The sequence below is a fragment of the Pedobacter ginsenosidimutans genome, from assembly GCF_001442625.1.
In the GTDB taxonomy this organism is placed as follows: Bacteria; Bacteroidota; Bacteroidia; order Sphingobacteriales; family Sphingobacteriaceae; genus Pedobacter; species Pedobacter ginsenosidimutans.
On record NZ_LMZQ01000003.1, the window covers coordinates 115,343 to 173,013 of the forward strand.

The 57,671-nt window shown below is 38.9% G+C and carries 46 protein-coding genes (2 of these 46 running past the window's edge); 20 read left to right on the forward strand and 26 right to left on the reverse strand.

Annotated features, from left to right (window positions below):
* The 6 genes from ASU31_RS04515 to cysS all read right to left on the reverse strand — a co-directional run.
* Positions 1–720: the 5' portion of a glycerophosphodiester phosphodiesterase family protein gene (locus ASU31_RS04515; protein ID WP_057931200.1), read on the reverse strand. Its footprint begins 165 nt before the window's first position; 720 of the gene's 885 nt are visible here — the first part of the coding sequence; it begins with the start codon at positions 718–720; the stop codon falls past the left edge of the window.
* Positions 721–948: 228 nt separating this feature from the next.
* The gene (locus ASU31_RS04525) at positions 949–1,806 is read right to left on the reverse strand and encodes a nuclear transport factor 2 family protein (RefSeq protein ID WP_057931202.1); all 858 of its coding nucleotides are present in this window, start codon (positions 1,804–1,806) and stop codon (positions 949–951) included.
* Positions 1,807–1,894: 88 nt separating this feature from the next.
* Positions 1,895–2,875 carry a M28 family peptidase gene (locus tag ASU31_RS04530; RefSeq protein ID WP_057931203.1) on the reverse strand — a complete coding sequence of 327 codons (981 nt, stop codon included), beginning with the start codon at positions 2,873–2,875 and terminating at the stop codon, positions 1,895–1,897.
* A gap of 139 nt (positions 2,876–3,014) precedes the next feature.
* Complete coding sequence (locus ASU31_RS04535) at positions 3,015–3,404, reverse strand: endonuclease domain-containing protein (RefSeq protein WP_057931204.1); 390 nt, start codon at positions 3,402–3,404, stop codon at positions 3,015–3,017.
* Positions 3,405–3,620: 216 nt separating this feature from the next.
* Positions 3,621–4,301 (reverse strand): aspartate/glutamate racemase family protein, encoded by a 681-nt coding sequence (locus ASU31_RS04540; RefSeq protein WP_057931205.1) that lies wholly within the window; start codon positions 4,299–4,301, stop codon positions 3,621–3,623.
* A gap of 44 nt (positions 4,302–4,345) precedes the next feature.
* Positions 4,346–5,806, reverse strand: a complete 1,461-nt coding sequence (gene cysS / locus ASU31_RS04545) for a cysteine--tRNA ligase (RefSeq protein ID WP_057931206.1) — start codon at positions 5,804–5,806, stop codon at positions 4,346–4,348.
* 364 nt (positions 5,807–6,170) lie between these two features.
* Here cysS and ASU31_RS04550 point away from each other — a divergent pair, with 364 nt between their 5' ends.
* The 4 genes from ASU31_RS04550 to ASU31_RS04565 all read left to right on the forward strand — a co-directional run bounded on the left by ASU31_RS04550 (position 6,171) and on the right by ASU31_RS04565 (position 9,240).
* Positions 6,171–6,602 (forward strand): GNAT family N-acetyltransferase, encoded by a 432-nt coding sequence (locus ASU31_RS04550; protein WP_057931207.1) that lies wholly within the window; start codon positions 6,171–6,173, stop codon positions 6,600–6,602.
* 219 nt (positions 6,603–6,821) lie between these two features.
* The gene (gene lipA / locus ASU31_RS04555; protein ID WP_057931208.1) at positions 6,822–7,715 is read left to right on the forward strand and encodes a lipoyl synthase; all 894 of its coding nucleotides are present in this window, start codon (positions 6,822–6,824) and stop codon (positions 7,713–7,715) included.
* A gap of 113 nt (positions 7,716–7,828) precedes the next feature.
* The gene (locus ASU31_RS04560; protein WP_057931209.1) at positions 7,829–8,380 is read left to right on the forward strand and encodes an RNA polymerase sigma factor; all 552 of its coding nucleotides are present in this window, start codon (positions 7,829–7,831) and stop codon (positions 8,378–8,380) included.
* A gap of 2 nt (positions 8,381–8,382) precedes the next feature.
* Positions 8,383–9,240: an anti-sigma factor gene (locus ASU31_RS04565; RefSeq protein ID WP_057931210.1), complete on the forward strand. Its 858-nt coding sequence runs from the start codon at positions 8,383–8,385 to the stop codon at positions 9,238–9,240.
* Between the two features lie 881 nt (positions 9,241–10,121).
* Here ASU31_RS04565 and ASU31_RS04570 read toward each other — a convergent pair.
* Positions 10,122–10,823, reverse strand: coding sequence for an AIM24 family protein (locus ASU31_RS04570; RefSeq protein ID WP_057931211.1), 702 nt, complete (start codon positions 10,821–10,823; stop codon positions 10,122–10,124).
* Between the two features lie 133 nt (positions 10,824–10,956).
* Positions 10,957–12,453 carry an NAD(P)H-hydrate dehydratase gene (locus ASU31_RS04575; RefSeq protein ID WP_245224468.1) on the reverse strand — a complete coding sequence of 499 codons (1,497 nt, stop codon included), beginning with the start codon at positions 12,451–12,453 and terminating at the stop codon, positions 10,957–10,959.
* Between the two features lie 168 nt (positions 12,454–12,621).
* Here ASU31_RS04575 and yiaA point away from each other — a divergent pair, with 168 nt between their 5' ends.
* The 9 genes from yiaA (at position 12,622) to ASU31_RS04620 (ending at position 22,635) form a co-directional block, all read left to right on the forward strand.
* The gene (yiaA, locus tag ASU31_RS04580; protein ID WP_029278495.1) at positions 12,622–13,029 is read left to right on the forward strand and encodes an inner membrane protein YiaA; all 408 of its coding nucleotides are present in this window, start codon (positions 12,622–12,624) and stop codon (positions 13,027–13,029) included.
* A gap of 194 nt (positions 13,030–13,223) precedes the next feature.
* Complete coding sequence (gene eat, locus ASU31_RS04585; protein WP_083505270.1) at positions 13,224–14,537, forward strand: ethanolamine permease; 1,314 nt, start codon at positions 13,224–13,226, stop codon at positions 14,535–14,537.
* Complete coding sequence (locus tag ASU31_RS04590) at positions 14,537–15,898, forward strand: glutamine synthetase family protein (RefSeq protein ID WP_057931212.1); 1,362 nt, start codon at positions 14,537–14,539, stop codon at positions 15,896–15,898. Before eat ends, ASU31_RS04590 begins: the two co-directional genes overlap by 1 nt.
* Positions 15,899–16,020: 122 nt before the next feature.
* Complete coding sequence (locus tag ASU31_RS04595; protein WP_057931213.1) at positions 16,021–17,169, forward strand: iron-containing alcohol dehydrogenase; 1,149 nt, start codon at positions 16,021–16,023, stop codon at positions 17,167–17,169.
* A gap of 115 nt (positions 17,170–17,284) precedes the next feature.
* On the forward strand, positions 17,285–17,992 hold the full coding sequence (locus ASU31_RS04600; RefSeq protein WP_057931214.1) for a gamma-glutamyl-gamma-aminobutyrate hydrolase family protein: 708 nt from the start codon (positions 17,285–17,287) through the stop codon (positions 17,990–17,992).
* 82 nt (positions 17,993–18,074) lie between these two features.
* Positions 18,075–19,439 (forward strand): aldehyde dehydrogenase family protein, encoded by a 1,365-nt coding sequence (locus tag ASU31_RS04605; protein WP_057931215.1) that lies wholly within the window; start codon positions 18,075–18,077, stop codon positions 19,437–19,439.
* A gap of 3 nt (positions 19,440–19,442) precedes the next feature.
* Positions 19,443–19,832 carry a SpoIIAA family protein gene (locus tag ASU31_RS04610; protein WP_057931216.1) on the forward strand — a complete coding sequence of 130 codons (390 nt, stop codon included), beginning with the start codon at positions 19,443–19,445 and terminating at the stop codon, positions 19,830–19,832.
* 371 nt (positions 19,833–20,203) lie between these two features.
* Complete coding sequence (locus ASU31_RS04615) at positions 20,204–22,153, forward strand: beta-N-acetylhexosaminidase (protein WP_057931217.1); 1,950 nt, start codon at positions 20,204–20,206, stop codon at positions 22,151–22,153.
* 11 nt (positions 22,154–22,164) lie between these two features.
* Entirely contained in the window at positions 22,165–22,635 is a 471-nt protein-coding gene (locus ASU31_RS04620) for a CYTH domain-containing protein (protein ID WP_057931218.1), read from the forward strand.
* Between the two features lie 103 nt (positions 22,636–22,738).
* Here the strand turns inward: ASU31_RS04620 and ASU31_RS04625 are convergent, their stop codons facing one another.
* The 4 genes from ASU31_RS04625 to ASU31_RS04645 all read right to left on the reverse strand — a co-directional run bounded on the left by ASU31_RS04625 (position 22,739) and on the right by ASU31_RS04645 (position 27,121).
* Positions 22,739–23,374, reverse strand: a complete 636-nt coding sequence (locus tag ASU31_RS04625) for a response regulator (protein WP_167346155.1) — start codon at positions 23,372–23,374, stop codon at positions 22,739–22,741.
* Positions 23,375–23,897: 523 nt separating this feature from the next.
* Positions 23,898–24,866, reverse strand: coding sequence for an FKBP-type peptidyl-prolyl cis-trans isomerase (locus ASU31_RS04635; protein WP_057931221.1), 969 nt, complete (start codon positions 24,864–24,866; stop codon positions 23,898–23,900).
* A 201-nt stretch (positions 24,867–25,067) separates the two neighbouring features.
* Positions 25,068–26,063 (reverse strand): FKBP-type peptidyl-prolyl cis-trans isomerase, encoded by a 996-nt coding sequence (locus tag ASU31_RS04640; protein ID WP_057931222.1) that lies wholly within the window; start codon positions 26,061–26,063, stop codon positions 25,068–25,070.
* Between the two features lie 47 nt (positions 26,064–26,110).
* On the reverse strand, positions 26,111–27,121 hold the full coding sequence (locus ASU31_RS04645; RefSeq protein WP_057931223.1) for a DHH family phosphoesterase: 1,011 nt from the start codon (positions 27,119–27,121) through the stop codon (positions 26,111–26,113).
* 242 nt (positions 27,122–27,363) lie between these two features.
* Here ASU31_RS04645 and ASU31_RS04650 point away from each other — a divergent pair, with 242 nt between their 5' ends.
* The 3 genes from ASU31_RS04650 to ASU31_RS04660 all read left to right on the forward strand — a co-directional run bounded on the left by ASU31_RS04650 (position 27,364) and on the right by ASU31_RS04660 (position 29,178).
* Positions 27,364–27,783 (forward strand): nucleoside-diphosphate kinase, encoded by a 420-nt coding sequence (locus ASU31_RS04650; RefSeq protein ID WP_025144153.1) that lies wholly within the window; start codon positions 27,364–27,366, stop codon positions 27,781–27,783.
* A 135-nt stretch (positions 27,784–27,918) separates the two neighbouring features.
* Entirely contained in the window at positions 27,919–28,692 is a 774-nt protein-coding gene (bamJ, locus tag ASU31_RS04655; RefSeq protein WP_057931224.1) for a BamJ family beta-barrel-assembly machinery protein, read from the forward strand.
* A gap of 312 nt (positions 28,693–29,004) precedes the next feature.
* Complete coding sequence (locus ASU31_RS04660) at positions 29,005–29,178, forward strand: hypothetical protein (protein ID WP_245224470.1); 174 nt, start codon at positions 29,005–29,007, stop codon at positions 29,176–29,178.
* A gap of 319 nt (positions 29,179–29,497) precedes the next feature.
* On the opposite strand, the gene ASU31_RS04665 is transcribed toward ASU31_RS04660, so the two are convergent.
* Positions 29,498–29,788 (reverse strand): DciA family protein, encoded by a 291-nt coding sequence (locus ASU31_RS04665; RefSeq protein ID WP_029278338.1) that lies wholly within the window; start codon positions 29,786–29,788, stop codon positions 29,498–29,500.
* Positions 29,781–30,884, reverse strand: a complete 1,104-nt coding sequence (recF, locus tag ASU31_RS04670) for a DNA replication/repair protein RecF (protein ID WP_057931226.1) — start codon at positions 30,882–30,884, stop codon at positions 29,781–29,783. The genes ASU31_RS04665 and recF overlap by 8 nt, the downstream gene beginning before the upstream one ends.
* 105 nt (positions 30,885–30,989) lie before the next feature.
* Between recF and ASU31_RS04675 the strand changes: the two genes are divergently transcribed.
* Both ASU31_RS04675 and ASU31_RS04680 read left to right on the forward strand, forming a co-directional pair.
* Entirely contained in the window at positions 30,990–31,397 is a 408-nt protein-coding gene (locus ASU31_RS04675; protein ID WP_057931227.1) for a hypothetical protein, read from the forward strand.
* A gap of 123 nt (positions 31,398–31,520) precedes the next feature.
* Entirely contained in the window at positions 31,521–32,186 is a 666-nt protein-coding gene (locus ASU31_RS04680; protein WP_057931228.1) for a tetratricopeptide repeat protein, read from the forward strand.
* 764 nt (positions 32,187–32,950) lie between these two features.
* Here the strand turns inward: ASU31_RS04680 and pth are convergent.
* The 3 genes from pth to ASU31_RS04700 form a co-directional block, all read right to left on the reverse strand.
* Positions 32,951–33,511 (reverse strand): aminoacyl-tRNA hydrolase, encoded by a 561-nt coding sequence (pth, locus tag ASU31_RS04690; RefSeq protein WP_057931230.1) that lies wholly within the window; start codon positions 33,509–33,511, stop codon positions 32,951–32,953.
* 257 nt (positions 33,512–33,768) lie between these two features.
* The gene (locus tag ASU31_RS04695) at positions 33,769–34,353 is read right to left on the reverse strand and encodes a 50S ribosomal protein L25/general stress protein Ctc (RefSeq protein WP_057931231.1); all 585 of its coding nucleotides are present in this window, start codon (positions 34,351–34,353) and stop codon (positions 33,769–33,771) included.
* A 155-nt stretch (positions 34,354–34,508) separates the two neighbouring features.
* A complete protein-coding gene (locus ASU31_RS04700) occupies positions 34,509–35,450 on the reverse strand; it encodes a ribose-phosphate pyrophosphokinase (protein ID WP_029278327.1) in 942 nt (313 codons plus the stop codon).
* Positions 35,451–35,820: 370 nt separating this feature from the next.
* Between ASU31_RS04700 and ASU31_RS04710 the strand changes: the two genes are divergently transcribed.
* Both ASU31_RS04710 and ASU31_RS04715 read left to right on the forward strand, forming a co-directional pair.
* Complete coding sequence (locus tag ASU31_RS04710) at positions 35,821–38,847, forward strand: glycosyltransferase family 117 protein (RefSeq protein WP_057931232.1); 3,027 nt, start codon at positions 35,821–35,823, stop codon at positions 38,845–38,847.
* Positions 38,848–39,063: 216 nt separating this feature from the next.
* On the forward strand, positions 39,064–42,108 hold the full coding sequence (locus ASU31_RS04715; RefSeq protein ID WP_057931233.1) for a glycosyltransferase family 117 protein: 3,045 nt from the start codon (positions 39,064–39,066) through the stop codon (positions 42,106–42,108).
* Between the two features lie 286 nt (positions 42,109–42,394).
* Here the strand turns inward: ASU31_RS04715 and ASU31_RS04725 are convergent, their stop codons facing one another.
* The 9 genes from ASU31_RS04725 to ASU31_RS04775 all read right to left on the reverse strand — a co-directional run.
* A complete protein-coding gene (locus ASU31_RS04725; RefSeq protein ID WP_083505291.1) occupies positions 42,395–43,357 on the reverse strand; it encodes an acetyl-CoA carboxylase carboxyltransferase subunit alpha in 963 nt (320 codons plus the stop codon).
* A gap of 644 nt (positions 43,358–44,001) precedes the next feature.
* The gene (locus ASU31_RS04730) at positions 44,002–45,561 is read right to left on the reverse strand and encodes a S10 family peptidase (RefSeq protein ID WP_057931235.1); all 1,560 of its coding nucleotides are present in this window, start codon (positions 45,559–45,561) and stop codon (positions 44,002–44,004) included.
* A gap of 156 nt (positions 45,562–45,717) precedes the next feature.
* Positions 45,718–46,119, reverse strand: a complete 402-nt coding sequence (locus tag ASU31_RS04735; RefSeq protein WP_157257924.1) for a hypothetical protein — start codon at positions 46,117–46,119, stop codon at positions 45,718–45,720.
* A gap of 435 nt (positions 46,120–46,554) precedes the next feature.
* Positions 46,555–48,894, reverse strand: coding sequence for a family 20 glycosylhydrolase (locus ASU31_RS04745; protein WP_083505271.1), 2,340 nt, complete (start codon positions 48,892–48,894; stop codon positions 46,555–46,557).
* A gap of 226 nt (positions 48,895–49,120) precedes the next feature.
* Positions 49,121–50,716 carry a SusD/RagB family nutrient-binding outer membrane lipoprotein gene (locus ASU31_RS04750; protein ID WP_057931238.1) on the reverse strand — a complete coding sequence of 532 codons (1,596 nt, stop codon included), beginning with the start codon at positions 50,714–50,716 and terminating at the stop codon, positions 49,121–49,123.
* 18 nt (positions 50,717–50,734) lie between these two features.
* Complete coding sequence (locus ASU31_RS04755) at positions 50,735–54,013, reverse strand: SusC/RagA family TonB-linked outer membrane protein (protein WP_245224472.1); 3,279 nt, start codon at positions 54,011–54,013, stop codon at positions 50,735–50,737.
* Between the two features lie 186 nt (positions 54,014–54,199).
* A complete protein-coding gene (locus ASU31_RS04760) occupies positions 54,200–55,267 on the reverse strand; it encodes a FecR family protein (RefSeq protein WP_057931239.1) in 1,068 nt (355 codons plus the stop codon).
* A gap of 640 nt (positions 55,268–55,907) precedes the next feature.
* A complete protein-coding gene (locus ASU31_RS04770; protein WP_057931241.1) occupies positions 55,908–56,462 on the reverse strand; it encodes an RNA polymerase sigma factor in 555 nt (184 codons plus the stop codon).
* A gap of 145 nt (positions 56,463–56,607) precedes the next feature.
* On the reverse strand, positions 56,608–57,671 hold the 3' portion of the coding sequence (locus ASU31_RS04775) for an alpha-amylase family glycosyl hydrolase (protein ID WP_057931242.1). It continues 820 nt past the right edge of the window; the window shows 1,064 of its 1,884 coding nt (coding positions 821–1,884); its start codon lies off the right edge, out of view; the stop codon is at positions 56,608–56,610.

Sequence of the window (57,671 nt, forward strand, 5' to 3'; positions counted from 1 at the left end):
AGGGCTATAAATAGTCGGTTTAAAACCTAATTTCTCAATATAATCTTCAAAAGGCTCTTTTTCATCAATCAATAATGAGGTTTGTATTTTGGGATATTTCTCGTGGAGGTATTGCAGCGTACGCATATCAAAAGATTCAATAATCACTCTTTTGGCAAGTTTTTTCGAATTAATTACATCCATAATCAACTCTACAAATTCTGCAGGCTCCGGATGAAATTCATTATCACCTTTTTTAATCGTTTTCGTTTCGATGCTATATACAGGTTTTGCGAGTTTGTGTTCTTTAACATAAGCCTCAACCGCATCTATTGTTTCAGAAAGCAGCGGTTTGTAAGCTTTAAACTTCATCTGTCCAGGAAAGCGGTTATGGACTTTGCTGCCTACATCAAACTTTTTAATCTCCTCATAGTCCATCTTGTAAATGTTATAATTCTTTTGGTCTTTTAGTGTAATCGGCTTACCGTTGGGCTGTAAAGAAATCTCGTTGTTAAAGTAAGGCTCTTGCGAAAGCACCACTTGTTTATCTTTCGAAATCACAGCATCCATCTCTAAGGTGGTAACGCCTAAATCGATAGCTTTTAACATGCCTTCAATGGTATTTTCGGGCATAATCCCGCGTGCACCAGCTTTACCCTGCACATCGAATTTCTTTTTTTGGGCAGAAACATGAAAAAACAATAAAATTAGAGTTGAGAGCAGAAGGAATTTTTTATGCATGAATTTTAAACGTAAAATGAATAATTTTATTGGTGGTAATAATTTTGGAGCGCAAAAACCGTGCTTCTATTTAATGTTTGTGCCTGCTTTCCGTTATATCTTTTCGCTAAGCTTCAAGATGCCACTCCATCCGATAGCTATCGGATCAGGGCTAGATCAGACCATAACTGCAAGCATAAAAAAAGGGCTTCTTTTTATGGAGAGCCCTCTTTAATTCACATTTGTTATTTATCTTTCTGCTGGTACAAAAGCCTGTACAATTAAGTTCCAGCTTGCATCAGCTCCCTTTTCATAAACGAAAACATAGTTAAAACTTTCACGCAAATCAGCTTTGTAATCGATAGTGGCAACACCATAGGTATAAGCCAAATCACTACCGATTGCTTTATCTACGCCTGTTGTTTTTAAGTTAATTTTGCTGATCATTCCATTATAAAAAGCAATAATTTTTCCTTTTCCATCAATGGCTTCGTTACCTGGGAAAAGCAAACGGGCATCGTTGGTTAAAAAACCTCCAAATGCTGCAATTCCATGAGTTTTTAACAAAGTATTTAATGTTTTCTCGGTGGTTAAGATAATTTCTTTCCCAGCCTTAATTTCTTTTTCATTTAAGAACTTTGGTGCAACATGATCTTTAGGTTCAATAAACTGTGGCGTAACTTTAGCCAAAGGTTTATTGCTTTCCGTTCCTAAATCAATAGCTAATTTCCATCTGCCATTTTCTGGTTTCCAGATTGATAAGTATTGACCGTATTTTTTATCTGAAGTACCAACTTCATATGGCCCTGTAGTAAAACCTAAATCGCCACTACGTGATACTTTTGCCAGGTTTGGAGTCCATGTTACATCATTTTCAGCATTTGCCTTAGCCGCGTAAAAAGTTTTGGCATTAACCGGGTTTGGTCTGAACACTAAAGTACTAGTTGATGAATAGTCTATAAAAGCTTCTTTATCTCCATTTTTGGCAATTGACTTAGCAAAATCCTTCTCAGCATTTACTAAAGATTTGGTTGTTCCGTCACTTTTTTGGGCAAAAGCACCTAGGGCTAAAAGCGAAGCTATTGCAGTTGAAAATAATTGTTTCATTATTAATAATATAATATTGTTTGGCGAATATAAAATTTTCTTTGGTGTATGGTCTTAAAAGTAATTAACAATTACACATTAAGGCCACCTATTTTTCTCTATAAATGGTTTCTAAAACAGTTTGCCCGGTGGCCTTCAACGTATTTTTATCAATATTGGCCAAGTTATCCAATTGCGTGTGCCAATTGATATAAAAACCACTGTTATCATTGTAATGGATGATATCGATAGAAGGAACACCTGCTTTGTTCATCCAAAAATGATCATCAACTAATTTTCCGCTCGGAATTTTCGTAAAGTAAGAAGCATAACCAATCTCATTTCCAATATCCCAAACCTGATTTACTACGTTTGGAGCAGCCTGACGTGAGATTTCATCCTGTGTAAACTGTGCGCTACCACCACCAACCATATCAAGGTTAATGCCGTATAAAGCTTTATATCCTGTTGCCGTTGCTTTTTTAGCCCAGTATTGAGAGCCTAAACACCACGTAGTTTCATCGGGTGTTTCATCATTAGCCTTGCCATAATCTTCTAAATCCCACAACACAAAATCCACTCCAACATCTGGCTGTTTCTGCTGAATCTGACGTGCCATTTCCAAAATCACCGCCACTCCGCTCGCCCCATCATTTGCAGCATCAAAAGCTTTCGCATGATTTGCAGGGTCGGTATCCTGGTCAGAAAACGGGCGGGCATCCCAGTGTGCCGTAATTAAAACTCTCTTTTTTTTATCTGGATTAAAAGCAGCAACAATATTTTTCAGCTGAAAACTTTTCCCATCATAAGTTTGCGTTTTCTCGCCCTGGATACTTACAACAGCACCGAACGACTTTAATTTTGCCACCAAATAATCTGCACATTTTTGGTGCGCCTCAGTTCCAGGAATCCGTGGCCCAAAATCTACCTGAGCCTTGGTGTAGGCATAAGCACTATCGGCATTAAAATCTGGAGAAACTAAACGCAGAGGCTTTTCTCCATTTTCATCGGCATTTTGGTTTGTTTTATTCTGACATGCCTGAAATGCGATTAATGCGAATAAAGGCAATATTAAAAGTTTTTTATTCATTGTTTAATTTAACGGAAAATTATTTAAAGTAGTGTGATTATCTCTCATCCCTCTTGCCCCCTGACAAATTAATTGCTAGAGAATAGTCCATTCCCCCTTTGAAGGGGCAGGGGGATGACCCTGCAAAAAATCTTTCAATTCAAAGGATCCGGGGATGATCTTGCTCCCATTCTGCAATAAAATGCTGCATTGTTCTATCCACATTCTCGATATCGTTCATTACCTCATCATCACTAAACCTCAGGACATGAAAACCCAATGCATTCAGAATAAGTTCACGAGCTTTATCTTTTTCAAATTGACCTTCCCATTCATGTGAAAGTCCATCAACCTCGATAACCAATTTTAAATCTTTTGAGAAAAAATCTGCAATATAATTTGCGATCGGTCGCTGTCTTAAGAAAGAATATCCCAGCATTTTTTTATTCCTCAACAATTCACACCACATTCTTATCTCTGCTTTTGTACTATCATTTCGATGGCCTCTAGCATAAGTTTTTAATTTAGAATTGTAGCTGTTGTTATCCATTGCGTTTTAAATCTTTTCTTAGAAGTAAAAAGTCGAAAAATGAATATAGCAAACAATTTGCTGTTTTATTCATCTTTAAAATTAAATGTGATCTTCTTCATCCCCCTGCCCCCTTCAAAGGGGGACAGATTCCCCGATAATTCAAATGCATAGGATTTATTTCCTAATAGCTAACTCTTCTTATGAATGACAGGGGATAGTATAATAAAGTGTTGTCTACGAAAGAATAAAATCCACAATTGCCTTGCAATGAATTTTAGTGGTGTCAAATACCGGAACATCAAAGTCAGTCTGACTAATCAACATTGGGATTTCTGTACAACCCAGAATTATCCCTTCTGCACCATCGGCGATTAGATCATTAATCATTTTGATATATTGCGCCCTGGTTTCTGCCAAAATTAATCCTCTACCCAGTTCTTCTTTAAGTGTAAACTGGATGTAATCGCGAGTTTCTTTTTTTGATGGCACCAATACGTTTAATCCATGGTCTTCGAGCTTTTTGATATAAAATTCCTTTTCCATGGTAAACACAGTTCCCAATAAAGCTACCTTTTTAATTCCTGCAGCATTTATGGCTTTAGCGGTTTCTGTACCGATATGGATAATCGGTAATGCAATCTTTTCCTGAAGCTGATCGGCAAAAAGATGGGCGGTATTGGCACATAATACAATGGCTTCTACACCACTGCGCTTTAAACTCTCGCAAGCAGCGAGTAAAAGGTCAAACGATCCTTCCCAGGTTTTATCCTGTACATCACCAAAATTAAGGGAGTAAATTAAACACTCAGCAAAATTTAATCCGCCCAACCGCTCATTTACGCCCTCATTTATAAAACGATAATAATCTATTGTCGATATCCAGCTAATGCCACCTACTAAACCAATTTTTCTCATTCTTAAAATCGACTTATGACTTTAGACTACAGACTCAAGACTAATTAAGATTTACTCCAGGTGGTTCCCTCTTTGCCGTCTTTAAGCTGGATTCCCAACTCTTGCAAGCCAATACGGATACGATCGGAAGTGGCATAATCTTTATTCGCTTTCGCCTCAGTCCTTAAGTTAATCACCATATCCAAAACGCCATTTAAGTCGTTACCTCCGGCATCTTCATCTTTCAGTCCTAATATATCAAATACGAAATCGTTAACCAGTTGCTTTAACTTTTCTAATGCTTCTGCAGAGATTTTACCTTTACCATCGTAAACGGTATTGATAATCCTTACCGCTTCAAACAGTTCGGCAATCAGAATCGGACTGTTAAAATCATCATTCATCGCGTGGATGCATTTCTCTTTCAATGCATCGATATCGAAATCATTCTGTTCAGAAACCGTTAACTTATCTAACAAACCAATGGCAGCCATTAAGCGGCGGAATCCTTTTTCCGAGGCATCTAAAGCTTCATTCGAGAAATCCAATGTACTGCGGTAGTGTGCCTGCAACATGAAAAACTTAACCGTCATCGGGCTGAAGCCTTTTTTCAATAAAGCATGATCGCCTGTAAATAACTCTAAAGGAAGAAATCCATTACCGGCCGATTTAGACATCCGCGTACCGTTTACCGTAAGCATATTGGTGTGCATCCAATAACGGGCAGGCTGTTTATGACTGCAAGCTTCAGATTGTGCAATTTCGTTGGTATGGTGCGTTGCCGCCAAATCCATTCCACCACCGTGAATATCAAATTCGGCACCCAAATATTTCGCGCTCATTGCCGAACATTCGATATGCCAGCCCGGAAACCCCATGCCCCAAGGCGATTGCCATTGCATCAGGGTTTCTGGTTTTGCTTTTATCCAAAGCGCAAAATCTAACCTTCCACGTTTCTCATCCTGTCCACCCAGCTCGCGGGTATTGTTCAGCATATCTTCCAGATTGCGGTTGGTTAAAATCGTATAATTATATTCCTTGCTATATTTTTCTACATCAAAGTACACATTGCCATCAACCTCATAACCGTAGCCATTGGCAATAATTACCTTGATCATTTCGATCTGCTCGATAATGTGGCCTGTGGCTGTAGGTTCAATACTTGGTGGCAGCGTGTTGAACATGCGCAATACATCATGGAAACCTAAAGTGTACTTCTGCACAATTTCCATTGGCTCAAGCTGCTCTAATTTTGCACGTTTTGCAAACTTATCATCCCCCTCGTCCCTATCACCTTCTAAGTGGCCAGCGTCTGTAATGTTACGCACATAACGCACCTTATAACCAGCATATTTAAGATACCTGAAAATTAAATCGAAAGAAATAAACGTGCGGCAATTGCCCAAGTGCACATCACTATAAACAGTAGGACCGCAAACATACATCCCAACATTAGGTGCATTTAAGGGTTGAAAAAGTTCTTTTTTGCGCGAAAGCGTATTATAAAGCTGTAAGCCAGTATTCATATTGCAAATGTAATATTAAGTTAGAAAGTTAAAATGATTTAATGATGGAATGTTGTCCGTTGCCCCGCTTATGATTTTTCTTTAACATTTGAAAAGGTAATTGCTGCTCATCGGTTAGGGCAGCCCCTCTTTCCGCTGTAGCTTCGCCAAAGGGGCTCAGGCTGCCGCTTCAATAGGGTTTAGCCTGGTTATTTCTGTGCTTTTGGCGTGAAACCTGCGCTAAACTTGCGAAGTCTGCCCAGCCTATGGCCTTGTGAGACTTCGCAAGTTGCCCTGGCACGCGGTGTGCTGTCAGTTGTTACCATCTGACTTTTAAAACAAAATTTTATTAGTTAGCTTAGATTTACCTATCAAACATCAATAAATGGTTCAGATCAGAGAAATTTCGGAAAAAGATGCCGAAAGCGTAGCCACACTTTCTACACAACTTGGTTACGAAAGTAACATCAAGGAAACATCAGCCAGGATTAAACGCATAAATAAAAGTAATGAAAACTGCGCATTTGTTGCTTTAATTGATGACAAAGTATTAGGCTGGATTCATGGTTTTTACACCTTAAGGATAGAATCCGATCCATTTGTCGAAATTGGAGGCTTAATTGTGGATGAAAATTACCGAAACCTAAAAATCGGGAAGCAGTTAATTGAGCAAGTAAACCTTTGGGCGAAAAAGCATCAGGTAAAAAAACTAAAAGTAAGATGTAACATCAAACGCGCCGAAAGTCACCGGTTTTATGAGCAGATTGGCTTTAAGGAGAATAAACGACAGATTGCATTCGAAATGAATGCGGTTTAATTTTTTCAATAATGTCAGATAGAAATATCTTATACCACAGGCAGGTCCTTGCTAAACTTGCGAAGTCTAGCTCCGCCCCTGCCCGACCAGACTTCGCAAGTTAGCCAACCAATGAATAACCAGTTAACCAATTCGAACGATTAACCAACTCCCCAATTATTACAACCTTCAAACATTTCAGCATTGTAACATTTCAATCCTATTCATTAACTTTGTACCATGATTGATTTACCGGTAGTACCTGCTGTAACTGAAGTAAAACGTAAACCAGATTGGTTACGTGTAAAATTACCCGTTGGTAAAGAATATGCACAAGTTCGCAGTTTAGTAGACACGCACAAGCTCCATACCATCTGCGAAAGTGGAAATTGTCCTAATATGGGCGAATGTTGGGGTGCAGGCACGGCAACCTTCATGATTTTGGGCAATATCTGTACCCGTAGCTGTTCTTTCTGTGCCGTGGCCACTGGCCGACCTTTGGCTGTTGACGTTGATGAGCCTAACCGCATTGCCGATTCGGTAAGATTAATGGGCGTTAAACATTGTGTGATTACTTCGGTAGATCGCGATGATTTAAAAGATGGCGGCTCAATCATCTGGGCAGAAACCCTACAGGCTATTCGCAGAGAAAGTCCAATTACCACTTTAGAAACCCTAATCCCCGATTTCAAAGGTCAGTGGGATAATTTATACCGCGTATTAGAAGAAAGACCAGAAGTGGTTTCGCACAATATGGAAACAGTTAAACGCTTAACCAAACAAGTGCGTATCCAGGCTAAATACGACAGGAGTTTAGAAGCTTTAAAAAGAATTTCTGAGTTTGGTTTAAGAACTAAAACAGGCATTATGCTTGGATTGGGCGAAACAGAAGAAGATATTTTCGAAGCTATGGACGACTTAGTTGCCAATGGCGTGCATATCTTAACTTTAGGCCAATACTTACAACCTACACGTAACCACCACCCTGTGATAGATTGGATCCATCCGGATACTTTCGCGATGTATAAAGAAGCTGGTTTAGCAAAAGGCTTAAAGTATGTAGAAAGCGGTCCGTTAGTGCGTTCATCTTATCATGCAGAAAAACACCTTTTTCCAATTGAAGGAATTGCATAATTCACTTATATAATTAGGGATTTAAAATATTTACAACCGTACTCCTTGGCGGAGTGCATTTACAAAACATTTTTTTGCTTTTACTGTTCTGTATTGTATCTTAGTAACCAATAGTGACTGCATTAAAAAAATTAACCCTAACTGAGCCAGAACTTGTTCAAGCACTGCAATCGAAAGATCCGGCGGTTCTAAAAACATTGTACAGCATGTATTCGTCAGCGCTTTATGGCGTTATTTCGCGCATTATCACCCACACAGAGCTTGCCGAAGATGTACTACAAGAAACTTTTGTAAAAATCTGGCAGTCTGCTGCACACTATGACAATACCAAAGGACGTTTGTTTACGTGGATGATGAACATTGCCCGCAATTTATCAATCGACAAACTACGTTCTAAAGACTTTAAGAATTCACTCAAAAACCAAGATATAGAAAATAACGTAAGTTTCGTTGATGAACAAAACAAGGTAACGTTTAATCCTGATATTCTTGGAGTTAAGCAACTTGTAGATAACCTTAAACCGGATTTACAAGCAGTTCTTGATTTAGTTTATTACAAGGGTTTCACCCATGTGGAAGCCGCAGAAAAGTTAGATCTGCCATTAGGTACGGTGAAAACCCGGATCCGGTTGGCTATTATTGAATTGAGAAGGAATTTTAATTGAGCGTGGAAAATTTAAAAGCATATATCGAATCTGGAGTACTTGAGCTGTACGTTTTAGGTGATTTATCACCTGAAGAAGCGTTGCAGGTTGAGGAAATGGCATCTCAACATCCTGAGGTAAGAGATGAATTAGCTGCCATTGAGCAAGCCATGGAGCAATATGCTATGCAAAATGCTGTAGAACCATCTGCAGATGTAGAAACAAAATTATTCGAAAAGTTGGGCTTAAGTGAAGTTGAAGAGCATGTGAATACTCAACCCGAACCAATTTATACTGAAGAGCCAAGAATTATACGTTTAGATGGAAGTGATGCCAAAGTAAGAACTTTGCGTTATGCCTTAGTTGCTTGTATAGCTTTATTGGTAGTAAGTACGGCAGCATTGTTTATTACGTATAACAAGCTAAATGCTGCACACGACCAAATTGCGAGTTTAAACCTGGATAAACAAAAATTTGCTGGCGTAGTAAGCAAGTTAGAGTTTGAAAACCAGGGTTTAGATAATATGGCTGCCATGGCCGACAGTAAAGAATGGGCAACCATCAGAATGGCTGGTCAGGCTTTTAGCCCGAATTCGAAAATGAAAGTTTACTGGAACAAGAAAGATAAAAGTGTGCTGATCAACTATGTGGCCATGGATTTACCAAAAACTGATGCTGAACATCAATATCAGTTATGGGCTTTGGTAAACGGGAAACCGGTAAGTTTAGGCGTATTCGGCAAAACGGATTCGACCAATAACGAGGCATTGGTAAAAATGCAGGCCATTCAGGAAGCACAGGCTTTTGCAGTAACTATAGAGCCTATGGGTGGAAGTGTTAACCCAACAATGGAAAAACTAACCGTAATGGGTGGTGTTTAAGTAGAAATTATTTAGTCAAAATATTAAATCCCGACATTGAGAAATGCTGGGATTTTTTGTTTTTTTTTGCAAGCAGTACACCGTCATTCCCGCGCAGGCGGTAATCTTAAAGCCTATTGCATTACGATTCCCAATCAAATTGGGAATGACGATGCTACTATATTAGGATTTCGCCGCGTACTTTACTTCCTCATACGGCCGCACCAAAACCGATTGCCTCTTGCAAATAAGAGGATAGCCGTTTAAGGCCATGGTTTTGCGCCCTGCAGCCCTAGATAGGATGAATGGCCGCGCCGCTTAAACCTGACAGCAGCGAACATCCCGACGTAAAGTCTGGATAAAGCGAATGGCAGACCATCCTACACCCAAATGCTGCTGCAATTGCTTTCCAAAAAAAATGAATAGTTATCTGTATTATTTAGGCCTAATCTGAAAACGAGCGTTCCAGTCTCTGCAGGTACTGTAGCCCCGTTATCCACTCCAATCTTTTTATTGCAATTCTAGCCTACATGCGAAAAGCTTAAATAAATTTTCCGTTCAGGCAATAAAAAGGATTTCCGTTACTACCGGGTTTAGGAACAATGGGTCTGTGGGTTTTGACCTTTCGACTGTCCTTTGCAGGCAATGGTTTTGCGCCCTGCAACCCTCAATAGTAAAACAAGCTGTGCCACTTAAACCTGACAGCAGCGAACATCCCGACGTAAAGTCGGGATAAAGCGAATGGCAGACCATCCTACACCCAAATGCTGCTGCAATTGCTTTCCAAAAAAATAGATAAATGTGTAAGGGAATACGCTATCGAGCATAACTTGTTGCCCGAATAACGCATGCAGGGAGAAAACTTATTGATAAAGATCCCTCCACTGCGGTCGAGATGATGATTAAGATTTCGCTGCGTACTTCACCTCTTCGTAAGGCTGTACCAAAACCCATCCCTCGCCAAAAAATTCTAATTGGAACGATTCGCCACTTCCTCTTCCGATAAAAGAACCGAAAGTTAAATTGGTTTTAATGTTTGGCGTTAAGTTTTCAGACCAGGCTACTGTAGCATTAGGATCGGTATACACCGCCTGGTTGCCGGTAACCCTTAATAAAATCGGTTCGCCATGTGTGGTAATAGCAATATAGCCACTGCCCGATAATTTAACCTGAAATAAACCACCGCTCATCATCCCTGCAATGCTTTTTAGCATTTTTATTTCGTTTTTAATATTCTCTTCTAAAGCCAATACATCATTACCGTTTACAAAAACCGCTTCGTTTTGGAGTTTAATGATCTTTACTTTTTTGCCCTCATCTGCCAGATACAGCTTACCCGTTCCGGTGGCGTGCATCAACGAAGTACCCTCGCCAGATATGGCTTTCTTTAACAAACCGCCCAAACCTTTGCTCAATAGTCCTTCTCTTTTAAAATCTATATTTCCGATGTAAGCAACCATCGAACCTGCTTTTGCCAATATTTTTTGATTTTTTAGATTTACCTCCAGCATGGCAGGTTTCTCTAATTCGAAAAAATCGTTTTCATTTGGATTCTCTGCCGATTCCTGAATTAATTCATTCAGCGTGTACTCTTTTTGTGCCATAATAATTTTTTTTCCGTTTTTAAGATATCTGTTATTTTAAATATTCCCTTAAACTATAAATTATAACTAGAAGAATAGTAGATTAATGCCGATTTTTTTCCACAATTGTGGCTAACTACGCACAACAAACAAACTAATTGGATATGAGCACTTTAATTTCTTTTGATATCCTTTCCATAACCTGCGAGGCGGTAACTACAAAGTGTTCGTGCGCTAAATGATCGCCCGCTTTTCCATGAATGTAACAAGCCAAAATAACGGCATCTGTTGCGGTATATTTCTGTGCTACAAAGCCTGCAATAATGCCAGTAAGAATATCGCCCATCCCCCCTTGCGCCATTGCCGGATTACCTGTAGGATTGATAAACACCCTACCTGTTGGCAGGCAGATAAAAGTATACTGGTTTTTAAGCACGATAACGATCTTAAGTTTTTGGGCTTGTTCTGTTGCCGTTTGCACCCGGTCCCACCAGCTGTCATGCTCACCGAATAAGCGATCGAACTCTTTCATGTGTGGGGTGATAATGGCATTTGCGGCAAGTTTATCGATTAGATCGGGCCTTTCTCCCAGAATGTTTAACGCATCTGCATCGATGATCATCGCTTGGTTGGCCATGATTAAGCTTTCGAGCAGTTTTTCATTTTCAGCATCGGCACCTAAACCTGGACCAATAGCAATTGCCTGATATTTCTGTGGGTTCTCTATCCTCGTGTATTCATCTCTCGGTAGGGCCATTACTTCTGGTAAAGCGGTATTTAACGCGATTAACCCACTCTGTGGAATACAGGTCGTAGTTAATCCTGCTCCCGTGTGTAAGCAGGCCATCGAAGACAGTAAAGCCGCACCCATTGTATTGGTATTTCCCGCAATAATCAGTGCGTGGCCGTAAGTACCTTTATGGCTGAACAATTTTCGTGGCTGAAGGATCTTTTCAATATCACTTTCTTCCACCAAATAAAAATCAGCCTCTTGTTTCTGGATAAAAGCCTCATCCAGATCAATATCTACCACCTCATATTTTTCGGTCGCCATGACCGACTCGGGGAAGAAAAAGTTAATCTTCGGTCGTTGGAAACAAATTGTTTTATGGGCTTTTATCCCCTTGTAATCTTTAGGCAACTTACCTTCCGCAAAAAAACCGGTAGGTACATCAACCGCATATACTTTTTTATTCAACTTGTTAATGACCTGAACCAGCGCTTCAAATTCTCCGCTTAAAGGTTTATTTAAACCAGAGCCTAAAATAGCGTCGATAATTAAATCGGCTTTCAGATTCTTTAAGTCAGAAACCTGATTGATGATCGTTTTCTTGCATCTCGTTTCTTCAATCCGCTGTAGGTTAATGGCAAAATCGTCGCTTTGTTTTTTACTGAAGTTGATGATATAAACTTTTATATTCTCGTATCCGTTTGCAATAAGCAAATGGGCAATGGCCAGTCCGTCTCCTCCATTATTTCCCTTTCCGCAGAATATAGCCACGCTTTTATTGGTGTCGAACTCATCCCTTAAAAAAGTTTGAACAAAGGCCCTCGCAGCTTTTTCCATCAGATCTATAGAAGCAATGGGTTTATTAGCAATTGTAAACTGATCGGCACTACGCATTTGGGCAGAAGTAAGCAATGTTCGCATATAACTAAGATAAGATTATACAGGTACAATACAAAAGAGTAGGGTTTTGTTTGATTTTTATACCCAAGGTGCCAGTCTTACAAAATAATTTAAGGTACTGTCTTTTAATTTTTATACCTTTTGCCAATCTTTAGCGTTGTCTATTGAATTAAATTAAATCTCAAAACAATGAATCAAAAACCATCGAATGCTTTCGTGGCAGCTGCCTGGATTGCATTAGGTATCGGAATGATCGGCTTTATTGTAGGCTTGTGGCGTTCTGATATGCTTCTCAATGAAAAAGGATATTATTTTACCGTATTGATGTTTGGCCTTTTTGCCGTAATTTCTTTACAAAAAGCTGTTCGCGATAAATTGGAAGGAATTCCGGTTACTGAAATTTATTACGGTATCAGTTGGTTTTCTACACTATTAACCATCACTTTATTGGTAATCGGTTTGTGGAATGCTACTTTGCTACCCAGCGAAAAAGGATTTTATGCCTTTGCCTTTTTACTCTCGCTGTTTGGCGCCATTACGGTGCAGAAAAATACGAGAGACAGCCAGATCGTGAATAAAAACCGTGATTCGGAATAGCCAAAACAGCTTATTCTTAACGAATTTTATTGAAACCAATGCTCAGGCATTGGTTTTTTATTTTTAACCAAAAACGATATATTGTCTCCTTAACTAAAAAATAATTACTACTTTAAACACCAGATACCGAGGCTAATAGTTTATCATTTTCGAGCAAATAATATAAACCTATTTCAATCTTGTAAATCCTGCCAATGGAACAAAAAGATAGCTTAAAAAAAACACTTACCCCTTTTATGCTGTGGGGACTTGGCGTTGGATATGTGATTTCGGGAATGTATTTCGGCTGGAACTTAGGCCTCGAAAAAGGTGGTACACTGGGTATGGCCATCGCTACGGTTGCCATTATGGTGATGTATGTTACCTTTAGTTTTAGCTATGCCGAACTGGCCTGTGCTATACCAAAGGCCGGTGGTGTTTTCGATTATGCCAATACAGCACTGGGCAAAAACATCGGTTTTATTGCCGGTATTGCTCAAATGGTCGAATTTATATTTGCACCCCCGGCTATTGCATTTGCCATTGGTGCTTATTTTAATGCCTTCTTCCCACAGGTACCCATTCTTACCAGTGCAATTGCAGTTTACTTTGTCTTTACCGCCCTAAATGTTTATGGCGTAAAAGCTGCCGCTTCGTTCGAAGTAATTATTACTGTTCTAGCAGTCGGAGAATTGCTGTTGTTCTCTGGAATTACATTGCCTAAATTTCATGTAGAAAACCTGGTGCACAATAACTTTCCAAATGGCTGGAGCGGTGTTTTTGCAGCTATCCCTTTTGCCATCTGGTTTTTCCTGGGCATTGAAGGCGTTGCAAATGTAGCCGAAGAAACCAAGAACCCACAACGCGATATCAGCAAGGGTTTTGGCTGGGGCATATTTACATTGGTTGTTTTATGTGTGCTTGTTTTTATCTCTACCATTGGTATTGGCGGTTGGGAAGCCATTGTATATAAAAACGGAAAATCGGGCGAAACCTCTGATTCGCCTTTACCACTTGCCCTTTCGATGATTACAGGGGATAATCACCTGATGTATCATTTACTCATCACGGTTGGATTATTTGGCCTGGTAGCCTCTTTTCATGGATTGGTTTTAGCGGCTGGTCGCTCCACTTACGAGATGGGTCGTGTAAAAAGTATCCCAGCTATTCTTGGAAAAATTTCACCTAAATTTCAAACACCCGCAAATGCGTTAATAGGCAATATGATGATTGGTATCATCGCACTTTTATCGGGTAAAACGGCCGAAATTATTATCATTTCTGTATTTGGTGCACTAACTTTATACATCATTTCGATGATTTCGGTAATGGTGCTGCGGAAAAAGAATCCCGAAATGGTTCGGCCTTTCAAAACCCCGGTTTATCCTTTATTTCCCATTATTGCCTTAATTATTTCCTGCGTTTCTTTCATCGCAATGCTGATTTATAATCTTAAATTGGGTTTAATTTATTCGGGTATTGTTTTAGGCATATTTCTTCTATATAAAATATTTAAAAAGGCAGATTAATGAGTACGAGCAAAGAAATTCTGGATTACGTTAAAAATCATCCCTCTGGAAAAGTAAAATTAGCGGTTGCCGATATCGACGGTATTTTAAGGGGGAAATATGTAGCTGCCGAAAAATTCGCCTCCCTGGTTGAAGGCCGATTGGGTTTCTGTGATGTTACCTTTGGCTGGGATGCAGGTGATTTGGCTTACGAAAACGGAAAATATACAGGCTGGCATACTGGCTACCCCGATGCACAGGTTAAAATCGATCTGACCACGTTCCGGAAAATCCCCTGGGAAAATGACGTACCTTTCTTTTTGGGCGATTTTATTGACGATCAGGACCAGGCAAATTATGTCTGTCCGAGGCAGTTGCTAAAGAAAGTAATTGCAGAATGCGAAAGTGAAGGATTTTCGCCGCTCTTTGCACAGGAATTTGAATGGTTCAATTTTTCGGAAACACCAGAGACAATCCAGGAGAAAGGCTTCGCTAATTTAAAACCGTTAAGCCCGGGCATGTTTGGTTATTCTATTTTGAGGAGTACCTACCGGAATGAGTTTATGAGCGATCTGTTCGAACTGCTGAACAAATTCGATATCCCGATTGAAGGTTTGCATACCGAAACCGGGCCGGGAGTTTACGAAGCAGCCATTAAGTATGCGCCTGCCTTGCAAGCTGCCGACCAGGCCATATTATTTAAAACAGCCGTAAAAGAAATCGCCTATAAACACGGTATCCTCGCTACATTTATGGCGAAAATAAGCGAAAACTTACCGGGATGTAGTGGCCATGTGCATCAAAGCCTCTGGGATGCGGACAAAAAGATCAATTTGTTCTACGATGAAAAAGATGCAGATAATATGAGCGAAATAATGAAAAGTTATATCGCTGGTCAGTTGCACTGCCTTCCATACCTTTTACCTATGATTGCCCCTACTATAAACAGTTACAAACGTTTAGTTGAAGGTGCATGGGCACCAACTACGGTAACATGGGGAATTGATAACCGTACAACTGCATTACGTGCTTTACCAGGAAGCAAAAAGGCATCACGCTTAGAAACCCGGATAGTAGGTTCAGATACCAATCCTTATTTAGCACTTTCGGCCTGTTTGGCTGCAGGTATGTACGGTGTTAAGAATAAATTAAAACTCGAACAGCCAGCCACCAAAGGAAACGGATATACCGATTTATCGAACGGCACACTATCGCGTAATTTGTTTGAAGCGACGCAAAAAATGAAAAATTCTGATCTGGCCGCAGCATTATTGGGCGGAGATTTCGTTGATCATTTTACGATGACCCGCGAATGGGAATGCAAGCAATTTGCTAAAGTAGTAACCGATTGGGAGCTCAAAAGATATTTAGAAATTATTTAGTAGAATCTTCATTCTGAACATTAATAGCCGTCATTCTGAACTTGATTCAGAATCTTTTGCTGGATAGATGTGACAGCACAACACGAACTTGAAAAAAACAAAAGGTAACAAAAACAATTGTCATGATATTTGATAAAATCCATCAGTTTAATTTCCCTACAACTATCCGTTTTGGCGCTGGCGCAGTAAAAGAGTTGCCCGCCTACTTAAGCAAGAACAATTTAAAGGCGCCATTAATTGTAACCGACCCCACTATCGCGCAACTTCCCTTTTTTAAAACCATCGTTGAAGATTTAAAGGCAAAGGGTATTGCAGTCGAGGTTTTTAGCGACATTCATAAAAACCCGGTAAAAAGTGATGTTTACAAAGGTACTGATGCTTGGGATGCTACCAACCGCGACAGTATAATTGGTATTGGCGGTGGTGCAGCTTTAGATGTTGCCCGTGCAATTGTACTCCGTGTTAATCACCGCGACGATTTATTCAAATATGATGATTTAATCGGCGGCGATATCTACGTAACGAACGATGTTCCGCATTTTATTACCATTCCAACCACATCCGGCACCGGAAGCGAGGTAGGCCGCAGCGCAATTATTGCCGACGATGAAACCCACCAGAAAAAAATCCTGTTCTCGCCAAAATTAATGGCGCAGATCGTATTTGCAGATCCTGAACTTACCATGGATTTACCCCCATTTATCACCGCTGCGACAGGCATGGACGCATTGACACATAATATGGAAGCTTATTTGGCCAAAAATTTCCACCCAATGTGCGATGGGATTGCGCTGGAGGGTATTTCATTGATCAAGGATGCTTTGGAACGGGCAACCAACAATCCCGATTTAGAGAGCCGCAGTAAAATGTTAATGGCTTCGATGATGGGTGCCATTGCCTTTCAAAAAGGTTTGGGTGTAGTACACTCGCTGGCACATCCGCTTTCTTCTTTGTTAGATACCCATCACGGATTGGCTAATGCAGTGAATATTCCTTATGGTATGCAGTTTAATATTGCTGGTTTTGAAGATCGTTTTAAAAAAATTGCCCGTACGTTGGATCTCAAAGACGAAAATGGTGAAGCTGTTGTAAAATATCTGTTCGATTTAAACACGAAAGTGAATATTCCGCATAAATTGAGTGATATTGGCGTTAAAAATGAACATATAGAAACACTTGCCGATTTAGCCTTTGCAGATTTTGCACATCCAAACAATCCTAAACCGGTAAGCAGAGAAGATTTTAAACAATTGTACTTAAATGCACTTTAAAATAGGATTAAAAGATTACGGGATTTTAGGATTACTAAACCATTAAAATCAGTGTAATCTAAAAATCGGTGTAATCAACCGAAGGAAAAAAGATAAATCAGTGGAATTAATTAATATGTCTGATAAAATAATAATTGGTGTTACCGACTGTAGCAAATTCGACATCTATCGCGATTGGGTTTTATCCTACAACAAAAGTGTGGAGGTAATCCAGCTAGGATACAAGCTCAACAATTTCGAAGACATCAAAAAATGTAACGGCATTGTTTTAACCGGAGGTGAAGATGTTCACCCCCGTTTTTATAATCAACCTGAATATTATCCTTACTGTTATGATGATGATATTGATGAAAACCGTGACGAGTTTGAATTTAAGGTTTTAACCTATACTGAAGCCAATTCTGTCCCTGTGCTAGGCATTTGTAGGGGCATGCAGGTGGGCAATGTATTTTTTGGCGGAACTTTGATCCCTGATATCCCAACCTGGGGAAAATTCGATCATTCAAAAATGCACGATAAATCAGACCGATATCACGAAATCATTATCAATCCTTCCTCGTGGCTGAACCAGATTGTGAATACGGATAAAGGCTTAGTAAACAGTAACCATCACCAAAGCACCGATAAAACAGGAAAAGGTCTGGTGGTAAGTGCAATCTCTCCCGATGGTGTTACAGAGGCCATGGAGCGAATGGAACCAGAAGGCAAATCCTTTTTGTTATTTGTACAATGGCACCCTGAACGCTTAAAAGACCAACAGGGTCCTTTTAGTAAAAATATACATAGTGCATTTATAAATTCAATCGTTAACCACAATAAATAATCACTCGGAGACAATGGCTAGCACGGAGTAACAATTATTTTCCGTGATTTCTGTGTTTCCGTGGCAATAATCAATAGGAAAGATGCAGATCATCAACCCAGCAACAGCAGAAATTATAACCAGTTTAGCGGAAGATAACTCATCTACGCTTCAAATCAAATTTGATACTTTAAAAAAAGCTCAGCCACAATGGGCCAACAAAACCCTTAGCGAAAGGATTTCGGTTATTGCTCGGTTTAGTGATTTACTAGAAACTGGCATAGAAGAATTGGCATTGGTATTAACCAGCGAAGTAGGCAAGCCGCTCCAACAATCGCGCAACGAAATTAATGGTGCAAGAGCCCGCATCAAATGGATGTTGGCCAATGCCGAAAAATACCTGGCCGATGAAATAATGACGGATGAACCAGGACTTAAGGAAATTATTAAATACGAACCGCTGGGTGTAGTTTGTAATATCTCAGCCTGGAATTACCCTTATTTGGTGGGTGTGAATGTTTTTATTCCGGCCTTACTGAGTGGCAATGCTGTAATGTACAAACCATCGGAGTATTCGACCTTAACAGGAATTGAGATTGAAAAAATGTTAAAAAAAGCAGGTGTACCTGATGATATCTTCCATATCGCTATTGGCGCGAAAGAAACGGGAGCAGCATTATTAGAAATTGATTTTAATGGTTATTTCTTTACCGGCTCTTATAAAACTGGGAAATTCATCTACGAAAAAGTAGCATCGAAAATGGTTCCATGTCAATTGGAATTAGGCGGAAAAGATCCCTTGTACATTGCCGACGATGTAGCCGATGTTACTTCTGCTGCTATTGGTACGGCTGATGGTGCTTTTTATAATAACGGACAAAGTTGTTGTTCAGTCGAGCGCATTTATGTACACGAGAAAAACTACGATAACTATTTAAATGTATTCGTTACTGAGGTTAAAAGCTGGAAAACAGGCCAACCCACAAGCGATGGTGTATATATTGGTGCCTTAACACGGAAAGAGCAGATTTTGGTATTGGAAAATCAAATTAAGGATGCCTTAAGTAAAGGTGCAACACTATTAACGGGTGGAAAGGCCATTGCGGGAAAGGGCTATTATTTTGAACCAACAGTGCTAACCGATGTTACCAACGATATGCTGGTGATGCAAGAAGAAAGTTTCGGACCGATTATCGGAATTATGAAGGTGAAAGACGATGCAGAGGCCTTAAACATGATGAAAGATACAGACTATGGCTTAACGGCATCGGTTTATACAGCCGATCAGGTAAGGGCTGAAAAAATACTATCTCAGCTTGACTCGGGTTCGGGTTATTGGAATTGCTGCGACAGAGTGAGTGCAGCACTGCCCTGGAGCGGAAGAAAATATTCGGGTATTGGCGCTACCCTATCACATCAGGGATTAAGGGCCTTTACCAAACCAAAAGGGTATCATTTAAGGGGATAATAAATGGAAAACGATAGCGACAAACAACTTATTGAAGGCGAAATTGCCGATTATTTGTTAACAGATGATGGAATACTCATTTCTTACAGTAAAAGCATTTTACGTACGGTAGAAAATATTTCGGCCAATGTTGAACTGGTGAAGAAAATTACGGGGAATAAGAAAGTTCCATTGTTAATTTACTTAAAAAACTCTCCTGTTCCAGACAAAGAAACACGAAAGTTTTCTACGGAGCAATTGCCTCAAATTTATACGGCTATGGCGATGGTTTCGAAACCCGGTTTGGCCCAATTGATTATGAAGATCCTGTTTAAGTTTCAAACCCCTCCTATCCCAATTAAATCATTTACGGATGATGAGAAAGCCAGGGAATGGTTGAAAAGGTTTTTGTAGTTTACGAGGAATCGTCATTGCGAGAAGGCTTTTTCAGCCGACGAAGCAATCTTTATGGCAAGAATCACTACAATGAAAGATTGCTTCGTCGTTCCTCCTCGCAATGACGACGATCTTTTTAAAATCCGTCATTGGTAATGAAATGAAGTATCTCGAGTAGACAGATTTTGCCATTAAGTCTTCGACTCCGCTCGGGCTGACAAACCTCTAATTGTGGCATAAATTCAATCACGATTTTTATCCAAACCAAACGTTATGTGCTCCGCGCTTTGCTTCTTGTACATTTCCTTCCGCACAAATACCTCCTATTAAAATCTTTTTTAATAAATTGCGGATTATACTTATTCGGTTAACCCGCTTTAATTATTTTAATGAAAAAATTATTCCTGATTATCTCCTGCTGTTTTTTTGCAGCCAATACCTTCGCTCAATCTATTGTTACAGAAACTGAAATAGGTGATACTGAAAGCGCAGTTGCACAAACACCAATTGCCATCATCCCCGAACCTGTATCATTAATGAAAAAGGCAGGTACTTTTACCTTGCCAGAAAATGTAACCATCCAGACTGTTAAGAGTGGAGAATTAAAACAATCTATCGCTTACCTTTCTGACCGGATTACTACTGCTACAGGGAAATTTGTAAACACAGTGAGTAATTCAAGTCACCCAACCATTAAACTGATTTTAAATACGCAAGAAGATACCCAACTCGGTAAAGAAGGCTACAGACTAAATGTTAATCCCACCCAGGTGGTAATTACAGCTAACCAGCCTGCAGGGATTTTTTATGGCGTTCAGTCATTGCTTCAGCTTTTCCCGGCCGAAATAGAAAGTAAAGAACAGGTAAACGGCATTAAATGGAAAGCACCTTGTGTTGATGTGGTAGATTATCCGAAATTAGGGTGGAGAGGTTTAATGTTCGATGTAGCCCGTCACTTTTTCACCAAACAGGAGGTAAAGCAGTTTATTGATGATATGGTGCGTTATAAATTTAACCTCCTGCATTTACACCTTGCTGATGATGAAGGCTGGAGAATCGAAATTAAAGGCTTGCCTAAATTAACCGAAGTTGGTGCCTGGAGTGTTAAAAAAACCGGGACTTTTGGCGATTTTACGCCACCAACGGCAGATGAGCCCCGTACTTATGGCGGCTTTTATACACAAGAAGATATTAAAGAACTTGTTCAGTATGCACAAGAACGTTTTGTAAACATATTACCAGAAATTGATGTTCCGGGGCATAGTTTAGCTATTATCGCTTCTTACCCTGAATTATCCTGCACACCCGATGCAGTTAATTATAAAGTGCGCTCAGGCGAAAAAATAATGGACTGGAGCCGTGGTGCACCTCCAACAGCTTTGGTTGATAATACGCTTTGCCCGGCAAACGAAAAAGTTTATGTGTTCTTAGATTCGGTACTTACCCAGGTAGCTAAACTTTTTCCTTTCGAGTATATCCACATGGGTGGCGACGAAGCCCCTCATAATTTCTGGGAAAAGAATGACCAGGTTAAAGCCCTAATGCTTCGCGAAGGTTTAAAAACCATTCCTCAGGTTCAGGCTTATTTTGAAAAACGTGTAGAACAGATCGTAATTTCTAAAGGCAAAAAATTTATGGGCTGGGACGAAATTCTTGAAGGTGGTGTATCGCCAACAGCAGCCGTAATGAGCTGGAGAGGAATGAAATATGGTATCCAGGCAGCGAACGAAAAACACAATGTGGTAATGAGTCCGACTGATTTTGCATATCTGGATTATATGCAGGCGGATCAGATTACCGAACCAAAAGTTTATGCCTCGTTAAGGTTAAATAAAGCCTATCAGTTTAACCCTATTCCAGCGGGCGTAAATGCACAATATGTGATTGGCGCACAGGCTAACCTTTGGACAGAACAGGTATTTACTTTCCGCCAGGTAGAATATATGGTTTGGCCACGTGCATTTGCCATTTCAGAATCGATCTGGAGTCCGATTGAAAAGAAAAACTGGACAAATTTCGTTGATCGTACACAACAGCATTTCAAACGATTAGATTTCGCTGAGATTAAATACTCGCCTGCTATTTACGATCCGATTTTTACGGTAAAGCGTAGTGCTGATAAACAGTTAATGATCGAATTAACTCCAGAAATAGATGGTTTGGATATCTATTACAGCTTCGACAACTCTACTCCCGATCGTTTTTATCCGAAATATACAGCCGCATTACAGGTACCAAAAGATGCCAGTATGCTACGTGTAATTACTTATCGTGGCAAACAACCGATTGGAAGATTAATCAGTATGCCTATTGCTGATTTACAGAAAAGGGCGAGATAATAAAGATCAGCATGGGAAAAGAAATAGAACGGAAATTTTTAATCGATCATCAGCAGTGGGCTAACCTGAGCAAACCAGAGGGAAAACTTTTTAGGCAAGGCTATCTGCTTACTGATAAAGATAAAACCATACGTGTAAGGGCAACAGAAACCAAAGGCTTTTTAACCATAAAAGGTCAAACAATAGGTGCCACACGGATGGAATACGAATATGAGATTCCAGTTACCGAGGCCACAGAATTATTGGATAATTTCTCTTTATCTGAGCTTTCGAAAACCCGTTACGAAATTCCGTTTGGCGGTAAGCTTTGGGAAGTAGACGTATTTCTAGGCGATAATAAAGGTCTGATTGTTGCCGAAATTGAACTTGACAGTGAAGATGAAATATTTGACTTGCCAGATTGGGTAAGCAGAGAAGTTACCGAAGAAGAAAAATATTATAATTCCAATTTAACAGTTACGCCCTTTAAAGATTGGATTTAATTTTTATAATGATCTATCGTTTCAGTTCCTCTAATAGTTTGCAGATCCATAGTTATTAAAAGTCAAAAAAGACCGTGTAACTTTAAAGATCATAAGGCCTTCATTAAATCAGCTGATGCTCGTGCGCAAAATTCAGCAAACCAACAATTGATTTAACGCCAGTTTTACGCCATATATTTTTACGATGGGTTTCTACTGTATGCTCCGAAATAAATAACATCCTGCCAATATCTGCAGAAGTGTATTCTTTGGCGATCAACCTAATAATTTCTACTTCGCGGGGTGATAAAATATTCACTTCTTCCGTATGGTTTTCACGTTGATAACCATTAATAAATTTAGCCGTAATGGAATTTTGTATATAGGTTTCTCCAAGCATAACCTTAGTAATTGCTTTATGCAGTTCATGAAACTTTACATTTTTTAAAAGATAACCAGTTGCGCCAGACTTGATCATTTTCGAAATATTGATAAAATCATCCTGCATAGAAAGTACAATAACTTTAATTTTTGGGAATTCTCTTTTAATCAATTTAGTTAAATCAGCTCCAACCTTTTCGCAAACACTAACATCGGCAACCACAATATCTGGCGTTTTAGTTCTGATCAATTGTTCGGCAAGTGCAGCAGAATTAGCCTTACCAACAACAACAATACTTTCTGAATCATTTAGAATAGATTCAATACTATCCATTAATGCATCATAATCGTGAATTAAAAAGACCTTGATCTTCTCCATAAAGTTTAGTTTTAAAACGTTAACCATTTTCACCAGAAAGTCAGGCAAAACACTTTGAAGAGATTTTTAAACAAAGGTTTAATCTCTATTCAAAACCTACCCAATATTCTATCAAAAGCTTTAAATTTTATGTTTTTAACTAAGGTAGGTTGCATTTTTTTTTTGACATATTCCAATAAACTAGCCCCCTGCTTTTGCATAACGGGTGAGTGAAGCCATTGGAGAATACTATACTTATTTCTATTGCATGTTGGGTAACGATAAGAAGCCATTACATGTCTGCAATATCCATCCTTTATAAACAGAGTGATAAATATGCTAAACAGCATCAATTTCAGGCCCAGAAACATAATAATACTGCTTGAGCACATAGTGATAATAAGGATGGTTAGATTGTTTTGTTAATCTAATTTAAACAAAAATTTTATTTTGCTACTATAATTATCAATTTCTTAATACAAAAAAGCGCAAAGCCAGTATTGAAATCTACTGATCCTTGCGCTTTTATATTATGGTAAATATTTTATTTGCCTAGTGGTATTGCCACATTTGGTTTAATAATACCTTTCAGTTCTACATCAAACACCAATGGTGTAAATGGATTAATTGGCCCACCACCGTTCTCGCCAAAGCCCAATCTAGATGGCAAAATCATTTTGATCTTACCGCCCACACCAATAAGTTGGATACCCTGAATAACGCCTTGAGGCAATTGCCCTAAAGGTAAACTACGCGGCACATATTGTACGCTTTCTGAGAAAATCCCAGCTTCTTTTGCGATTTTAGCATTCGAAGTATCGAAAACATTTAATGTACCGTTCGATTTTTTATTGGTAAACTGGCCTGTGTAGTCCATTAGTACCGTATCGGTTAAACTTGCTCTTTCAGAATTACCTGGAGCAGAAATTACATATTGCAGTCCAGATGGCGCAGTAGTTACCTTTAAATCATTCTCTGCAACGTATTTTGCGATTTTGGCAGGCTCTACCACTTTATTCTTTTCATTTAGCGCTTTATACTCAGACTCAAAGAAAAGTCGTTTCTTCGCTTCGAAAATAGAATCTGCATCTTTCCCTTTATGCAATACCTTCTCAATTTTAATGGTAAAAGAAGCAATATTCGATTTTAGTCCCTTTGGTTTAGGCTGTCCCGAATATTTCTCCATCGAATCCAGGTTCAGTTTAAAAACAGCACTGTCTCCTTCACCAAGCAGTTTCAATCCTGAGGCTAAATCACCTTTAAACATCGATTTGCTAATGGCAAAGAAAGCAGGACGCTCATTATCGTAAGTATTTACCATTACCGAATCGGGATTGGTATTGGTTTCTACCGTTTGAACACCGTTTAACTTTACATAATCGCCATCCTGAATTTTCGGCTTACCTTCACTTTTATAGATCTTGTAAGTCATATCTCCTTCACCCTTTTCGAATTTGTTACAGGCAGACAGGCCTAATGCCGCCGCCAAGAGAATAATAATTCCGTTCCTCATTTAAATTTTATTTATTAAAAAACAGTCGGTATATCTTTTTTTCAAAATGCCTACTATTTTATTAGATCACTACAAAGATAGGTTATAATAAGTTTTTATAAATCTTTGAAACGTTTTATTTCTTGGCTCAGTATTAAAAAATGACAGACAAAAAAAATCCTGCTTAAATAATAAGCAGGATTTTAAAATATTTTTAAGAAATTATTTTTTAACTACCGGAGCAGGCATTTGAACTGGAGCTGCTGCAGCTGGTTTTCCTTTGATAATATCTTTGATTTCTAAATCGAAAGCAATTGGACTGAAAGGCATGATGCCTACCTGAGGTGCACCTTGCTCGCCATAACCCAAGTTAGAAGGGATAATCACTTTAATTTTACCACCTTTACCAATTAACTGTAAAGCTTCAGTAAATCCTGGGATTGTACCGCCAACTGGCATTTTTTGAGGACCGTAAGGTTTACCAGGTTTAAATTCGTTTTCTGCTTTAGCCAATTTCTCATCACTTGTATCGAAGATTTTGTATTTACCATCTTTACCTTTTTTGGTTACTCTACCAGTATAATCAATTAATACGGTATCGCCTAAAGCTGGTTTTTCTGCACTACCTGGTTTTTCTATAATGTAGTGTAATCCACTTGCAGTAGTTTTGGTTTCTAATTTAGTATCATCTAAATACGCTTTAAGCTTAGCAGGTTCAGCAGCTTTCTTTTTTTCTGAAGTAGCTTTGTAATCGGCCTGGAAAAACTCCTGTGCCCTTTTGTTAAAAGTAGAATCAGCTTCGCCAGCTTTTTTCTTGAATACTTTTTCGATTTTTACTGTAAAAGTGATGTATTTATCATTTTTAAACTGCTCTGGCTTAGGTTGTTTACTATGAAGTGCCATAGTATCTAAGTTTACTTTAAAAGTAGCGCTATCGCCTTCTCCAAACAATGTTAAAACATCGTTCATATCACCAGCATACATTTTTTTCTGTGCAGGAAATACTGCAGGAGTTTCGCTATCGAAAGTGCTTGATAAAACTGAATCTTTATCGTTTTTCTGGATAAAATTCATTTTAACGATATCGCCTTCCTTGATTTTCTCGTTACCTGCCGAGTGGTGAATGGTATACAATAACCCACCGGCTCCCTTTTTCTCTTTGTTACATGCCGCTAAACCTAGGGTGGCTGCTGCTAGAATAATAATTCCCTTTTTCATTTATTTAATTTGACTTTTTTAAGTTTTTATTGTTTTATTTCTTGTATTTAAGCAATCAGTTGTTCTTTATATTCTGCTAATATCGTTTTAAATTCGTTCACTACCTCTGCCAAAGGCTTTTCTGCTGCGCCACCTGCTGCATTTCTATGCCCGCCACCATTAAAATACTTTTTACAGATTTCGTTGGCCGGAAAATCGCCTGTAGACCTAACAGATAATTTAACTTTATCTGGACGTTCAATAATTAACGCAGCTAAACGGATGCCATTAATCGATAAGGCATAGTTTACCACCCCCTCCGTATCACCGGTTGCGCTATGATATTGTGCCAGTTCTTCTTTTGTAACCGAAATAATGGCGGTATTGTATTCTCTTATAACTTCTAACTTGTTAGACAGACAATAACCCAAAAAGCGCAAACGGTTTTCGCTCGCGTTATCGTATACCAGTTGATGGATTTTCCAATGCTCTGCACCAAGATCTATCAGATCAGCTGCAATACGGTATACATCGGCTGTAGCTGATGGAAAACGGAAAGATCCAGAATCTGTCATGATACCGGTGTACAAACAGGCTGCAACATCTTTATTGATGCCAGCTTTATCCTCCAATTGATTAACAATAAAATCGTAAACCAATTGCGCAGCAGCACAGGCGTTAATATCCCAGTGGCGGTAATCATCAAAATCTTCAGGTTCGAGGTGGTGATCGATCATGATTTTTTTTGCTCCAGCTGCTCTAACCAATTCGCCTAGTTCATTAATCCGGCTTAGGGTATTAAAATCAAGGCAAAATATGAGCGAAGCTTCATCCACTAACTTGGCCGCCTTTTCTTGCTCTTCTGTAAAAATAATTACATCGCCATTATTTGGCATCCAATGAAGAAAAGTAGGATAATCTGTTGGTGTGATTACCTTAACATGATGGCCTTTTTGAATTAAATATCCATATAACCCCAGAGATGAACCCATCGCATCGCCATCGGGTTTGTGATGCGTAGTGATCACAATTCGTTGTGGCGTAGCCAATAATGTTTTTAATTCAGTTAGTGTAAGCATATATTTTTTGCGCTGCAAAGCTAAGTAAATTTAGATTAGGATTAAAGGATTTTAGGATTAGTAGGATCATAGTTTTAAAAGAGATGGAGATTAACAGGATTATACAGCATAAAAAAAGCTCAGTTAGCCATTTTAAGCCTAATTATCCATTACTAACCTCGATTCGCGACCGAAAAACAATGTTTATTGATTATTCATCAATTAAAACGTATTTTTGCAAAAAATTTGATATCAAAAGCACAATGAGCACTAACAGAACTTTTACCATGATCAAGCCTGATGCAGTAGCAAACGGCCATATCGGATCAATCATTAACGACATTACTAATGCTGGTTTCAAAATCATCGCATTAAAATATACTAAACTTACAGACGAAACTGCTGGTCAGTTCTATGCTGTTCACGCTGAGCGTCCTTTTTACAAAGATTTAGTAAGCTTTATGTCTTCAGGACCCATTGTTGCGGCTATTTTAGAAAAAGACAACGCAATTGAAGATTTCAGAAAATTGATTGGTGCTACTAACCCAGCTGAGGCTGCAGAAGGTACAATCCGTCAGAAATATGCAAAATCAATCGATGCTAATGCTGTTCACGGTTCAGATTCTGATGAGAATGCAGAAATTGAAGGCAACTTCTTCTTCAAAGCAGACGAACGTTTCTAGTTCGAAACACAAGAAATTTACAATAAAACCCCGAACATTCGGGGTTTTATTGTTTTATCTATTTTGTATCTTTCGGCCTTAAAATATAATCCACCATTTTAAACCTGTTGGAATTAATTACACATAAAATAATCAATGAAGAGAATTTTTTTAGCGGTATGTCTATCCGGTATCGCTGCAGCATCTTATGCACAAACCAAAACAGCAGCAAAGAAACCTGTTGCCAAAAAACCAACTACAGCCGCAAGTAAAACATCAACCCTTACAGCGGGTTTAAAATCTACTTTAGATTCTACCAGTTATGCTTTCGGCACTTCTATCGGCGCGGGCCTAAAAACAACCGGCCTTTCTACCCTAAATTACGAAGTATTGTTAAAAGGCTTAAAAGATGCATTTACAGGTGGCAAGGTTATTTTAACTCAACAGCAGGCACAACAATGTATTAATGAGGCTTTAGCCAAGGCATCATCAGTAAAAAACAAAGCTGAAGAAGCAGCAAATAAAATTAAATATGCACCAATTATGAAAGAAGGACAAGATTTCTTAGAACAGAACAAAAAACGTGCAGGTGTACAAACAACTGCAAGCGGTTTACAATACGAAGTTTTAACTGCTGGTACTGGCGTTAAACCACTGGCTACCGATTCGGTACTGGTTCACTATAAAGGGACATTATTGAACGGAAAGCAATTTGATAGCTCATACGACAGAGGTGAGCCGATCTCATTCCCTTTAAATCAGGTAATTAAAGGATGGACAGAGGGTGTACAGTTAATGCCTGCTGGCTCTAAATACAAATTTTTTATTCCATATGATTTAGCTTACGGAGCACGTGGTGCAGGACAGGATATCCCTCCTTACAGCACTTTAATCTTCGAGGTTGAATTGTTAAAAGTGAACGGGAAATAAAATTTATATTCGTGCAGTCGGATGTTACCATCCGAATGTTAATGAAATTAAATGACGATTTTTTAAAGATAAATGTGCAGCCAGATGTTACCATCCGGCTGTTTTTTTTTGAACAGACATTGAAATAGTTCCTTCAAAAAGCATGTTGAATACCATGTCAGATGGTAACATCTGACACCACACAAAAGTAAATTTGGCTATTGTGAAAGATGGTAACATCTAACGCCTCGACCAGGACGATTCCAGGCAAATAAGTCATTTACAAAAACTTTCTTCAGTATTCAATGTTAGCTATTACAAATTAACATGAATATGAAAAGAGCATTCCCTTTAGTACTGATTGCATTTTTATGCACTACCTTAAGCAGTTGTGAACTAGTAGAAGGTATATTTAAAGCCGGCGTTTGGGTGGGCGTAATTGTAGTTGTAGTAGTGGTTGCACTGCTGATCTGGATTTTATCGAAGATATTTGGCGGAAGGGGCTAATTTTTCAACCTGTCACGTTGTCTAAAGTACTCCTACAGAGAGCCTCCCGATGAATCGGGACAGGTTGTCGAAACGTTTGAAACTAAATTTAAACGGGGCCTTTGACAAGCTCTCATTGACAGGTTTTTAATGGCGTGATCGTCTTTCCCGCTCAGGCGGGAATCTTAAAGCACTTGCATTACGATTCCCAATCAAGTGGGAATGACGCCCCCTCACAGCCTATCGCTGCAATAAAAATACGTTGTCATGTATAGTTATTTTTATAAAAAAATATCCCTCAGGATGACAATTTTATATTAATTCTACAGCTTCTTTATACCTATAAAAAGATCATATCGGTAATTACCACACTACCGGCGTGTTCATTCAGTTTTTGGATAATGCCCTGGCGTACCATAACCAGTTCATTTTTGATTACCGAAGATTCGATGCGCAAAAACAGTTTTTTATCGTGGATATAGATCTGCTTTGTCCTGTTGGCTATGGCGGTACCCATAATCTCCGGCCAGATGGACAAGATTGAAGTTTCGTCGAATTTACGACGCAAACGGTATACATCCAGCATTTTGCTGATGGCATCCTTTACTGTAACATCATTAGGTTTACGCATTTTGTATAGTTCCGTTATCTACTTCGAACAAAGTTACATCAACTTCTATTTTTTCAAAAATTGATTTTACTCTTTCTCTTCCTGTATCTGTAATAAATATCTGTCCAAAATCATGGTGGGAAACCATTTGCATTAATTTTTGAACGCGGTTATCATCCAGCTTATCAAAAATATCATCCAGCAAAAGCAAAGGTTTGAATCCCTTGTTTTTAGCGAGATAAGCGTATTGGGCAATTTTTAGGGCTATTAAAAAAGATTTCTGCTGACCTTGGGAGCCAAACTTCTTTAAAGGCATTCCACTGATCACAAAAGCCAGTTCATCTTTATGAATACCAGTTGTGGTACGCTCCAGCACACGGTCTTTCTCTACCGATTTCTTTAACAGCTCTTCGAAAGTAGCCTCATTCAATTGCGATTGATAATTCAGCTCTACAATTTCCCTGTTTTCGGTAAGATAGGTATAATATTGATTAAACAGCGGAATAAACTCATCCATAAACGCCTTACGGATAGTGAATATTTTATTTCCGGCCATAATCAATTGCTCATCCAAAATTTCGAGCAGCGTAGGGTCATACTTTCTGGTAATGGCGATCTGCTTTAGCAAAGCATTACGGTTTAACAGAATGCGGTTATAGGTAATCAGCTGATCCAGATAATGTGCGTCTGTTTGCGAAATAACATTATCTATAAACTTTCTCCGCTCCTCACTACCTTCCATAATCAGGTTTACATCATAAGGCGAAACCATCACTACAGGAAAAAGACCAACATGATCAGCCAATTTCTCGTATTCTTTTTTATTGCGTTTGAACTGTTTTTTTTGGTTGCGTTTTACCCCGCAGGAAATTTTTTCGTTTTTTTCGTTACGATCAAAATCGCCCTGGATCATAAAGACCTCTTCATTGGTTTTGATCTGCTGGCTATCGATGGGATTAAAGTAACTTTTACATAGACAGAGGTAGTGAATAGCATCGAGCATGTTCGTTTTACCAGAGCCATTATTACCCGTAAAAACGTTTACCGTTTCCGAGAAATGGAGATCTGCATCGGTATAGTTCTTGAAATTTAGAAGGGTAATATTTTTTAACCACATAAATATGTCACAAATTTACCGTTTTTTAGCCTCTTAACATCCATTGTTTAAAATAAACGTTAATAACACTTAAAAAAATTGTACTTTCATAGCAAGGAAAATTAGATGGTTGCACAAAAAATGTTAGAAGGGAATGTTCTATGGTCTTACGATCATGAACTGACCAATGAGAAAAGTTCGGGCTGGATAAAAAAAATCGCAGGCTTATTTTCGTTTTTAAAGCCAATTCACAATCACGAAGGCAATATCTTATTGGCCTCGAATGGTCTTTTTATTACCGGAGATGAACATTTGGAACTTCCATTATCGCATATAGAAGAAGTTTACATGGGCTTCGACGATTTATTCCCAGCTTCATCGGCAAAAAACTTCGGCGCATTCTGGCAGCCCATCAGAATTAGATCTACGGTGAGCCGCTCCGAAAGCCAAACGGTATACCTGGTGATTAACCACACTGGTATTTTTAGCGACAACCAAACCTGGTTTAACACACTGATTAGCTTGTTACGCTAATTATCATAACGATTTTACAATCTGCACGCCTAAATAACTAATGTTTAATCAAATACTTCAAAATAAAGATTGATACTTTGATTGAAAAATGTATTTTTGCAATCTTAAATTTTTTAAACAAACATGTCTACAACAGATAACCAGACAATTCAACCAACTAAAAAAGGTTCATTTTTACAAGAGAATAATAAGAGCTTACTGTTTATTGCAGGTGCTGTAGTTTTATTAGTTTTAATATATCTTTGGTATCAAGGCGTGTATTTAAAAGGTCGTGCTGAAGAAGCCGCTAGCAAAATGTACAAAGCAGAACAATTTGTTGGTGTAGATTCATTATCGAACAGAGCTGTTAAAGGTGAAGGTGGTTACCCGGGCTTAGAGCAGATTGCTAAAGAATACGATAACACAAAATCGGCAAACTTAGCTAACCTTTACTTGGGTGGTATTTACTTACGTAAAGGCGAATATAAACAAGCGATAGAGGCATTAAGCAAATATAGCGCTACTGGTAGCCCAGTTGCGGATCCATTGGCTTTAGGTTTACTAGGCGATGCTTACAGCGAATTAAAAGACTTTAAACAAGCGGCTACTTACTATAAAAAAGCGGCAGATAAAGCAAGTAAATTTACCTCACCAATGTTTTTAAAGAAATTAGGATTGGTTAACGAAAGCCAAAATGATTTTAAAGGTGCTGTTGATGCTTATACTAAAGTAAAAACACAATACCCTGAGAGTGCAGAAGCGCAATTAATTGATGCTTACATTGCAAGAGCTCAAGAAAAAGTTAAATAATCATTAACTAAACATATTTATGAAAAGATCATCGAAAGATGATCTTTTTTTGTTTAGTATCTTTTCGTCATCTCGACTGAAGCGCAGCGCAACGGAGAGATCTATGAAGAGCAGTCGCTAGATTCCTCCACTACGGCCGTATGACGACCAATCTAATATCTTAACTCACCAAATAGAATAAAAGACTTGTTGATTTTCTTTTTTGGAAATCAGGGACAGCTATTTTTCGGATGAGACAGCCCCGCTTTACACTTTACTCCGTTGCACTTCGTGTTCGCTGCAATCGGGTTTAGGTGGCGCGGCCAGCAGTACTATTTCAAGTTGCATGGTGCAGAAAAAGGAAGCCGGCCCTACATGATTCGCCGGATCAGAGAGTCTGTGAGCACACAGACCATGACTCGAAAAGAAATCTATATAAAATATGCTATTCAACCTCTAATAGAAGCAAAGACCTTGCCCTTTAAACCTGATTGAAATGGAAAGCCCGGAACCCGATCCTTTATCGGGTGAGGACTTGCAATGAAAAGCAGGACGAACAATAAAAAGAGCCTCTGCAATTGCTTTCCAAATTATCCTTTCTTCCGCTACACCCTCGTAGACAAATTCCATTAGTATCATTGAAGTGCAACGGAACCTTGCCATTTATTACCACATAAGGCAATGAGGAACATATAAGGTTAAATTTGTTTTATCTCTCTAGGGGATTCCTTCGTCATAAAAGATCCTTCGCTGCACTCAGGATGACAGCATGGACAGCTAACCAACTACTTATTAAAAGCCGTCATGGTGTGGGCAGGCCCAACGGTTACATAACTTTTAATCAGCTCTACGCTTTTATCAATCAACGCAGGGAGTTCTAATTGCTCATTCTTATCAAACAAACCCAAAACAAAATCTACCTGTCGGCCTTTTGGATAATCGTTACCAATACCGAAGCGCAAGCGTGCATAGTTTTGTCCGCCGCAAACCTCTTCGATGCTTTTTAAGCCATTATGGCCAGCGCTAGAGCCCTGTAGCTTTAACCTCAGTTTACCGAGAGGCAATGCAAGGTCATCAACAATCACCAAAACATTTTCTGGTGCTATTTTTAACTCCTTCATCCAATAGTTTACGGCTTTACCACTTAGGTTCATAAAAGTAGTTGGTTTAATTACATGGAGTTTACGCCCTTTAAAGCTTACCTCCGAATAATATGCCAAACGGATATTCTCAAAACTTCCATCTAAATTTTTAACCAGTTCATCGGCGATATCAAAACCAATGTTATGTCTGGTATGTGCATAATCTGGTCCGATATTCCCTAAGCCAACTATAAGATATTTCATGGAGCAAAGATAATAAAAAGGTTGAGGGCAGGAAGGCAGAGGGTTGAAGGTGAAGATGAAAAAGTCCGAAGTCAGGAGTCCGAAGTCGGGAGCCCATACCACGAATTTAATTCATTCATTTTCAATCAGTTTCTTAATGAATAGCGGAGTGGTTAGCGTTAGGCGGTTAGCGGACTAACTTTGATGTAAATAAAAAAAGCGTTCCGAATTAAATCGAAACGCTTCATCTTGAAATCAAGAGATCCTAAGAATCCTGATTATTTTTTACCTTTAGCAGCTTCAGTTTCTGCTTGTTTTAATGCTCTAGACATTGCAACAGAAACGATAGTATCTTCAGGAGTGTTAGTAATTACATATTTATCACCTTTAAGGTCACGAACACGGAATAAACTACCTACTTCTAATTTCTCTAAGCTTACTTCTACGTTTTGTGGCATATTGGCTGGTAATGCTTTAACACGTAGTTTACGCAATTTCTGGATTAATTTACCCCCCATTTTAACACCTGGAGATGTTCCTGTTAATTTAACCGGAATCTCCATAACGATTTCTTTCTCATCGAATAACTGAAGAAAATCGATGTGCATTAATACGTCGGTAAGTGGGTGAAACTGAGTGTCTTTTACGATAGCTTTAGTTTTAGTACCGTTAACATCAATCTCCACAAAGTTTACATCCGGGGTATAAATAACATCTCTTAAGTCGGCAATAACTACAGCAAAGTGTTGTTGCTCTTTTCCACCATACAATACCGCCGGAACCTTACCTTCGTAACGAAGTTCCTTGGCATCGCGTTTCCCTACGTTCTCTCTTGGAGAACCGCTAATTGCGATTGTTTTCATTTTATTTTTATTTAATTATTAGTATCAAGTATTAAGTATCGAGTATCAAGACCTTAAGCCTTTAACCCTCTACCTTCAACCTTATTTATTAGTAGTCAGTATTAAGTATCGAGTATTAAGACCTTAAGCCTTTAACCCCCTACCTTCAACCTTATTTATACTCTAAACAGATCACTAATCGAACCATGCTCGTTTACATTGGCAATTGCCCTTGCAAATAAACTGGCTGTGCTTAGCACCCTAATTTTTGGACTTTCCTGTTTTAATGGAATGGTGTCCGTAACGATTAACTCGGTTAATACCGAATTTTCTACCGTTTCTATTGCTTTGCCCGATAATACAGCGTGTGTACAAACCGCCCTAACACTTGCTGCTCCGTTTTCCATAATCAAAGCCGCAGCTTTTGATAAGGTTCCGGCAGTATCGCAAATATCATCGATCAATACGACATCCTGTCCGGTCACATCACCAATAATCGACATCGATTCGATTTCGTTGGCGCGTTTACGGCGTTTATCGCAAATAATTACTTCAGCATTAAAAAACTTGGCAAAAGTACGTGCCCTGTACGAACCGCCCATATCTGGCGATGCGATAGTTAAGTTTTTTAAGCCTAAGCTTTTGATATAAGGCACAAAGATTACCGATCCATCTAAGTGATCAACCGGGATATCGAAGAAACCCTGTATCTGTGCAGCATGCAAATCCATCGTCATGATGCGGTGGATACCTGCTGATTTTAATAAGTTAGCTACCAATTTGGCACCGATTGCTACACGAGGTTTATCTTTTCTATCCTGACGGGCCAAACCATAATAGGGAACAACTGCCGTAATATAATGTGCTGATGCTCTTTTAGCAGCATCAACCATTAGCAAAAGTTCCATTAAATTATCGCTGGGCTGATAAGTAGACTGGATTAGAAAAACATCACTACCACGGATTGACTCATCAAAAGAAGGCTGAAACTCTCCATCACTGAATTTGTGAATGGTTACGCTACCAAGTGGCTTGCCGTAATGTTCGGCAATCTTAAGTGATAATCCCTTAGAACCTGTTCCGGAAAAAAGCTTTACCGGGTTAAACTGCAATGGCATGGGTTCGTGTAGTTTACGGTTAAAAAAAATCGGATCATGTCTATTTAAAACATGATCCGACATTAAATTTTAGTTGTCCGACCTGGATTCGAACCAAGACAAACGGTACCAAAAACCGTTGTACTACCCTTATACTATCGGACAAAAACTTCTCAAGGATATTCTCCTCGAAAGGGAATGCAAATGTAGGAACCTTATTTTAAATATGCAAGAGTGATTTTAAAATATTTTTAATTTCTTTCCCGCTGTTCCTGTTTGCGATGCAAAGATAAAAAAATCATCATATAGCGTGCAACATTTTCTTTTTTTATGCGACTTTTTTTACTACGAACCACTTAAATCATTTATTATCAAAGACTAAAATTAAACTATGAATTACTCAAGGATCAACACCATTGGAGGCTGGCTCTGTTTTATCGTTGCCGCGCTCACCTATATCTTAACTTTAGATCAATCTGTAAGTTTCTGGGATTGTGGCGAATTTATTTCTTCGGCTTTCCGAATGGAGGTAGTTCACCAACCGGGCGCTCCAATAGTTTCCATGATCCAAAGATTGTTTTCGGTACTCGCTTTTGGCGATAAAACCAAAGTAGCTTATTTTATGAATGTGGCTTCGGCTCTGGCAAGTGCAGGTACCATCCTCTTTTTGTTCTGGACCATTACCGCACTGGCCAGGAAAACGGTAATTAAAAAAGGGGAAGAAATCACTAACCAAAAAATTATTGGGATTATAGGTGCGGGTTTTGTTGGGGCATTGGCTTATGCCTTTTCTGATAGCTTTTGGTTTTCGGCTGTAGAGGCAGAGGTTTATGCCATGTCGTCGCTTTGTAGTGCTATTGTATTTTGGGGCATATTAAAATGGGAATCGCAGGCTGACGAACCAAAATCAGACCGATGGTTACTTTTTGTGGCTTACATTATGGGGATTTCTATCGGTGTACACATCTTAAACCTGCTTACCATCCCTGCTTTAATATTTGTTTATTATTTTAAAAAGAATCCCTCGCCCAATTGGCAAAGCGTGTTAAAAGTATTTCTTATTTCAATCGCTGTATTGGCAGTGGTACAGTTCGGCATTATTCAGTACATGATATCTTTTGCTGCAAATTTCGATTACTTTTTTGTGAATACAATGGGCCTGGATTTTGGAACGGGTGTATTATTTTTTGCCGTTTTAGTGATTGGGGGCCTGGTTTACGGCATCCGTTATTCTATCCTCACAAATAAAAGGGCTTTAAACCTAGCCATGTTGTTTACCGTTTTGCTTCTATTTGGATACAGTTCTTTCGCCTTACTCATTATCAGAGCACAGGCCAAACCAAATTTAAACAATACCGATCCGGAGAATGCTTTTAATTTTCTGAGTTATGTAAACCGTTCGCAATACGGAGACAGGCCTTTGTTATATGGCGAAAATTACAATTCGGAAAAGATCGACATTAAGGAAAGCGGAAAACTTTACAGAAAAGGAGAAACAAAATATGAATCAGCAGGAACAAAATCTGATTATGTTTTTGGTGATAAAACTTTAGCTCCACGCATGTACAGTGATAAGCCCGAGCACATTAGGTTTTACAAAAGTTACATGGGTTTTGATGATGAGCATAAACCTACCTTGATGGACAACCTAAAATATATGTTCTCTTTCCAGACCGGACAAATGTACATGCGCTATTTTATGTGGAATTTTGTAGGCAGGCAGGACAATGAAGATGGGCAGTTTGGTGGGAAAGATGGCAATTGGCTCAGTGGCATTAAACCTTTGGATGCGATCAGACTGGGTGATCAGAAAAACCTTCCGCCATCCATTGTAGAAAACAAAGCGTACAATAGGTTTTTCTTTTTGCCGCTGATTATCGGTTTGATCGGTGCGGTTTGGCACTTTAAACGGAACCAAAAAGACGCAGGTATTATCGGTTTATTATTTGTTTTCACTGGCATTGCCATAGTAGTTTATCTGAACTCAGTTCCGATTGAACCGCGTGAAAGGGATTATGCCTATGTGGGTTCTTTTTATGCCTTTGCGATCTGGATAGGTTTAGGCGTATTTGGTTTAAAGGATTTTATTTTCCAAAAACTTACGCCTACACGGGCCAGTATTTTTGCTTCGATTATTGCCTTATTCGGTGCGCCGATTATTATGGCCAATCAGGGATGGGACGATCACGACCGTTCTGATAGCCATGTTGCCAGAGATATGTCTGTCAATTACCTAAAATCGTGCGCTCCCAATGCCATTTTGTTTACTTATGGCGATAATGATACCTATCCCGTTTGGTACGCGCAGGAAGTAGAAAACATCCGTCCGGATGTGCGTGTGGTAAACCTAAGTTTATTCACCGCCGATTGGTACATAGACGGAATGAAAAGAAAGCAAAATCAATCCGCACCGCTTCCTTTAACGATTAAGCGCAATCAATATGTTGCGGGTACACGCGATATTACGTATTATCAGGATTATAAAATCGCCCAGCATATTGAGTTACAGGAAATTTTAGACGTGCTCCTATCCGATCATGACGAAGATAAAGTAACCATGACGGATGGTTCTAAATACAATGTGTTACCGACCAAAAACCTTAAACTGGCAGTAAATCCACAACAGGTTTTGGATACCGGAACCGTACCCAAAGAAGATGCAGGTAAAATTGCAAGCAGTATGGAGTGGACTTTTAACCAAAATTATGTTACGAAAGGGACATTGGCCTTGTTTGATATTTTGGCACACAATAATTGGGAACGACCGATTTATTTTACTGGGGCAATGCCAGATGAGCAATACGTTGGGTTAAACAAATACCTTTATGTGGAGGGATTGAATAAAAGGTTATTGCCTTTGAAACCAGATACGGCAATTACACAAGATTTTGACCGCGTAAACCTGAAACCGATGTACAACAATATGATGAATGTTTATGGTTTTGGCAATATTAAATACGCCAACCATTTAGATAGGCAATCTGCTGATGATGTAACCATGTTCTCGAATATGTTTAACGGTTTATTAACCGGCTTGATAAACGAAGGTAAAATTACCGAAAGCAAAAAAGTGGCTAATAAATATTTTGAGGTAATTCCTGCTAAATTTTACAGTATGCGTCAGGTAATGAGCACTTATTATTTCACTGAAAACCTTTATCGTTTAAATGATTTAAACCGCGCAAATGCAATGATCAAAAAAACGGCCGATTATGTAGGCAAAGAACTCACCCACCTGGCTGATGTTTCGGAAAGCAAAAACCAGCTATCATCTGAGCAGGATGTGCGTTTCTACCTGGGCTATTTAGGACAAATGGTAAAATTAACCGAGGTTTTTAAACAGGACGAGCTAAGCAAAAGCCTTGAAAAAAAATACAACGATCTGATTGTAAGGTTTACCCCATTTGCAGCGGGTTAAGCAAAAAACATTCTAAATTTTAACCCATAGGCAGATTTTACTTTTCTGTTTATGGGTTTTTGCTTCTCCGATAAATTAAAATCCTTTATGTTAAAGGCCTTAAGCCGTTAAAAATTGTTAAATCAATCCAAAAATTTACCTGTTTTATCGACTAGAATAGTTAATTTCGGCAGCATTTTTATGTGAAAACAATTTTTAATATCATTAAACAAACCAATGAATTATTCAAAAGTTAATAATATAGTAGGCTGGATCTGCTTTTTAATTGCTACACTAACTTACGTTTTAACCTTAGAGCCTTCTGCCAGTTTTTGGGATTGTGGTGAATTTATCGCATCGGCATTTAGAATGCAGGTTGTTCACCAACCTGGTGCGCCTTTGTTCTTAATGATCCAACGTTTCTTCTCTATTTTTGCTGCAGGAGATTTAACCAAAATCGCTTACTGGATGAACGTTGGTTCGGCTGTATCGAGCGGGGCAACTATCTTATTCTTATTTTGGACCATCACCGCATTGGCTAAAAAAACTATATTAAAAGCTGGTGAAGAGCTAACAACCGGTAAATTGATCAGCATTATGGGTGCAGGTGCCGTTGGTGCTTTGGCTTATACTTTCTCTGATAGTTTTTGGTTTTCGGCAGTAGAATCAGAAGTTTACGCACAATCATCGTTATTTACAGCGATTGTATTCTGGGCTATCCTTAAATGGGAAGCACATGCCGATGAGCCACGTGCTGATCGTTGGTTATTGTTTATTGCCTATATTATGGGTTTATCAATTGGCATCCACTTGTTAAACCTGCTAACCATCCCAGCACTTGCTTTTATTTATTATTTCAAAAGAACGGATAAAGCAACAACATCGGGAATTATTAAAACCCTTATTGTTGGTATTTTAATCTTAGCGGTAATCCAATATGGTATTATCCAATACCTGGTTTCATTCGGTGCTTATTTCGATTTATTCTTTGTTAACACATTAGGTCTGGGTTTTGGAACAGGCGTTTTATTCTTCGCTATTTTATTAATCGGCGCCCTGGTTTGGGGAATCCGTTATTCTATCAAACACCAAAAGAAATTATTAAACTTAGGTTTAATTTCTACCGTATTAATCATTTTCGGTTATGCATCATTCTCCATGATTATCATCAGGGCTAAGGCAGATCCGAATTTAAATAACAGTGCACCGAAAGATGCTTTCTCTTTCTTAAGCTACTTAAACCGTGAGCAATATGGCGACAGGCCATTGGGTTACGGTCCTAATTATAATTCTGAAAGAGTAGGTGTTACGGAGAATGGTAAAACCATCTGGAGAAAAGGAAAAGACAAATATGAGGTAGCGGGTAAAAAAACCGATTACGAGTATAACAACAATACTTTATTGCCACGTATGTATAGCGATGACCCTAAACATGCGGCTTTTTATAAAGAATGGATGCGCTTAGATGATGCTAAAAATCCTACTTTGGTAGATAATGTTGGTTTCTTGTTCAGCTACCAGATTGGCTATATGTATATGCGTTATTTCATGTGGAATTTTGCTGGCCGTCAGAATGATGAGCAGGGTCAGGGTAGCGGATTTGAGGGCTCGTGGATTAGCGGTATTAAACCAATAGATGCATTGCGTCAAGGCGACCAAAGTCATTTACCACCATCAACTGTTGATAACAAAGCATATAACCGTTTCTTCTTTTTACCATTAATTTTAGGCATTATTGGTGCACTTTGGCATTTCAAACGTAACCAAAAAGATGCCGGAGTTGTTGCATTATTATTCTTCTTTACGGGTATTGCCATTGTATTATACTTAAATCAAAAACCATTAGAGCCCCGCGAAAGGGATTACGCTTACGTAGGATCGTTCTATGCCTTTGCGATATGGATTGGGCTCGGGGCGCTCGCCATTAAAGAGTGGTTGTTTAAAAAACTAACGCCAACTGCCGGTGCTATTGGTGCCACGGTGATTGGATTATTGGCTGCACCGGTAATTATGGCCGAGCAGGGATGGGATGACCATGACCGCTCTACAAAAATGGTTCCGCATGATATTGCTTTAGATTATTTACAATCCTGTGCGCCAAATGCCATCTTATTTACTTACGGCGATAATGATACCTACCCACTTTGGTATATCCAGGAGGTAGAAAATGTTCGTCCGGATGTTCGTATTGTAAACTTAAGCTTGTTTGATACGGATTGGTACATTAACGGTTTAAGACAAAAACAAAATGAATCGGCCCCATTACCAATTTCGATGAAACCTGAGCAATATGTACAGGGAGAAAGGGATGTAATGCCATACGATGATTACAAAATTGCAGGTAGTGTTGAGCTTAAAAACATAGTTGATTTGCTGCTATCAAACGATGAAAGCGACAAAGTACCTATGCAGGATGGATCAAAATCTAACTTCCTGCCAACTAAAAACCTCAAAATTACGGTAGATCCACAGCAAGTAATCAGTACAGGAACGGTGCCTGCAGCTGATGCTTCAAAAATCACCACCACAATGGATTGGAAATTTAACAAAGGTTATGTTACTAAAGGAACTTTGGCCATGTTTGATATCCTTGCACATAACAACTGGAAACGTCCGATTTATTTCGCTTCTACAGTGCCTTCTGAACAATATAATGGCTTAGATAAGTATTTATACAGCGAAGGTTTAGCTATGCGTTTATTGCCACTTAAAGCTGATACGACAGCATCTGAGGATAGACCAGAGCAATTAAATACGCCTGTATTGTACAATAATGTGATGACTAAATTTAAGTGGGGTAATATGAAAACCGCTAAATATTTAGATCCACAGTCATCAGATGATACTTTCATTTTCACCAATCTCTTCAGTAGCTTAACCAGCAGCTTAATTAAAGAAGGTAAAACTGCTGAGGCCAAAAAAGTAGTTGATAAATATTTTGCAGTAATGCCTGATAAATTCTTCGGCATCCGTACGGTTGTTGTGAAATTTTACATGGCTGAAAACTTATATAAACTAGGGGAAACTGCCCGAGCTAATGATATTTTAGACAAATCAGGCGATTATATCAACAAGGAATTAAACTACCTGGCTGATATTTCACAATCAAAAGGTTTAACTGGATCGCAGAACATTCAAACAGGATTATACTACCTGGACAGAATGATTAAAACGAGTAAAGCTGCCGGTCAGGATAAATTAAGTGATAAGCTGCAGAAAACATTCAACAGTTTAGAAGGGCGTTTATCGATGTTTTTCCCACAACAGGGACCACAACAGTAAACGGATCTAAAAATAGCTTACAAAGCAGCTGCATTAATTTGTAGCTGCTTTTTTTGTTGACCAAACCTATCAGGTTTTAAAAACCTGATAGGTTTAAATAGGTCGTCATTTCGAGCGGAGTGCAACGCAGCCGAGAAATCTATCAAGATAGATCTCTCCATTCGCTGCGCTTCAGTCGAGATGACGAGAAGTCTAGGTACGATCCGTAATAAACCCTTCGGATTTATCCACAAAAAAATCCCGTTTAGCATTGCCAAACAGGATTCAAATTTATTTTAGTTAATGATTATTCGTTTACAACACCCATCGCACAGAATTTTTCAATTCTTTGTTCGATCAGTTTATCGGTTTTTAGTTTACCTAAAGCAGCTAAATCTTTAACGATATAATCTTTTAAAGTTCGGCCCATTAACTCGGGATCCTGATGTGCACCTCCAAGTGGCTCCGGAATAATACCATCGATTAGTTTGTTGCCAAACATATCATCAGAAGTTAATTTTAAGCATTCAGCAGCTTTCTCTTTAAAATCCCAGCTTCTCCATAAAATAGATGAGCAGGATTCAGGAGAGATTACCGAGTACCAGGTATGTTCTAACATGTAAACTTTATCGCCAATACCAATACCTAAGGCTCCTCCTGATGCACCTTCACCTACAACTATGCAGATAATTGGCACGCGGAGAATAGACATTTCCAATAAATTTCTCGCAATAGCCTCACCTTGTCCACGTTCTTCTGCCTCTAAACCAGGGTAAGCACCCATAGTATCGATAAAAGAAACAACCGGTTTATTAAATTTTTCAGCCAAACGCATTAAACGCAAAGCTTTACGGTAACCTTCAGGGTTGGCCATACCAAAATTGCGAAACTGACGCTCTTTGGTGTTTTTACCTTTCTGGTGACCAATAACCATTACAGTTTGACCATTTATGGTAGCAAAACCGCCAATAATCGCCTTATCATCTTTAACGGTTCTATCGCCATGCATCTCAATAAAATCATCGCAGATCATATTGATATAATCGAGGGTTTGCGGGCGATCAGGATGACGGCTCATCTGAACCTTGTTCCAACCAGTTAAATTTTTATATAAGTTATTGGTAGTTTCATCTAATTTACCATCAAGCTCGTCTAAAGTGGCAGACATATCTACCTTAGTTTTTTCGGCAACTTGCTTAACCTTTTCTATCTGCTGAACTAAATCGGCAATAGGTTTTTCAAAATCGAATGATGTTTTTATTTGCTGCATAATTGAACCACAAAAATAAGTAATTATTTTTAGTTTGCAGTGAACAGTTTTTTGTTTGCTTTTTTGAGGGGATAAATTGTTTCCAAAAGTTGGCAAACCAGGAGCTATGTGCAAAGAATTTGCAGTCTATAGAATCTAAAATTATGATTTGGAAAGCAATTGCATTGGCACTTTGGTTTGGTTCCGTCCTGCTCTCCCTCCTGCCACGAAGGGTGGCATCCGTACGATCAGGTTTATATTATTATGGCTTCTGCAGCTATGCCGGGTTTCCGTGCCACCGCCCTAACCTACCTAGCCCTGATTGTAATGGAAAGCAGGACGAACGATAATTATTACACTGCAACTGCGCTCCGAATTTTTACAAGCATTTATACCATTTGCTAGAATTCTGTTGGTCCTGGAAAAATAATATCATTTGGAAAGCAATTACAGTGGTGCTTCGGTTAAAACAGTCCTGCCATTTGCTTTAGCCCAGATGAAAAAAATCTGGGGCTACCACGGCTGTCAGGTTTAGATTACACCTGTTCCTGCAACTATGCCAAGTTTCCGATCCGCTGCCTAAAAAGAGGTTCGTGAAGACACGAACCTTGGCGAGGGGTTTTCTCCATTTCGCTGCGCTTCAGTCGAAATGACGACCAAAAGAACTAAAACTTAGCGGCCTCACCTGCTTTTGGTAATGCTTTTTTGATAAACTCACGGATATGGTTATTTGCCGTTTTCAGATCGTCTTTACGTAAATACATCATATGCCCGCTACGATAACCTTCCCAGCTCATACGGTCTTGCAGTTTACCCGCAGCATCTAATTGCCACATGCTGTATTTCGCATTGAAATAATCGCAGGCCCCGTCGTAATAACCCGATTGCACCAACAAATGCAGATAGGGATTCTGTGCCATGGCCTGACGAAGGTTATCGCCGGTTTGATCACCTGTTTTATCCCATGGGTAAACAGAGCCGAACATATTGTATTTCAAATCGGTTTTATAATTCAGCTCGTTGCGGATATACATATTGATGGCAGGTGTAAATGAATGCAACCAAGAGGTTAGCTCTGCATTATAATCGGGTCCTTCGCCAGCACTCATTTTATCGATACCACGATAGCGCGAATCTAACCTGCCTACAGTAAAACCTTTATCTCTCAGCAGTTCTTTCCAAAAGAAATCAGTAGGTACATTGAGGTTGTAATCTAATATCACTTTTTCAGAAAGTCCAGAGTAACGGGCCATTTTTGTGGCAATGGCTTTCTTTTTATCGGCACTCAACATCCCGCCCTGTGAAATAGCAGGGATTAATTCATTAATGGTAAAATTTTCAACTTCAGGAAGCATAGCCGTTAAATCTTTACCTTGTAAATCGGCAGACAGGGCTTTATGGTACCAGGCTGTAGCTGCAAAATAGGGTAAACGCAAAGCCGCATCAACAGGACCACTACGCTCAATACCAAGTTCTGTTGGTGAAACCAAAACCACGCCATTTAAATACATCCATTGACTGTTCTGCAGCTCTAAAGCCAAGCCCGAAACGCGTGTGGTACCATAACTCTCGCCAATTAAAAATTTTGGAGAGGCCCATCGGTTATTGCGGGTCACAAAAGTATTGATCCACTCGGCCAGGTATTTGATATCGGCACGTACCCCAAAGAACTTATTGGTTGGAATATCTTTACTCACCGCTCTCGAATAGCCAGTATTAACCGGATCGACGTAAATAATATCGGCAACATCTAAAATAGAATATGGATTTTCTTTATAACCATAAGGCTGCACCGGATAACCTTCATCATCAATATTCAAAACTACAGGCCCCGTATACGCGATGTGCATCCAAACTGAAGCTGAGCCCGGGCCGCCGTTAAAAGAGATTACTAAAGGCCGTTTATCGCGATTTTGCACATCACTGCGTTCGTAATAAGTATAAAACAAACCTGCAATTGGTTTTCCGTCTTCATCCCAAACGGGCAGTGTACCTGTTGTAGCCTTATATGGAACGGATTTGCCATCGATATTTACAGTGTGATTGGTAACAACAGAACTTTCTACCTTAATGGTCCTTTCGTTTGCTGAAGATTTAGGTTCGTCTTTAACGGTAACCTGGGTAGTGGTTACGGTTTCTTTAGATTGGTTTTTTCTTGGTTCTTGTTGTGCATATGCAAAAATGCCCATGCTTAAAAATGTAACGAGTATAAATCTGAATTTCATTGTTTTGGTTTGGTTTCTAAATATCAAACTATTGTAGCGTTATTCAAAAAGCGCATTAGAAATGTTACCATAAAAAAACCAACATTGCTTTTGGCAATGCTGGTTCTGCAAAAAACTGCTGCATTAAAGCAGTAGACTCTTTATTTAGCGTAAAACTTAAATTACAACGGCTTCGGCGCTTGTATCTGAAATTTGCCAACCAATAGTCGGGTTTCCAGTTACCAATACATCTACAAAATATTCGTAATACGATCCCGCCTTATAACCTTCAAAAGCATCGGCATAAATTGGGCCTGAGGAATGCGATACCGAGGTTAGCGGAACGTTGCCCTCTCCTTCTATACTTACTGTAATGCTCGAATAAACCTGCCCGGTGGTATACTGAAGTGTTGCCACAGCAGCCAGGCCATTACTGGTGGTAAAATTTTTAGTAACTGTAACTACACCCCGACGCATGACCTTTTTTGGAGCAAGGGCTACTTTTTCGGGCGTAAAACTACTGAACAGACAAACGGTAAAAGCTAAAGAAGCTACGAGTAAAGCAATTGTTTTTTTCATTTTCTTTGGTTTAAATAGGTTAAATTTTAAAATATTAATTAAAAATCATTTGTGTATAGCACCAGAAATACAACTACAATCTTACGCGGTAGTAAAAGTGGATAACCCTTATATTACAGGTGAGGTTACAGTAGCCTGTGAATTAAATATAGTGCTTTATTGAGGAGATATTTCTCCGAATCAACGCGCAAACGTTTGATTAACAAGACAATACCAAATCACAAAAAATAACCAAATCAAATAGCTAAGCCTGTTTAATATGATAGCTTAAATCTACTTTAAGCATAAGAAAACAAAGTCGCAAACTGGCACAGCACAAACGTTTGCTTAAAATGTTATCCAAAATGTGGGGAACAAAAAAGCCGACAAGCATATTGCGATGTCGGCTGGCAAAAACTAATTTAATCGAGACGGGTTATTGTTTAATTTCTTTTATCATTTTAAGGCCAGAATTTCTTCATCTGATAATACCTTATTCCAAACTTGTAATTCATCTAACTTTCCTTTAAATCCACCAACTGTTTGAAGCGGGAAAAACAAAGTTTCCGATTTACGTACTTTCGTTTTGTCTTTATCTGTAAACGTGATCCAGTTATCGTACAATCGTTTTTCGAGTTTACCATTTACATAAAGACTGGTGCCTTTGTTGGTTCCGGTTATGACCACGTGTGTCCAGCTGTTTTCAGGCAGAGCATATCCAAAATCAATATCATAACCTTCCCTCGAAAACCCAAGTTTACCTGTACCCGTCTGTTTTAATTTTACAGTTGCATTGGGAGATTTGAATAGTACTGCACCATCCGAGTTGTTACTGGCAGGGTTTACCCAAAAAGAGACAGTATAATTATATCCTATTTCAGTGTACGGTAACCTGGCATAACTATCTTTTCCTGAAAACGATAAAGCATTCTTTAAATATCCTTCAGTATAAGTTGCGACAGTAGTTTTGATTTGTTTGTCCTTTTTATCAAAATTAAACCGGGCTGTAAATGGTGCATCATTTTTAGATAACTTTCCACTGATGTTTAATGATGGGCCTTCTCCTATCTTTTTGCTCAAAACGTTAAAATCATCGAACGTTAAAGTTGTATTATTTCCGCCCCACATCTTTTGTGCTAATACCTGCATGGCTGGGAATACTCTGTCGTGTACATCTTTTTCTGTAATTCCGTTGCCTACAATATCATTCCACACGGCAAAAGAGCCACCTAATATAGTAGGATCGCCAGGTGTAAACTGAACATTTCCGATCATTGAAGGGGTCCATTTATTATAAAGATTTTTAATATTCAGGTAATCGTAATAGTATCCTGCTGCAGGTACAATATACAGCCATCCATCAGGCGTGCTAATTTGCTTATAGCCCAGTTTCTTCATTTCAACAGGGTTAGCATAACCGTTATACCAGGTATTCATTACCACGTTTTCTACTTTCACAGGGGTAGTGCCTTTTGCATGTGTTAACGCTCCCCAAAGCCTAACATCTTTTCCAAACCCCTCTACATATTTAATCATGCGATCGGTAAAAGCCCTAAAAACTTCTGCATCTTTTTTAGCATATTCATCTGTACCAATGTGAACCGCTTTACCCGTAAACACTGGTGTACTACCAGAAATATATTCTTTAAATACATTTTCCATAACCGTATAACTAAGTGGATTATGGAGATCGAGGTGATCCATACCATACGCTTTACTGCCAATTTCGGGAACTACTTTAGTAAAGGCCAGTGCATGTGCTGGTGCATCAATTTCTGGAATAATACGAACAGCATAATTATCGGCTAACTGTTGCAGCGCCATAAATTCCTTTTTGGTATAAGAACCGTCTTTTGCCGTCAGCCCCGGGTAGGTTGTATTTTCTAAGCGAAAAGCCGAATAGGTATCGGCCCAATTATCATTGAAGTATTTTTTAAAGCCATTGTCATTTAGGTGAATCTGAAAATCGTTCAATTTGTAGTAAGACATGAATTTCACATAATCTCTCAAAAACTGCAAGCTAAAGAACTTACGGCCAACATCGAGCACAAATCCACGTACTTTAAACGCTGGATAGTCTCTCGCAACCCCTTTTGGAATGGAATTTTTCTGTTCCAGTAACTGTAGCAAAGTTCTGGTTCCCCAGAATAATCCCTGGTATTTTACTGCACTAATGGTAACATACTCCTCTGTATTAAAGTAATATCCTTCTTCGCCAATGCTTTTATCTGTTACGCTTAAGGTTAAAAAGATATCGCCTTTTTTAGCCTTACCTTTCACAATTAACAGGTTAAAACCCAACTGATCTTTCAGCTCTTGTTTTAAAATATTTGCTGCGCGCTGTAATTGTTTCCCATTCGATGTATTCAAAACAATTCTGCTGGTTGCAGTCAAAGAGAAATCGCCTTTACCACCGTGCCATTCGCGCAAAGCAGGGATTACAAAAGGTTGTGGGTTAACACCAGCATCTGAAAACTTCCCAGGTACAACAACCTGTTTAGCTATATCGTACTTTATCGAATCGCTTACCTGACTAATCAGTTCGAAATACAAGTTGACATTTGTGGCAACCAGTGGCGTGATAATATCGCCAGATGGATTTACAATTGGTTCGCGATTACTTCCCTTGAATACCAAGGAATAACCCTTTGGACTTTCAGGAAGAATAATTTTCTTGTCGCCTGCCTTTATTTCTCTAATGTTAGGTACTGACTGAATAACCGTGCTGTCGGTTTGACCGAATAAAAGGCCTTGAGTGACAATAACGAAACCAAGAGTAAATAGAATGCTTTTCATATGTAAATGATGAATTATTATAATTAGCGTTAGCGTATTCCGTTCAGCACATTACAGTTTTAATACTGAAGATGATGCACTTATGAGTTAAAGATAAACTAAACTTCTTTATACGCTCAAGTAAGTTTTGCGCAAACGTTTGATGAAATGCAATAACAAACAATGGAATAAAAAAGCCGACACTGCATAAGCAATGTCGGCTGGTAAAAAACCGGGATGATATAAATTATTTATCCCACCAAACTCTACCTGCAAGGTTATCGCCACCTGGTACAGCTGCGGAAGCGGCCTTGTAGTTAACACCATTTTTAGCTGCTTCCTCTACTGGATAAGGGAAACGACGGGGAATAGTTCCGTTAGTAGCATTTCCCGGATAAACTACAGGAGTTAAAGCCGGAAATCCTGACCTGCGCCAATTAGACCATGTTTCGTAAAAATCCAACATGGTGCATGTATGTAACCAATATTGGGTATTAATCATTTCCAAACCGTTAGCTGCGATGTACGGATTGGCGATGGCATAGGCATCGGCTACAGTGCTTGATATTGCCAGACTGGCGTCGTATTGAGATAAGAAAGTGATACCAGCAGATAAACCATTAGCGTAGTGGGCAGCGGCCGATCCACCAATTGCCCATCTTTGTGCAGCTTCTGCCAATAATAATTCGCTTTCGGCATAGGTTAGGATAAAAGTGACGCCATCTTTCTTAATCATTGCTGGGTTAGGTGATGAATAAGCAGGGAAAGTTGTATAAGAAGCATCTTGCCTAATATCCCTACCAGCAATGCCACTTAAATCTTTCCCATTGGGCATTCCTTTTTGAGCAACTGGATCGGAGCTGTAATTAGGATTTTGTGTCTTCGTATTTTCATCAAGGAAAAGCCCTGTGACGGCAACCTTTCCTAAACGTGGATCGTTCGCTGATTTTAATTTGTTAATAAAGTTTTGTGACCACTTCACATAATAATTTTCTTGTCCGCCGTCGCCAGCCAATACCTGGCTGTTGCGGTTCTGAGTAACCCTTGCGCCTGCTACATCGTGTTTAACGAAGGCATTATCATCATTACTGGTCATGGTTTTACCAATAACTTTTTGTGCATAGGTTTTAGCTGTATTTTCATCTACTTTAGTTAAACGCATGGCTATGCGTAATAATAAAGTGTTACCGAATCTCTTCCATTTATTGATATCTCCTTTGTAAATGGCATCTCCTGTAACCTTATCGCCATTAACATCCAATGCATTAGTTGCTTCTTCTACCTCTTTTAATAAATCGGTATAAATTGCCTGTTGCTTATCATATTTAGGTGCTAAATTACCTGTATAATAACCTTGTCCTGCTTCCGAATAAGGCACATCACCATACAGATCTGTAATACGCTCAAAAATTAAAGCTTTCCATAAACGTGCAACCTGGCGTACATTATTATACTTAGAAGATCCTTTTGTAAATTCAACAATATCAACAATAGGTTTAACCTGCTCTACGTAAGCACCAACAGTTGTACCTCCCCAATAAGCGGCAGTATAACCTTCATTAAGCAGATACTTATCTCCTGCCCAATAGCTTACTACCGTAGAAAGCCCCTGCATCATAGTAGATGAATAAATCAAATTCCCTCTCCAGGTATCATAAGCGAAATCGGTACTTCCAGTGTAAGTAAGCTGAGCGGTAGTTAAGGTAAAATTAGGATCGAAAGTAGCCGCTCCATATGCAGAAGGGTTGGTATTGATATCTTCGAAATCTTTGGTGCAACCAGAGATTATTAACATGCCTATACAAAGTAACAGGCTATATTTTTTTAATATGTTAGTTTTCATTGTTCTGTCTGTTTAAAATTAAAGCTTTACACTAAGGTTTACGCCAAATGTTCTAACCGGCGGCACACCACCTAGTTCCAACCCTGGAAAAGTAGCATTGTAACTGGACTCAGGGTCGATGTTATCCGTCTTTTTCATCAGGATAAATAAATTTCGACCGACAAAACTTACATTTAAACCATGTATTTTGTTCTTGAACATTTTGGCTGGAAAGTTATAACCTAAGGTCATCTGTCTGAGCTTGATAAAACTAGCATCCTGAACAAATTTATTTGAAACATTATCCGCAGAAAGCTGATAGTAAGTTGCTGCGGTATTGCCCAAAGCCTCACGATTTTCTAGTGTAGCTTGATGTAAACCAAATACATAGCCATAATAATCAGTAGCAGAGAATACTTTTCCTCCCCATTTACCATCAATCAAAAATGATAATGTTGCACCTTTATAATTAAACTCGTTGTTCCAACCGGCAAACCATTTATTGTAAGCAGAACCATATGCAACAAGATCGCCGCGTTGAGGTGCACCGTTTGCACCAAGCATGACTTTTCCTGCTGCATCATATTTATAATCATATGCCATTACCTGGGAGGCTGCTTTGCCTGGGATGTTCTGTAAAAAGCCAACACCTGGTCGTGAGGTTGCAATAAGGTTTGAGGTTACACCATCAGCAAGAGAAATTACTTTATTATCGTTGTAAGATCCGTTTAAAGATGATGTCCACACAAAATCTTTACTTTTTAACACCTGTCCAGATAGCAATAGTTCAACACCTTTGTTTTCGATCTTACCAGAATTTAAAACAGCTCCACTATAACCAGTTGATGTCGATGTAGTAACAAAGGTGATTTCATCTTTAGAGGTTTTTTTATACCAGGTAAGATCGAGGTTCAAGCGATCTCCTAAAAAACGTATTTCGGTACCAACTTCCAATTCGGTTGCTTTTGATGCTTTTAATGCCGAATTTGGAATATTTACATTAGAAATAGTGCCTAGCGGCAAACCATTTAACACTTCACTCCTTAAGCTGTAAGTTAATAAAGTTTGATAAGGATCTGTTGCCTGACCAACAACTGCGTAACCAGCCCTCACTTTACCAAAACTTAAGAAAGATGGTTTCCAAAGTTCGGAGAAAACAAATGAGCCACTAACCGAGGGGTAAAATACACTCAATTTATTGTCTTTACCTGGTGTTGCTAACGTAGAGAACCAATCGGTACGGCCACTTCCTGTTAAATAAAAAATGTCTTTATAGGCAAGTTCTAAAGTACCATATACAGACTGGGTTTCAGCTACAGATGCTACATAGGCCACAGATTTATTCTTGGCATTTAAAATATTATAAACACCGAAAACGGCAAAATCTGCTCCACTATTTGTTGTCTGATTAACATTTGTTCTACGGTAACTAGCTCCTACATTCGGTGTAACAGCAAAATCTTCATCTATTTTAAAAGGTTTACCTACTAAAACATCTACATTTACATCCGCAAACTTAGTTGCCTGTTCTACAATTTTACCGGGTGCATAATAAGCGGTACCTGATGGCACTACGTTTTTATAGCTGTCGGTATAAGCGTCACGTCCGGCACGCCCCTGTAAAAACAGCCCATCATCAAAAGTATATTTAGCACTAAACGAACTGATTAAACGATCGCGTTTGGTATCGTTTATAAACTCGTTTGCAGCGAACCAAGGATTGGTTGCATAAGCATTGCCTTTATTGTATTGGATCTCATTACCATTCGCATCTTTCCATGGCTTAAGATCATTTACACTTACACTTGTTGGTAAAAAAGCAACATTATAATTGGCATTACCTGCACCGTCTGAAACCATGGGCCTGTTTTTCGCCTGCTCTAAAATGTAATTCATGCGGGCATCGATAGTTAAGCGTTTAACCGGACTAAAAGTACCTGTAAAATTAAAAGACTGTCTGTTTAAGCCTGAATTCGGAACTACCGAATTATTATGAACATCGTTAGCCGATAAGCGGATGGTACCGCCATCAAAACTTTTGTTCAATGCCAAAGTGTTAGACCATGTACCTCCAGTACGGTAAAAATCTTCGATGTTGTTTTTCTGTGCGATATAAGGTCTGGAAACACCATCAAACTGGATTACATTAGATCCATCTAATTTTGCTCCCCAGCTAGAACCACCAACCTGTGCAGCTGCAGCTGCATCAGTAGGTTTTACACCATTGGCACCTTGTCCATAAACATATTGCCAGTTGGTTCTATCCATTACCTGTTCGGTTACATAATTACTATTAAATTCTATGCTGTTTCCCTTTCCACTTTTGGTTGTAATCAAAATTACACCTGCTTTTGCACGATAGCCATACAATGCCGATGCTGCTGCACCTTTCAGCACCGAAATACTTTCAATATCATCAGGATTTAAGTTCCCAACAGCATCTCCTAAATCTGGAGCATTATCGTATTGACCACCTGAGTTACCATTGCCATTGAGATTATTTAAACCAACTGGTTTATTCTCCATAGGCACTCCATTAATTACATATAATGGTTGATTAGTTTGACTTAAACTAGAAACACCACGGATGGTTACACTGGTTGCTGCTCCCGCACCACCAGAGGTAGAACTAATATCCAGGCCGGCCACTTTACCAACCAAAGAGTTGGCCACATTATTTTCCCTTGCCTGGGTTAGCGTTTCACCACTAACTTGCGTAACCGAATAACCTAAGGCCCTTCTTTCTTTTTTGATACCCAAAGCCGTAACCACCACATCGGTAAGTTGTTTGGTATCTTCGGATAGTACGATATCGATATTGGTCTGCGAACCGATGGCAATTTCTTTAGTTTGAAAACCAGCATAAGAAACTACCAGAATTGCATTTTCGGGCGCATTTAAAGCAAATTTACCATTCACATCGGTAGAAGTACCAATGCCTGTTCCTTTAACCCTAACACTTGCGCCAGGTAAAACCCCTCCTAGGGCATCTTTAACTGTTCCCGAAATCGGGACTTCTTTATTCTTGCTAATTACGATCAGGCCACCATCCGAAACAGAATATTTCAGGTTGGTTCTGTTTAAAATGGCTGCCAATACATCAGTAACCAGAGTATTGGTTACAGTAATGCTTACATCCTTATTTACCGGAACGTAAGAAGAGCTGTAAACAAAATGGTAACTGCTTTGCTGCTCAATAATCTGTAATACCCTGGCTAGCTTTGTTTTCTTAACATCTAAAGAAATTTTTTCCTGAGAAAAAACCGATGCCGAAACATTAAGACAGGTAATGAAAACCATAATACAGGCTAGTTTCATTAGCATAATGAATTTTAGAAGCGCTTTATATTTTGGGCGCCCTTGCAGTAAGTAATAATAAATCATATTTTTGTTTTTTTGGTTGCATAAAGTTCTTGGCAGCAATCTGTTTGCGCATAAACTGCCATTAATTAATCAAAAGAGAAATTGTTAAGGGCGGTGCTCCAACACCGTCCTTTTTTCTTTCTATTTCGAGATGGTTACCTGTTTTCCTTTTATCTCATATTTAAAATTATTTTCGGTGTCTTTTAAAGCTTGTAAAACCTGTTCGATACTTTCGTTTGTTATTGTAGCTGTGAAGCGGTATTTTTCTATTGAAGGATCTGTAAACCTGATTTCTACGTTGTACCATTTTTCTAAAACATTCCTAATCTCATCAAAATCCTGATCGTATATTTCGATCCGGTTCTGTGTCCAGGCAGTTTCTACAATGGTGCTATCTTTAATCTTTGTGTAATGGTTAATGGTAATTTCGGGCTGTAAGGCTGCAGGCTTAAGCAATTTGCTTTTTTGCTGCGGCGCTACGCTCTTATAAAAAGTAACTTTCTGGCTTGGTTTTAAAGTAATGGTTCCGCCATTTCCATTTACGGCTTCCATGGTAATTAAGCCACGGATTAAAGTTGCTTCTGAAGTTGTTTCATCAGGGTATGCTTTCACATTAAAAGCAGTACCCAATACATTGATGTTAAAATCGGCTGTATGCACTTTAAAAGGCTTATTTTTATCATGAGCCACATCAAAAAAAGCTTCGCCTGTTAGGGTAACCTCCCTGAACTGATCGTTAAAACCTTTGGTTACAGATAAAGAACTTTTTGCGTTTAAGAGTACTGTGGTTCCGTCCTGAAGCTTAATTTTTTTACGCTCACCACTTTTTGTGGTAAAAGTATAAACCTCCTGCACAGCGTTTTTTGTATTGTTATACTTAAAGTAGGTGTTATAAACCAATACTGAGCCAAGCACTAAAACCAATGCTGCTGCTATTTTAAGCCACAAATAACGTTTCAGTTTAACTACTTTTTCTTCTGGAAACATACTTTCCTTCAAACTTTCTGTCTGTTTATTCAATGGGCGTTTATTCCCGCTTAATATCACATAAAGTTTTTTTGCTTCTGCAATTACCGCAGCCTGCTCGGGGTGGGCATTAATGTACTTCTCCCAATATCCAATGCAAAGCTTATCGGTTCCAGCGCAATACTGCTGAAAGGTACTATCGACAAGAAAATCTTCTGCATTGAATTTACTTCTATCAACCATTCTAATTTGCCTTTTATATATCAGTGCCCAAAAGCTTTATTTTTTCCTAAGGAAATTTTAACTTTTTTTTAACACGACCGAATATATGCCCTGAATGAGAATACAACGAAGAAATTTAATTTGCAGGAATAGTATTTTCAAAGGTTCTAAAGGGTAGGGCAGATATTTTTATTACTTAAATAATTGCAAGTTTTTTTTGGGAAAAGCAATTGCAGAAGCAATGGGGAGTGATAGTCCTGCTATCCGCTTTATCTCACTGCGTTCAATGCCCGCTTCTATCAGGTTTAGGTGGCGCAGTCTGTTTTACTATTTGGGGTTGCAGGGTGCAGAACCGGTATTGGGAGCACAAGGCCTTCTATTCCTAAACCCGGTAGTAACGAAAATCCTTTTTATTGCTTAAAAAGTATTTAATTATAACGTTTATCTGCAATAAAAAGATTGGAGTGCATAACGGGACTACAGCACCTACGGAGACAGAAATGTTCGTTTTCCAAATAAAAAAATAACCATCAAGCTGGCTGAAATTGCGAATGGAAGGCTTTCGAAAATTTAAGATGAGTTGAAGTGGCAATAAAAGCTCTCTCTATTCCGCTGCGCTGCATCCGATAGCTATCGGATCGAGATGACGAAATGCGGAGATTTACGCATTAAACTCTTTCCTTAGGATTTTAAGCGCATCGTAAATGGTGTTATAGGCTGTTTTAATGGTCTGATTGCTCTGTTCGGCAATCTGTTCATAACTTAGTCCCTCAAAAAACTTTAAATGGATTAACTGTTTTTGACGGAAGGTCAATTTTTCTAAAGCATTTTTGAGCTGATGCTGCACCAGTTCATCGCTTTGCACCTTAACAATAAACTCTTCGTAACTCATTTCCATCCAATCGCCATCGGCTCCTGCATTAAAGAGTGCATCGTTAATTTTGCGCTTTCTTTCTAATATCCTGAGCAGTTTGCGCTTAAGGAAGGTACGCAGATAGGCTTCAACATTATCAACACGGGTTAGGCTTTCGTGTTTCTCCCAAATGGTGGTAAAAACAAGATCAGTAGCTTCACTAGCAGTATCAGCATCGGCACAAACCCTGATCCCGAAATTTACAAGCGGGTAATAAAGCTCCTTGTAGAGATCAAAAAACGCATCTTTATCGCCAACCCGTAACCGTTCCCATAATAAGTGATGCGCTAATTTGTTCTCCATTAAATTGTTAGTTGTTATCACAATATTAACTAAAAACAACAAGATTATTACTAAGTTTCGGTTTGAGTCGCCACAAACCGAGGCTAAGGAGATTTGATCGATTAAAAAAACCCATCAGGTTTCGAAAACCTGATAGGTTTGAATATTACTTTAAAGCCGTTTTACTAAAAATATGATATTCACCAGGGGCCAATATTTGCGTATAAGCACTGGTTGAAAGGTTAACGCTGTTTCCAACTGCATCCACCCAAGTCCCTGATGAACCAAAATCGATATTGGCCGTCTGGCTCACTACACCAAAATTCCCTACCACTATAACCGCATTTGTGCCTTCGGTTAATTTAATGTATTTGATTCCACCAGTAAGGTTATAGGTTGAGTTCGCTGAGTTAAAAATGCTGTTATTCTTTTTCAATCTGATAAATTTAGCATAGGCATCGTACAAAGCTTTACGATTCATGTCGGTATAATAATCCCATTTAATCGGCTTTTCGCCTGTTCTTCCATTAAAATCGATACTGATATCATAACCCAGTTCTCCAAACTGCCAGATCATTTTCGGCCCTGGGATACTAAATAAAAATGCAGCTACTAATTCTTCCCTTTTTAATGATGTTGCCAGATTCCCCTTAATCATATAATTACCCGATGCATTGCCATAACTGAAATTTTTAAAATTCAACCTTTCCTCATCATGACTTTCGCCATAGCTAACCAAATTCTCTGATTTGGCAAAACCGTGATTGGCATAAAAACCCCACTGAAAATTAGAATTATCTAACCAGCCCATGGTTGCTTCGTTCATGTTGTAATTCATGTTGTTCCAAAGCATCATACCATCATCGGCCAAAACTTTTTCTTCTGATTCCTCAGCAAAGTGCTCCAAAATCACATAGAAATTAGGATCTATACTCTTGATATAGCCATTATAATCTTTCCAGATGGCCACACGGCTTGCATCATATAACTTAAACTGTGCATCATCGGTTGAAGATTTCTGTGTGAATCCTTTCGACAGATCGAAACGGAAACCATCAATTTTATATTGCTGCATCCAAAATTTCATCACATCTTTCGAGAACTTTTTAGTAGCCAAACTTTCGTGGTTAAAATCATAACCCACATTAAATGGATGTTTTGCATCAACATTAAACCATGGACTCGAAGCGGTTGGCTTAACACCATCAAAATACAATTGCACCATAGGCG

What these genes read in the sequence shown, in the direction of transcription:
- ASU31_RS04525 (WP_057931202.1), bottom strand. Translation starts at nt 1,806, where the DNA reads ATGAAACAATTATTTTCAACTGCAATAGCTTCGCTTTTAGCCCTAGGT.
- ASU31_RS04530 (WP_057931203.1), bottom strand. Translation starts at nt 2,875, where the DNA reads ATGAATAAAAAACTTTTAATATTGCCTTTATTCGCATTAATCGCATTT.
- ASU31_RS04535 (WP_057931204.1), bottom strand. Translation starts at nt 3,404, where the DNA reads ATGGATAACAACAGCTACAATTCTAAATTAAAAACTTATGCTAGAGGC.
- ASU31_RS04540 (WP_057931205.1), bottom strand. Translation starts at nt 4,301, where the DNA reads ATGAGAAAAATTGGTTTAGTAGGTGGCATTAGCTGGATATCGACAATA.
- cysS (WP_057931206.1), bottom strand. Translation starts at nt 5,806, where the DNA reads ATGAATACTGGCTTACAGCTTTATAATACGCTTTCGCGCAAAAAAGAA.
- ASU31_RS04550 (WP_057931207.1), top strand. Translation starts at nt 6,171, where the DNA reads ATGGTTCAGATCAGAGAAATTTCGGAAAAAGATGCCGAAAGCGTAGCC.
- lipA (WP_057931208.1), top strand. Translation starts at nt 6,822, where the DNA reads ATGATTGATTTACCGGTAGTACCTGCTGTAACTGAAGTAAAACGTAAA.
- ASU31_RS04570 (WP_057931211.1), bottom strand. Translation starts at nt 10,823, where the DNA reads ATGGCACAAAAAGAGTACACGCTGAATGAATTAATTCAGGAATCGGCA.
- ASU31_RS04575 (WP_245224468.1), bottom strand. Translation starts at nt 12,453, where the DNA reads ATGCGAACATTGCTTACTTCTGCCCAAATGCGTAGTGCCGATCAGTTT.
- yiaA (WP_029278495.1), top strand. Translation starts at nt 12,622, where the DNA reads ATGAATCAAAAACCATCGAATGCTTTCGTGGCAGCTGCCTGGATTGCA.
- eat (WP_083505270.1), top strand. Translation starts at nt 13,224, where the DNA reads ATGGAACAAAAAGATAGCTTAAAAAAAACACTTACCCCTTTTATGCTG.
- ASU31_RS04590 (WP_057931212.1), top strand. Translation starts at nt 14,537, where the DNA reads ATGAGTACGAGCAAAGAAATTCTGGATTACGTTAAAAATCATCCCTCT.
- ASU31_RS04595 (WP_057931213.1), top strand. Translation starts at nt 16,021, where the DNA reads ATGATATTTGATAAAATCCATCAGTTTAATTTCCCTACAACTATCCGT.
- ASU31_RS04600 (WP_057931214.1), top strand. Translation starts at nt 17,285, where the DNA reads ATGTCTGATAAAATAATAATTGGTGTTACCGACTGTAGCAAATTCGAC.
- ASU31_RS04605 (WP_057931215.1), top strand. Translation starts at nt 18,075, where the DNA reads ATGCAGATCATCAACCCAGCAACAGCAGAAATTATAACCAGTTTAGCG.
- ASU31_RS04610 (WP_057931216.1), top strand. Translation starts at nt 19,443, where the DNA reads ATGGAAAACGATAGCGACAAACAACTTATTGAAGGCGAAATTGCCGAT.
- ASU31_RS04615 (WP_057931217.1), top strand. Translation starts at nt 20,204, where the DNA reads ATGAAAAAATTATTCCTGATTATCTCCTGCTGTTTTTTTGCAGCCAAT.
- ASU31_RS04620 (WP_057931218.1), top strand. Translation starts at nt 22,165, where the DNA reads ATGGGAAAAGAAATAGAACGGAAATTTTTAATCGATCATCAGCAGTGG.
- ASU31_RS04625 (WP_167346155.1), bottom strand. Translation starts at nt 23,374, where the DNA reads ATGGAGAAGATCAAGGTCTTTTTAATTCACGATTATGATGCATTAATG.
- ASU31_RS04635 (WP_057931221.1), bottom strand. Translation starts at nt 24,866, where the DNA reads ATGAGGAACGGAATTATTATTCTCTTGGCGGCGGCATTAGGCCTGTCT.
- ASU31_RS04640 (WP_057931222.1), bottom strand. Translation starts at nt 26,063, where the DNA reads ATGAAAAAGGGAATTATTATTCTAGCAGCAGCCACCCTAGGTTTAGCG.
- ASU31_RS04645 (WP_057931223.1), bottom strand. Translation starts at nt 27,121, where the DNA reads ATGCTTACACTAACTGAATTAAAAACATTATTGGCTACGCCACAACGA.
- ASU31_RS04650 (WP_025144153.1), top strand. Translation starts at nt 27,364, where the DNA reads ATGAGCACTAACAGAACTTTTACCATGATCAAGCCTGATGCAGTAGCA.
- bamJ (WP_057931224.1), top strand. Translation starts at nt 27,919, where the DNA reads ATGAAGAGAATTTTTTTAGCGGTATGTCTATCCGGTATCGCTGCAGCA.
- ASU31_RS04660 (WP_245224470.1), top strand. Translation starts at nt 29,005, where the DNA reads ATGAAAAGAGCATTCCCTTTAGTACTGATTGCATTTTTATGCACTACC.
- ASU31_RS04665 (WP_029278338.1), bottom strand. Translation starts at nt 29,788, where the DNA reads ATGCGTAAACCTAATGATGTTACAGTAAAGGATGCCATCAGCAAAATG.
- recF (WP_057931226.1), bottom strand. Translation starts at nt 30,884, where the DNA reads ATGTGGTTAAAAAATATTACCCTTCTAAATTTCAAGAACTATACCGAT.
- ASU31_RS04675 (WP_057931227.1), top strand. Translation starts at nt 30,990, where the DNA reads ATGGTTGCACAAAAAATGTTAGAAGGGAATGTTCTATGGTCTTACGAT.
- ASU31_RS04680 (WP_057931228.1), top strand. Translation starts at nt 31,521, where the DNA reads ATGTCTACAACAGATAACCAGACAATTCAACCAACTAAAAAAGGTTCA.
- pth (WP_057931230.1), bottom strand. Translation starts at nt 33,511, where the DNA reads ATGAAATATCTTATAGTTGGCTTAGGGAATATCGGACCAGATTATGCA.
- ASU31_RS04695 (WP_057931231.1), bottom strand. Translation starts at nt 34,353, where the DNA reads ATGAAAACAATCGCAATTAGCGGTTCTCCAAGAGAGAACGTAGGGAAA.
- ASU31_RS04700 (WP_029278327.1), bottom strand. Translation starts at nt 35,450, where the DNA reads ATGCCATTGCAGTTTAACCCGGTAAAGCTTTTTTCCGGAACAGGTTCT.
- ASU31_RS04710 (WP_057931232.1), top strand. Translation starts at nt 35,821, where the DNA reads ATGAATTACTCAAGGATCAACACCATTGGAGGCTGGCTCTGTTTTATC.
- ASU31_RS04715 (WP_057931233.1), top strand. Translation starts at nt 39,064, where the DNA reads ATGAATTATTCAAAAGTTAATAATATAGTAGGCTGGATCTGCTTTTTA.
- ASU31_RS04725 (WP_083505291.1), bottom strand. Translation starts at nt 43,357, where the DNA reads ATGCAGCAAATAAAAACATCATTCGATTTTGAAAAACCTATTGCCGAT.
- ASU31_RS04730 (WP_057931235.1), bottom strand. Translation starts at nt 45,561, where the DNA reads ATGAAATTCAGATTTATACTCGTTACATTTTTAAGCATGGGCATTTTT.
- ASU31_RS04735 (WP_157257924.1), bottom strand. Translation starts at nt 46,119, where the DNA reads ATGAAAAAAACAATTGCTTTACTCGTAGCTTCTTTAGCTTTTACCGTT.
- ASU31_RS04745 (WP_083505271.1), bottom strand. Translation starts at nt 48,894, where the DNA reads ATGAAAAGCATTCTATTTACTCTTGGTTTCGTTATTGTCACTCAAGGC.
- ASU31_RS04750 (WP_057931238.1), bottom strand. Translation starts at nt 50,716, where the DNA reads ATGAAAACTAACATATTAAAAAAATATAGCCTGTTACTTTGTATAGGC.
- ASU31_RS04755 (WP_245224472.1), bottom strand. Translation starts at nt 54,013, where the DNA reads ATGAAACTAGCCTGTATTATGGTTTTCATTACCTGTCTTAATGTTTCG.
- ASU31_RS04760 (WP_057931239.1), bottom strand. Translation starts at nt 55,267, where the DNA reads ATGGTTGATAGAAGTAAATTCAATGCAGAAGATTTTCTTGTCGATAGT.
- ASU31_RS04770 (WP_057931241.1), bottom strand. Translation starts at nt 56,462, where the DNA reads ATGGAGAACAAATTAGCGCATCACTTATTATGGGAACGGTTACGGGTT.